Below are 53,546 nucleotides of genomic sequence, written 5' to 3'. Positions count from 1 at the left end.
TCGCCGTTTCGCAGATCTGCCTTATGCCTGTCGAAGCTAAACGCCGCCCTCCGCTTTTGTTTACGTCTAGACTCCGGGCGGCAGCTTCTCGGGTCATAATGCAGATCTGCTATACGGCAAAGATCGCCGTTTCGCAGATCTGCCTTATGCCTGTCGAAGCTAAACGCCGCCCTCCGCTTTTGTTTACAATCCTTGACATGGCAAATTTTCATAGATACAATTAGAATTGTATAATTTCACACCAATGAAATCATTATGGCAGTATGTTGAATGTTAATATACGAGCCGACTGAAAACGAAAAGAATAGCAGGAGGAGGTGACCTGGATGCCAGATGGAATCATCGGAAACATCATCTCCGCTTTGCTCGGTCTGTTCGTCGGTGCAGTTGTTATCTATTTAGTTATCAAAAAGGTGAATGATTCAAGAGTGACGGGTGCCAAAAACTCTGCAGAACAAATCGTCGAAGATGCGAAACGTGAAGCGGAGGCTATGAAAAAAGAGGCACTGTTAGAAGCGAAAGATGAAAATCACAAACTGAGAATTGAAGCGGAGTCAGAAGTCCGTGAACGAAGAGCGGAACTGCAAAAGCAGGAAAACCGCCTTTTACAACGGGAAGAAAATCTTGACCGCAAGGATGATGCTCTCAATAAAAGAGAAGCAGGACTGGAACGCAAAGATGATGCGCTTTCCAGTAGACAACAGCATATTGAACAAATGGAACGCAAGGCGGAAGATCTTGTTGCCATGCAACAGACGGAACTTGAAAGAATCTCGGCCCTCACACGGGATGAAGCGAAACGAATCATCTTGGATGACGTCGAGAAAGAGCTTTCTACAGATATCGCCGTAATGACAAAAGAATCAGAACAGCGTGCAAAAGAAGAATCCGAAAAGAAAGCGCGCGAAATCCTTTCCCTTGCATTACAACGTTTCGCTGCAGATCATGTTGCAGAAACAACCGTGTCTGTCGTAAACTTGCCGAACGATGAAATGAAAGGCCGAATCATCGGAAGGGAAGGTCGTAATATCAGGACATTGGAAACATTGACTGGTATTGATCTAATCATCGACGATACTCCAGAAGCGGTCATTCTATCAGGCTTCGATCCTGTCCGTCGTGAAACTGCACGTCTTGCACTTGAAAAACTTGTACAAGATGGCAGAATACACCCGGCACGTATTGAAGAGATGGTAGATAAGGCGCGCAGGGAAGTGGACGAACTAATCCGTGAAAAAGGGGAACAGACTACATTTGACGTAGGAGTTCATAACTTGCATCCGGATCTAATCAAAATCCTTGGAAGATTGCATTTCCGAACAAGCTACGGCCAAAACGTCCTGAAGCACTCCGTTGAAGTTGCTTATCTTGCAGGACTGTTGGCAGCCGAGGTTGGCGAGGATGTCACCCTTGCAAGACGTGCAGGTCTTCTCCACGATATCGGTAAGGCGATCGACCACGAAGTCGAAGGAAGCCACGTTCAAATCGGGGTAGAGCTTGCTACGAAGTACAAAGAGCACCCTGTTGTCATCAATAGTATCGCATCCCATCATGGTGATGAAGAAGCGACGTCTGTCATCGCAGTATTGGTTGCTGCAGCAGATGCATTATCAGCAGCAAGACCAGGTGCACGAAGTGAAACTTTAGAAAACTATATTCGCAGGTTACAAAAACTTGAAGAAATTTCGGAATCATACGAAGGCGTAGAAAAATCATTCGCCATCCAAGCGGGCCGCGAAGTCCGAATCATTGTTCGACCAGACCAGATTGATGATATTACTGCGCATCGACTGGCTAGAGATATTCGAAAACGGATCGAGGAAGAACTCGATTATCCGGGTCACATCAAAGTGACGGTCATTCGTGAAACGCGTGCAGTCGAATATGCAAAATGATAAAATGACTCCTGTCCAGCCATGGTTCAGGAGTCATTTTCTTATCGTTACATTTGAAGTTCGTATAAGTAGAAAGAGGTTACAATCATGAAGGTAATTTTTATTGGTGATATTGTAGGATCAATCGGCAGAGAGATGGTGTTCGATCATATCGCACGATTGAAAAGAAAATACAAAGCGGATGTCGTCATTGCCAACGGTGAAAATGCCGCTTCGGGCAGGGGAATTACAAAAGCAATTTTTGACGATCTTCTCCGTTCAGGCGTCGATGTCGTGACGATGGGCAATCATACGTGGGATCAAAAAGAAATATACGATTTTATCGATGATACCGATTATTTGATCCGTCCTGCAAATTTTTCAGATGAGGCTCCGGGAAAAGGCATGACGACGATTACTAAAAATGGAGTGACGTTATCAGTAATTAATTTGCATGGCCGAACATTCCTTCCGCCGCATGGCGATCCGTTTGAAAAGGCGGAGGAATTGATTGAAGAGGCAAGCGAAATTTCTCCACTTATTTTCGTTGATTTCCATGCTGAGGCGACAAGTGAGAAAATCGCTATGGGGTGGCATTTGGACGGAAAAGCATCTGTTGTCGTCGGGACGCATACACATGTTCAAACGGCAGATGACCGTATTTTGCCAGGCGGTACAGCCTATTTGACGGACGCCGGAATGACTGGCCCCTATGACGAAATATTAGGGATGAAGAAAGAGGATGTCATCTATCGATTCCGTACGAATTTGCCGACTCGCTTTGAAGTTCCGAAACGAGGCCGCGCCCAATTGAATGGGCTGTTTGTCGAGTTAAACGACCAAACAGGTAAAGCTGTCGCGATTGAACGTATTATGATCAATGAGGATCACCGATTCGAAGTATGAAGTGAGTCTATTCATCTCCTTCTTTTCATAAGATGACGTATGGATAAATACATTCCATAGACATCGTGAAAACAAGGAGGAAACATGGTGAGTCCATTGAAGGTATCATCCCGCTCTAATCCAAATTCCGTCGCAGGAGCACTCGTAGCGGTAATCAGGGATCAAGGGTATGCGGAAATGCAGGCGGTCGGCGCCGGCGCATTGAACCAGGCCATCAAAGCGGTCGCAATTGCACGCGGCTTTGTCGCTCCAAGCGGCAGCGACCTCGTTTGTGCCCCGGCATTTACCGATATTGAAATTAATGGTGAGGGACGAACAGCGTTGAAGCTGTTAGTTGAGAAGAGAAAAAGAAGTTAAAAACGTATTTGACAATAGCAATAAAATCCAAGGGGGCTATCCAGCAAGTCAGTGAAAACTGATTTTCTGCGATAGCCCCTTATTGTTGCAACGCCTATATAAGGTCTAATGTCCAAAGCAGATGGTTGCGCGTCCAAAGTAAGCCGTCTCGCGTCCAAAGCAGGTGGTCGCACGTCCAAAGCAAGCCGTCTCGCGTCCAAAGCAGGTGGTTGCGCGTTCAAAGCAAGCCGTCTCGCGTCCAAAGCAAGCCCACTCGCGTCCAAAGAAACCGCCAGTTGTCACACAGTTGCCTAAAACTGCTGAATTCCAGATGTGAAAAAAATCACACTACTTCAAAGTGGTAAGAAGTTCATGTATAATGGAATCGAATCTGTTCAATTCCCGCAAGGTTTGAAGAAAGGGGCTGTTTAAATGAATGAAGAACAACGCCTGGAAGCCGGGCTTGTCAAACCGGATACAGTGAAAACTGCATCTGCAACGGAAAAGGACTATAGTAAATATTTTGAAACAGTCTATACACCCCCATCCTTAAAGAATGCAAAAAAGCGCGGTAAAGAAGAAATCGCCTATCACGACGATTTCCAAATTGAAAAGCGTTTTATTGGCATGGGTGCTGGACGTAAATTTTATATCCGTACATATGGTTGTCAAATGAACGAGCATGATACTGAGGTAATGGCGGGCATCTTTACCGGTTTAGGATACGAAGCGACAAACATGGTGGACGATGCAGATGTCATTCTACTGAATACGTGCGCAATTCGAGAAAACGCCGAAAACAAGGTGTTTGGTGAATTGGGACATTTGAAGCCGTTAAAGCTTGAAAAACCTGATCTGCTCATAGGCGTTTGTGGCTGCATGTCACAAGAAGAGTCAGTCGTTAATAAAATCCTGAAAACATACGATCAAGTCGATATGATCTTCGGAACGCATAACATCCACAGATTGCCAAATATCCTTCATGAAGCATATATGTCCAAAGAAATGGTCGTCGAAGTTTGGTCTAAAGAAGGGGATATCATTGAAAACCTTCCAAAAGTCCGACATGGCAATATAAAAGCTTGGGTCAACATCATGTACGGCTGCGACAAGTTCTGCACATACTGCATCGTTCCGTATACCCGTGGAAAAGAGCGCAGTCGACGCCCACATGACATTATCCAAGAAGTTAGGCAGCTAGCCGCTCATGGATATAAAGAGATCATGCTGCTCGGCCAAAACGTTAATGCTTATGGAAAAGACTTCGATGATATTGAATATCGCCTAGGGGATTTAATGGATGACCTTCGTCAAATTGATATTCCGCGCATACGTTTTACAACGAGCCACCCAAGGGATTTCGATGATCATCTCATTGAAGTTCTTGCTAAAGGCGGGAACTTGCTCGATCACATACATTTACCTGTCCAATCAGGTTCAAGCGATATTTTGAAGATTATGGCGCGAAAATATTCCAGAGAACAGTTCTTGGAGCTTGTCGGTAAAATAAAAGCCGCCATTCCAAACGTCACGTTGACAACGGATATTATTGTCGGATTCCCGAATGAAACGGACGAGCAATTCGAAGAAACACTTTCTTTATATAAGGAAGTCGGCTTCGAAATGGCTTATACGTATATTTATTCTCCACGTGAAGGGACGCCAGCCGCCAAGATGGTGGACAATATCCCAATGGAAGTGAAAAAAGAACGTCTTCAACGTCTCAATAAGCTCGTAAATGATATGTCCGCAGAAGCGATGAAGCCTTATAAAGGTAAAATTGTAAAAGTGCTTGTAGAGGGAGAAAGTAAAAGGAATCCCGAAGTGCTTGCCGGTTATACAGAGAAGAATAAACTCGTTAATTTCAAAGCGCCGCGTTCAGTGATCGGCGAAATTGTGAATGTAAAAATTACAGAGGCCAAAACATGGTCGCTCGACGGAGAATTTATCGGTATCGTAAAAGAGGAAAAGGTGATGTCATAATGGAAAAGTTTTATACTAAAGAAGAGATCATTGCAAAAGCACGCGAAATTGCACATATGATTGCCAATACAGAGCAAGTTGAATTTTTCAAACGTGCTGAAGAACAAATTAATGAAAATCAAAAAATCCGTGAAAAGATTGCTAGCTTGAAATCATTGCAAACACAAGCTGTCAATTTTCAAATGTATGAAAAGGAAAGAGCCCTCCAAATTATTGAAGGGAAAATCGAGAAGATTCAATCTGAGATTGACGATGTTCCGATTGTACAGGAATTCAAACAATCACAGCTTGACGTGAATGAACTGCTTCAACTGGTCTCAAATACGATTTCCAACAGTGTTACAGACGAGATCATTGAATCGACTGGCGGGGATGTTCTACGCGGGGAAACTGGATCATACGTAAGAAGTACGAAACATAAGCCATTATCATAATCAAAACCGGTGAGGATAATTTCCTCATCGGTTTTTTCACTTTCTGGGCTTCTGGTGCATAGGATAAATAGACGTCAACGAAGGAGGAAACGAACTGAAGAATCTACGGCAAATTGTGACGAAGGCAGTCATTGCTAAAGGGAAACTAAGGACGGAATCGAATGTCTCTCTGAAGCCGCCGAATAATCCATCGAGCATTCTGGGCTGTTGGGTGATCAACCACACGCATCAAGCAAAAAAAGTGGGACGATACATTGAAGTGACAGGGAAATTTGATGTGAATGTCTGGTATTCGCATCACGATCACTCAAAGACTTCCGTCTATTCGGAATCGGTGCCGTATAAGGATAAGATACGGCTCCATTATCGGGATGAGCCGGTGTCCGGTCAGGAAGAAATTATCGTCAACGTCGTCCAGCATCCAAATTGCACCGAGGCACTCATCTCAGAATGCGGTGAAAAATTTATTATTAAAGTGGAAAGAGAATTGGTAGCGGAAGTTGTCGGGGAAACAAAAGTATGTATCACTGTTCATCCGCATCAATTTGAAGAGGAATGGTCATTCAATGATGAATCGTCTTCCCATCAAGAACATGACCATGACCATCACAAAGCAGATGAAGAGAAGCGTCATGACGATAGAGGAAAGGATTCACGTCCATTTTAAGCCGGATAAGCTTCCGGCTTTTTTTAAATTCGGGATTTTCCGCTTTGTACCTGTGAGGCTTCATGTTTTGATATAATAAAGAAAACGACAGATATTGCGAGGTTCTGGAATGACTACATATACACCAATGATTCAACAATATTTACAAGTGAAATCAGAATATGAGGATGCATTTCTATTTTTCCGTTTAGGAGACTTCTACGAAATGTTTTTCAACGATGCAATTGAAGCATCCAATATTCTTGAAATTACTTTGACGAGCAGGGACGGAGGAAGTACTGACAAAATCCCGATGTGCGGTGTGCCTTTTCATTCAGCTGAAGGATATATTGAGACGTTGGTCCAAAAAGGCCATAAAGTGGCAATCTGTGAACAAACGGAGGATCCACGGGCGGCTAAAGGGATTGTGAAACGGGAAGTCGTCAAAGTAGTAACACCGGGAACAATTATAGAAGGCAAATCTTTAGATGCCAATGCGAATCATTTCATCGGGGCTGCCGATCAGTTGGATGAACGACGGTATGCTTTGGCGTATGTCGATCTAGCAACGGGTGAAGGAAAGGCTGAAATTATTAAAGGTGATGAACGTACATTGATTGGCGAGATTGAAGCGCTCGGAATGAAGGAGATCGTCGTCCGGGAACGGTTGCATCTTACATTAAATGAATGGATGGCGAAAAGGGATATCGTCCTTTCGATGGAAAATGGGGAGGACATGCACTCTAAAACTGCTCAGCCGCATGTTCCAAGTGAATTGAATGAGGCATGCGATATTTTAGTTTCTTATTTGAAACGCACTCAAAAAACATCTTTGGATCACCTGCGTCCTTTTGAATATATCCAAAAATCCGGAAAGCTATCAATCGATGCCAATTCAATGCGCAATCTCGAGCTTGTCCAATCCATCCGGAGCGGAAGCAAAGAAGGAACGCTTTTCTGGCTGCTTGATGAAACATCGACAGCGATGGGTGCAAGGAAATTGAGAATTTGGATTCATCAGCCTCTGGCGGACAGGGTTGCGATAGAGGATAGATTAACGATTGTTTCCGACTTGATTGAAGATTACTTTCTTCGAGATGAATTAAAAACAGCTTTGAAGGAAGTTTATGACCTTGAACGGTTATCAGGAAGAATTTCCATGGGAAGTGCAAGTGGTAGAGATCTTGCACAACTTCGAAATTCCCTTCGACGGGTGCCGCATTTAAAAAATGCTTTACAACAATCTGGCCACGAACGACTCCAACGATTTTCTGAACAAATCGATCCGTGTCCGGAAGCGCTTGATCTTTTGGAAGTGTCTATTGCAGAAAATCCTCCGCTCTCTGTCAAGGAAGGCGGCATTATCAAAGATGGTTACCACGAAAAGCTGGACCAGTATAGAGATGCTTCGAGAAACGGCAAGGAATGGCTAGCTGGGCTCGAACGCGAAGAACGGGAACGTACGGGCATTAAAAACTTGAAAATCGGCTACAACCGCATTTTCGGCTATTTTATCGAAATTACTAAATCCAATATCCATCTTGCGGATTTGAGCCGTTATGAGCGCAAACAGACGCTTGCCAATGCGGAGCGCTATATCACTTCCGAACTGAAGGAAAAGGAAGACCTGATCCTGAATGCCGAAGCGGAAGGGCAAGAACTGGAATATACACTTTTTTGCACTGTGCGAGACGAAATGAAAAAATATATCCGCAAAGTTCAAAGGTTGGCTAGCGTCCTGTCCGAGTTGGACGTACTCTTATCATTCGCCGAAGTATCCGAGAAGCAAAGATTCGTCAGACCGCAATTCCATGACGGACGGGCCTTGGAAATTAAAAATGGAAGACATCCCGTCGTCGAGAAGATGATGGATCATTCATTATACGTGCCGAATAGCTGCAAACTGACCGAGGACGCAAACATGCTGCTCATAACAGGTCCGAACATGTCTGGTAAAAGTACATTTATGCGGCAAGTGGCATTGACAGTCATCATGGCTCAAATCGGCTGCTATGTGCCTTGCGAGTCCGCAACTCTTCCTGTGACAGATCAAATATTTACGAGAATCGGAGCGGCGGACGACCTGGCATCCGGTCAAAGTACGTTCATGATGGAAATGATGGAATCGAAATATGCAATTGCGAATGCAACTAGCAATAGCTTGCTCCTTTTCGATGAAATTGGAAGAGGAACGTCGACATACGACGGAATGTCACTTGCCCAGGCAATGATGGAATTCATCCATAATGAAATCGGTGCTAACACATTGTTTTCAACGCATTATCACGAGCTGACCAAATTGGACATCGAATTGGAAAGACTAGCGAATGTACATGTGGCTGCTATGGAGCAGGAAGGAAGAGTCGTCTTTCTCCATAAAGTGATGGCGGGTCCGGCGGATAAAAGTTATGGTATCCATGTTGCGCAGCTAGCAGGACTTCCGGACACAATCGTCGTCCGTGCTAAGGAGCTCCTTGACGCTTTTGAAAATGCAGAACAGGCGGCTGCCGCGCCTTCGGCATCCGAGCAATTGACGTTCTTTGATTTGCAGGAAGATCCTGACCCGGTGTCGGAAGTGGACAAGTCCGTTTTAGAGCAGATGAAACAGACAGACCTCTTGAACTTGACACCGATGCAGGCGATGAACTTGATCTTAGATTGGCAAAAACAATTAAGTACGGCTACGAAAGCGGATTGATGATTTACGACCAGCTTGCCTATTGCTATTCATTTTCATAACCAAAAGACATAAGGAGGGATTCAATGGATATCATTTCAGTCATGGATGATTCATTATCGAATAAAATCGCTGCAGGGGAAGTCGTTGAGCGACCAGCTTCGATTGTAAAGGAATTGGTCGAGAACTCGATTGACGCGGATAGCACATCGATTGAAATTGCGCTTGAAGAAGCGGGCCTTACATCCATTCGGGTGACCGATAACGGAAAAGGGATGTCACGTCACGATGCTGTCCTTGCGTTTGAGCGCCACGCAACGAGCAAAATATCGAATGAACATGATCTGTTCCGGATCAGGACTCTTGGATTCAGAGGGGAGGCGCTTGCCAGTATCGCTTCCGTATCCAAGGTCAGCCTCTTCACGTCTGATGGTGAAACGGAAGGGACGGAAGTGCAGCTTGACGGCGGCATCGTTCTGAAAGAATCCAACGCAGCATTCAGAAAAGGGACCGATATGACAGTATCGCAACTATTCTATAACACGCCGGCTAGGTTGAAATATATGAAAACAATCCAGACTGAGCTAGGACATACAATCGATCTCGTCAACCGTCTTGCGCTTAGCCATCCCCATATCTCTTTCAAGCTATCCCATCATAGCCAGACAATCCTGCATACATCAGGCAGCGGAGATCGGCGTAAAGTCCTTACAGATATTTACGGTATGGCGGTCGCGAAGAAAATGGTTCCGTTCAACGGGGAAAACTCCGATTTTAAAGTGGATGGATACGTTACTCTACCTGAAATGACAAGGGCATCCAAAAACTATATGACTCTTATCGTCAACGGAAGATGGGTGAAGAGCTACACAGCAAATCAAGCAGTGCTCGATGGATTGCACACCTATTTGCCGATCGGACGCTTCCCGATTGCAGTCATCAACGTTGAAACAGATCCGTTTTTAACAGATGTCAACGTGCACCCGTCCAAACAGCATATTCGCCTTAGTAAAGAGGGTGAACTGTTTGCCCTTATCAAATCATCAGTTCGCGAAGCGGTGAAAAGATCTATTATCGTTCCGGATGCTGTGAAACGTGAGCCTGTCAAAAGAATGCCTTCTGAGCAGGTAAGCATGTGGAATGAATTCCAGCCTTCAAATATTCGGAAGGAAACGACAGTTGAACGAGAGGAATTAGAAACGAAACAGGTAGTGGCTCAGTTTGAGAAGGAAAATTCTAAACCAGAAATGGAACTGTTCGAAAAGAAGCCAATCCAAACTGTTTACGAACCTATCGCCAAGCAGGAATATGTGCAAGCAGACTTGCCTGAGAAAGTGATGGAAGAACAAGAGGTATTGGATAATCTTGAAGTACCTGTTACCGAAACAATTGAAGTGAAGGAAAAAAGATTCCCTTCACTCGTTCCGGTCGGTCAAGTCCACGGCACGTATATCGTCGCTCAAAATGAAGACGGATTTTATATGATTGATCAGCATGCTGCTCAAGAACGCATCAAATATGAATTCTTTAGAGATAAATTGAGTAAAGTGGAACAGGATGAAAGGCAAATGTTGTTAATGCCGCTCATTTTCCATTATTCAGGCGATGAAATGGTGAAAATAGAAGAGAATCGGGAAGCGTTAAATGAGGTAGGCGTCTTTTTGGAGGAGTTCGGCCCTTCCTCTTATACAGTTAAGGAATATCCAGCGTGGTTTCCGGCAGGAGAAGCGTCGACGCTTATCGAAGAATTAATAGAGCAAGTGCTGACGAACCGGAAGACTGATATCGGCAAACTACGGGAAGAGACTGCAATTATGATGAGCTGTAAACGGTCCATTAAAGCGAATCATCATCTATCGATTGCAGATATGGAAAGATTGCTGAATGACCTGTCGCTTGCGGAAAATCCGTATACATGCCCTCATGGACGACCAGTCTTGGTACATTTTTCAACTTATGAAATTGAAAAGATGTTTAAGAGGGTAATGTAAAAAATGAATAGTCTCTTATATTGAACGAGGGGGAGGAATGAGGATGGGTGAGTTCATATTAACGATTGACCAAGGCACGACGAGTACGAGGGCAATACTGTTTAATCGGAAAGGCGAGATCGTTCATACGGCACAGCGGGAATTTAAGCAGATTTTTCCGAAGCCCGGCTGGGTCGAACATAATGCGAGTGAAATATGGGGTTCTGTCTTATCCGTCATCGCCTCAGTCTTGACTGAAAGCGGACATCAGCCAAAAGATATTGACGGAATTGGAATTACAAATCAACGAGAAACGACAGTTATATGGGATAAGAAGACTGGACAACCTGTCTACAACGCGATTGTTTGGCAATCAAGACAATCACAGCCGATTATCGATGAATTGAGGAATAGTGGTAAACAAGAAAGCGTCCGTCAAAAGACTGGGTTGCAACTTGATCCTTATTTCTCAGGTTCAAAAGTTAAATGGATTCTCGATGAAGTAGAAGGCGTTCGGGAGCGGGCGGAAAAAGGCGATCTGCTTTTTGGAACGATTGATTCGTTCTTAATTTGGAAGCTTTCGAATGGAGCCGTCCATGTCACCGACTATTCCAATGCATCAAGAACGATGCTTTTCAATATCCATGAGCTGCAGTGGGATAAAGATCTATGCGAAATGTTGGATGTCCCGATGAATATGTTGCCTGAGGTGAGAATGTCCTCTGAAATCTATGCTAATACCGACCCATCTGTTTTCTTTGGGGCTTCCATCCCGATTGCCGGGGCAGCGGGAGATCAACAATGCGCCTTGTTCGGGCAAACTTGTTTCCATAGAGGCATGGCAAAAAATACGTATGGCACTGGTTGCTTCATGTTGTTGAATACGGGCGAACAGCCGATGATTTCCGAAAATGGGCTTCTTACAACGATTGCATGGGGTCTGGACGGCAAGATTACATATGCACTAGAAGGAAGTGTGTTCGTCGTGGGCTCTGCCATACAATGGCTTAGAGATGGGTTGCGTATGATCAATAAGGCTGCGGATTCGGAAATGTACGCGAAGCGTATTGCATCCACGGATGGTGTGTACGTAGTTCCAGCGTTCGTCGGTCTAGGAACTCCGTATTGGGATTCGGATACGAGAGGGGCTGTATTTGGATTGACACGCGGAACGGAAAAAGAGCATTTCATCCGGGCTACAGTCGAATCGCTCGCCTACCAAACGAAAGATGTGCTTCTGACGATGGAAAAAGATGCAGGCATTGACATCGATATTTTGCGAGTTGACGGAGGGGCTGTCGCCAATACATTCCTTATGCAATTCCAAAGCGATTTGCTTCAAATCGAAGTGGAGCAATCGGCTTATTTAGAGACGACGGCACTTGGAGCGGCTTACCTTGCGGGACTTGCAACAGGCTTTTTCGAATCTTGCGAGTCTGTCGAAGCATTATGGGCAAAGGAAAAGACGTATTCACCAATAATGGAAGTGGAAGAGCGCGATGCCCTATACAACGGATGGATAAGGGCGGTTGAAGCGGCGCGGACTTTTAAATCTTGACTGGAGGAGAGCGAATGATGTTATCATCGATCACAAGGCCGAAAGTGAAACAGTTCATGCGCGACTATCAGTTTGACTTGCTCGTCATTGGCGGTGGAATCACCGGTGCAGGCATAGCATTGGATGCGGTTACAAGGGGATTGTCCGTTGCATTAATTGAGATGCAGGATTTTGCGGCAGGAACGTCGAGCCGCTCAACAAAGCTCATCCATGGCGGGTTGCGGTATTTGAAGCAGATGGAGTTAAAGATCGTTTCAGAAACTGGCAGGGAAAGAGATATCGTCTATCAGAATGCTCTTCATGTGACGGAGCCTGAGCGAATGCTGCTCCCTTTCCATAAAGGAGGCTCTTTTGGAAAGTTGTCAACTTCCGCAGGCCTCTTCGTCTATGATAAATTGGCAGGCGTCAAAAAAGAGGAGCGCCGTGAAATGCTATCCGCCGAAGAGACGCTAGCTATGGAGCCGTTATTGAAGGAAGATGGCCTGCTTGGCGGGGGACATTATGTGGAATACCGGACGGACGATGCGCGACTCACTATTGAAGTAATGAAAAAAGCTGCTCAAAAAGGTGCGCTCTGCTTAAATTACATGAAGGCAGAGCAATTTAACTATGATGACGGAAAAGTAAAAGGCGTGTTAGCTCGTGACATGCTCACTGGAGAAGAGATTGACATCAGTGCCTCAGTTGTCGTCAATGCGACGGGTCCTTGGGTAGATGAAATACGGGCGAAAGATGAATTGTCTAACGACAAACGATTACGGTTAACGAAAGGGATCCATATTGTCATCGATCAGTCGATTTTTCCTTTACGTCAAGCAATCTATTTTGATTCTCCCGACGAACGGATGATTTTTGCCATTCCAAGAGGCAACAAAACATATATAGGCACGACAGACACATTTTTTGATGGCGACCGTTCCAATCCGATTGCGAGCGAGGAGGACATTTCATACTTACTGGATGCCATTCATTACATGTTCCCGTCTGTTAAAGTCGAGCGAAAAGACGTTGAATCGACTTGGGCAGGTGTACGGCCGCTCATTTACGAGGAAGGGAAAGATGCATCCGAAATTTCGAGGAAAGATGAAATTTGGGAAGCGGGAAGTGGATTGATTACAATTGCAGGAGGCAAATTGACTGGATATCGTAAAATGGCCGAAACTGTCGTAGACCATGTAGTGAAGCGTCTACCAAAAACGTCGTTTGGTCCGTGTATAACGGAGCATCTACCGTTATCTGGCGGAGACTTTGGAAGTGAAGAGCAGTTCACTATTTTTACTGAAAGTAAATCGAATGAAGCGGAATTATACGGAATTTCGAAGCAAGAAGGTGAGATGCTCGCTTCCTTGTATGGCACGAATGTTGACCAAGTCTTTAATTATGTCAGTGCCGTTTCGACAGAGAATTCCATTTTACCAGCGATTTGGAAAGCGGAAATCCTCTATGCGATCCATTACGAAATGGCAATGACGCCTTCAGATTTTTTCATAAGAAGGAAGGGAGATTTATTCTTCAATATTTCGTATGTCAAGCTGTATAAAGAGGCGGCAACCGATTATATGGGAGCCATCCTATCCTATACAAAAGAAATGCGAGAGCGCTATCTTCACAAGTTGGAAGAACATATAAAAGAGGCTGAGGGGAAGGTTGGTGAACGAGTTTGAATGAACAAGCGTTGATGATGTCCGATCGTGTTTGCATCCATACGGTTTACGCGCAGCCTGATGTGAATCCAATCGCTCACATCCATATTATGCATGGGATGGCCGAGCATATAGGACGCTACGAACAGTTCATAGCATATCTCGTAAACGAAGGCTTCGCCGTATCCGGGCATGATCATCGAGGGCATGGCCAGACAGCCTCATTAAACGGGAAATTGGGACATTTCGGCGATTCGGTCGGCTTTGATCGGATTGTAGAAGATGCGCAAGAAATCATCGACTTTTACAAGGCTAAATTCCAAGCACCCCGAATGATACTGTTCGGCCATAGCATGGGCTCATTCGTAGCTAGAAGATATGCCCAGAAATTTGGCAGTGAACTTGATAAGCTTATTTGTTCGGGCACAGCAGGCGACCCTGGTGTAAGCAGAGTCGGAGGACAAGCGTTAGCGCATTTGAAGGGCAAAACAACGACATTCAGCGAGCCTGACTATTTTATTAATAAATTAGTATTCGGCGGTTTTAACAAAACAGTCGGCACGCAGAAAACACCATTCGATTGGTTATCGAGAGATAAAGAAGCCGTAGAAAAATATATTAATGATCCATTATGTGGATTCGTGCCGACTACCCGTTTTTTCATCGATCTGTTCGAAGGTCTTGAAAAAATAAATGATCATTACAACATAAGACAAATTCCTAACAGCTTGCCGATCCTTCTTCTTTCTGGATTAGATGACCCTGTTGGCAATAAAGGAAAAGGCGTCTGGCAGGCTGCAAGGCAATTTACCGATGTAGGCATCGAGGATGTAACGGTCATGCTATACGAAGGCGGACGGCACGAAATGTTGAATGAAGTGAATCGGGAACAAGTATTTAAGTTTATAAAGGATTGGATAATATAAGAATGAAACAAACAAATAAAGTCATTGCAATTGTCGGTCCGACTGCATCAGGTAAAACGGCATTAAGCATTGAACTTGCCAAAAGACTGAATGGAGAAATTATAAACGGGGATGCGATGCAAGTATATAAAGGCTTGAATATCGGTACTGCGAAAATCACCGAAGATGAAAAGGAAGGGATTCCCCATCATCTGTTCGACATTAAGGAACCGACCGATTCATTTTCCGTAGCGGAATACCAGTCTACTGTTAGAAATTGCATCGAAGAAATCCAAAATCGCGACAAACAACCGATCATCGTCGGAGGAACAGGATTATATATACAGTCAGTCCTATTCGATTTCAGATTTACCGATGAGGCAGGCGATGAAAAGATCAGAGCCGAGTTGGAAGAAGAACTGAAAACGGAAGGCGGGGCCGAGCGTCTATACAACCGTCTTCAGAAACTGGACCCTGCAAGTGCAGAAAAAATCCATCCAAACAACCATAGACGTTTAATACGCGCGCTTGAAATAATTGAAGTGACCGGTAAAACGAAAAACGAGCACGAGCAAGGGGCAGGTGCAGCGCCTAAATACGACCACCTCATTGTCGGTTTAGATTTGGAGAGGGAAGTCCTCTATGAAAGGATTAACCGAAGAGTGGATCTCATGATGGAGGAGGGTTTGCTTGAAGAAGCGAGAGGCCTATGGGAAAATGGCATCCGTGATGTCCAGTCAGTTCAAGCAATTGGATATAAGGAACTGTATCAACATTTTAAAGGCTTCCTCTCTTTGGAAGAAGCCATCGAGTTAATCAAAAAACATACTCGCCATTATGCGAAACGTCAAATGACATACTTTAGAAACAAGGTAGAGATTTCCTGGTTCGATGCACATTCAGACAAGGGAAAAATTATAGATGGAATTTTATCGATTTTAAAGGGTTTTGAAGAGGCTGAATCGAATAAGTAAAAAGGCAAGAGAAATATAGAAGCAATTGGAGGCTGGGGTGTATGTCACAAGGCAATATGCAAGAAACTTTTTTGAACTCATTACGGAAAAATAACACGTTTGTCACTGTATTTCTATTGAATGGTTTTCAGTTGAAAGGTCTTATCAAATCTTATGATAATTACACCGTTCTTTTGGAATCGGATGGCAAACAGCAATTAATTTACAAACACGCAATTTCCACATATGTACCTGCAAAACCAGTCGTGTTAAAGGACGAAGAATAACAAGCATATGTCCCAATGAAGGAACAGGTTCAACATACCTGTTCCTTTTTCTATTTGTTATATTCATTTTCGCCACGCGGCAATTCCCAGTGAAAACGATAAGAAAGAATACGTAAAGCCGCGACTACAACGAGCAGTGCGTATAATGCCCAATCGTAGCTATGAAGTCCGATGCCCACAAAAAAACCTGCTCCAGCCGCCCATATTGCATATATATCTTTCTTGAAGATAAGGGGGCGTCTGCCTGCAAGCAGATCCCTGATCACACCTCCGCCTGCACCGGTCAAAACGGCAGCAACCATAACCGCATAAAGTGACATATTCATATTGACTGCTAACATGGCCCCTTGAATTGCAAAAGCGGCTAGTCCGATGGCGTCAAAATAAGTGCCCCACCGATTCCAATGCCTAATAATAGATTTCGAAAAAAAGAAAATGAATGTAATTAATATCGAAGCGACGATGAAAAGAAAGTTCTGGTTCCATAATACAGTAGCCGGAATTCCGAGAAGAACATTTCGAACTGCACCTCCACCGAACGCCGTTACCATCCCTAATATATAGACACCGAATATATCATATTTTTCTTCTTGCGCAACTAATGCTCCGGAAACGGCGAAAGCTGCCGTACCGATAAAACTGAATACTTCCCAAGCCAATCATGTTCCTCCTAACTTCAAACAAAACAATTGTATATCAAAATACGTACTCCGCCAATACCAATCGTTTTTCATTGACCTATTCCATGAGACTGATAAGATATTATAGTGACTATTTGTAGGAATGAGGAAATTGAAATGATGATACATGAATTTGCTTCCGAAATCGAAAAGAAGGCGGAAGAAACGGAACAAACACTTGCCCCTTATTTTAAAGACGTGGAAAAGACAGCTTTTTTCAATCAAAGAAAAGTGCTGGCAGCATTCCGAAAAAATATGGTGAGCGATTTTCATCTAACCGGCTCGACAGGCTACGGATATGATGATAGCGGCAGGGATGTGCTTGAACAAGTATATGCAGACACTTTTGGCGCGGAAGCATGTCTCGTCCGCAATCAGATCATCTCAGGGACACACGCAATTTCTTTAAGCTTGTTCGGCGTATTAAGACCAGGTGATGAACTTCTCTATATAACAGGAAAACCATACGACACGTTGGAATCAATCGTATCCGGCAATGGTGAGGACACTGGGTCGCTCATTGATTACGGAATTACATACAAGCACATCGATTTGAAAGAAGACGGCACAGTAGATTTCGAAGAAGTAAAGAAGAATATCCATACCAAGACGAAAATGGTCGGTATACAACGTTCAAAAGGATATTCGGACCGTCCTTCTTTCCGTGTAGATGAAATCGGTGAAATGGTACAATTCATCAAATCGGTGAACCCTCACATTATTGTATTTGTAGACAATTGCTACGGTGAATTTGTCGAGACGAAAGAGCCGGTAGAAGTAGGGGCCGATTTAATGGCAGGATCGCTCATCAAAAATCCAGGAGGAGGTCTTGCAAGAACCGGTGGATACATTGCGGGACGTGCCGACCTTGTAAAAAAATGCGCTTATCGTATGACGTCGCCTGGAATTGGTGCGGAGGCAGGTGCATCACTTGATACGCTGCTGGAAATGTATCAAGGCTTCTTCCTTGCTCCCCACGTCGTTAGCCAAGCAGTGAAAGGCGCTCTTTTTACAGCTGGTTTCCTCGATAGCTATGGATTCGATACGACACCACATTATTCGGCTAAGCGAACAGATTTAATACAATCCGTAAATTTCGGCAACGCTGAGCAGATGATCGCTTTCTGTCGAACAATCCAAGAAAACTCGCCGATCAATGCGCATTACGCTCCCGAACCATCGTATATGCCGGGTTATTCCGATGACGTCATTATGGCTGCAGGAACATTCATACAAGGTTCCAGTATCGAGCTCACAGCAGACGGTCCGATCCGTCCGCCATACACGGCTTATGTACAAGGCGGTTTGACGTACGAACATGTGAAAGCGGCAGTCATGTCTTCTGTAGATAAGTTATTAAAAGATAAGATGATGTAAGGTAGTTAATGAAATAAGATAGGGCTGTCCGGACAGGTTAAGTATAATCTACCTTCTGGATAGCCTTTTGTATATTTGATTATAACAATCATCAAGCGCTCAACTATTCCGATAAGCGCTCAACAATTCGATAAAGCGCTCAACAAACGCGGCAAGCGCTCAACAATCCTGATAGTGCTCAAGAAACGCAGCAAGCGCTCAACAATTCGATAAAGCGCTCATAAGACGCAGCAAGCGCTCAACAATCCTGATAGCGCTCAAGAAACGCAGCAAGCGCTCAACAATCCTGAAAAGTGCTCATGAAACGCAGCAAGCGCTCAACAATCCTGAAAAGTGCTCATGATACGCAGCAAGCGCTCAACAATCCTTGAAAAGCGCTCATAAATCGCAGCAAGCGCTCAACAATCCGTAAAAGCGCTCAAGAAACGCAGCAAGCGCTCAACAATTTGATAAAGCGCTCAAGAAACGCAACAAGCGCTCAACAATCTAGAAAAGCGCTCAAGAAACGCAACAAGCGCTCAACAATCCAGAAAAGCGCTCAAGAAACGCAGCAAGCGCTCAACAATCCAGAAAAGCGCTCAAGAAACGCAACAAGCGCTCAACAATCCGTAAAAGCGCTCATGAAACTCAATAAGCGCTCAAAAGGCGCAACTCAATAGAAAAAAGACTGTCTCGCAAAGTCGAATCGACTTTCCAGACAGTCTTTATCAATTTATTTCATTAATGAATCTGACGATACACGCCTACGACTTTACCTAGAATGGAAACTGAATTGACGATGATCGGTTCCATCGATTCATTTTCCGGCTGCAAACGGAAATAATCCTTTTCTTTGAAGAAACGTTTCACTGTCGCCTCATCTTCTTCAGTCATTGCGACTACAATTTCTCCATTATTAGCTGTATGTGTCTGTTTTACGACGACATAATCCCCATTTAATATCCCAGCTTCTATCATACTATCTCCTACTATTTCAAGCATGAACAGCTTATCATCAGACGTGCCATATGTATCCGGCAACGGGAAATACTCCTCAATGTTCTCAATTGCAGTAATCGGCAATCCAGCGGTAACTTTTCCGACTAACGGAACATGCACAACACCAGATTTAAGCGCAGTCAAACCTTCCGGATCTAGTATCTCGATTGCTCTTGGTTTTGTCGGGTCTCTGCGGATATAACCTTTACTTTCTAATCTAGCTAGATGTCCATGCACGGTTGAACTTGAAGCTAGTCCGACAGCCTCTCCAATTTCACGAACGGAAGGCGGGTATCCTTTAAGTTTCACTTCATCTTTTATAAACGTTAGGATATCCTGCTGTCTTTTTGAGATTTTTTTCATTTTTCCACCCCTCCAATTAATAGAATCAATAATTAGCAAATGTGCGAACGAACGTCCGTATCCACAATTGTTTCTTACAAAGAGTATAACAGGTGTTCGGGCAATTGGCAAACAAAGGTTCGAAAGTTTTGTTGACTTCTAAAAATTCGTGTCCTATAATGGGAACAAGTATTCCGAACAAACATTCTTGGAGGGGTTTTTTTATGGCTTTCATTCAAAAATATGGCTTTATCCTTTTGATTCTACTTCTGTGCACTGCTTTTACAATTGCAGGCGTCATGAAAGAAACGAAGTCTGCTTCAGATTCGTTCATTGAAATTACAATATCGGAGGGCGATACTCTCTGGGGGTTAGCTAGAAATTATTCTGAACAAGATCACCCGAAAAAATGGATTGCAAAAGTAATGGAAATAAACGATATGGAATCCACGACGATCAAATCAGGAGAAACATTGAAATTGCCGCAATTGGATCCGCTCATGCATGATACAATGTTGACTGAATTGGCAGGAGAAGAATAAGGGGGGGAGAAAATGAAGACATGTGTCATTTATTGCCGTGTCAGCACGGAAAAAGATTCACAGGAAGTCTCACTAGCGAGACAAGAAGAGGAACTGAACCGGCTTGCGGACGAACTTAGTCTGAAGGTTGTACATATATTTAAGGAAAAGCATAGCGGCTATGATATGGAACGGGAAGGGCTGCTTGACTTATTAGATTGCATACGTGACGAAAAGATAGATGCAATTCTCATCCAGGACGAAACAAGACTGGGCAGAGGGAACGCTAGAGTCGCTATCTTGCATTTGCTTGCAAAGACAAACACCGAAGTCATTACAAACCACGATAACGGGGCATTGAAATTGAACGAAATGGACACAATGCTGCTAGAAATACTGGCGATCGTCGAAGAATATCAACGAAAATTACATAATGCCAAGATTCGCAGGGGGATGAAACGGGCGGTCCGCGATGGATACAGGCCAGAACGGAATTTAAAAAATAAAGGCAACCTAGAAGGACGCGAACGGAAAGAAGTTCCCGTTAGTGAAATCGTCTCATTACGGCAAAAAGGCCTCACTTTCGAAGAAATCGCAGGCGTATTAAGAGGCCTCGGCCATAACGTAAGCAAAGCAACGGTCCACCGCCGATATAAAGAATATGAACAAGAGCAGGAAGGCTGATTTGTTGCACTTCCTGCTCTTTTTGTATACCTTCAAAGTATAGTTTTAATGAGTTTCACTTCAATTGTTAATGGTATTATTGTTATTATTATTAAAGTTTTATTAGGATTGAAGCGGAAAGCGTCCGCCTGAAGCGTAAATCCGGTGTACAATTGCATGTGGACAACACAACTGGAGGAATTCGATGTTATCAAAAGATAAAATTAAACGTATCAACGAACTATCAAAAAAGTCGAAAACAATCGGCCTATCAATCGAAGAAGCAAAAGAACAAACACAACTGCGCAAAGAATACCTAGAAACATTCCGTTCATCCATGCGTGACACAATCGAAAACGTCAAAGTAATCGACCCCGAAGGCAACGACGTTACACCCGACAAAGTGAAAGACGCACGCAACAAGAAGTTCCTCAACTGAACATCTGGACATAGAATGGATTGTATTTCATCTATGAATTGACTACACTATAGATGGTATAACAATTGCAACTACAAGATAAAGCACGGGAAAGGATGTTCTGAATGACCGAAAAGATTGACCAATTAGCAATAAACACAATACGAACGTTATCCATCGATGCGATCGAAAAGGCGAATTCCGGCCACCCGGGATTGCCAATGGGCGCTGCTCCGATGGCTTACACATTATGGACGAAGCATATGCACCATAACCCTTCGAATCCTGAATGGTTCAACCGCGACCGTTTTGTCCTCTCGGCAGGTCACGGCTCCATGCTGTTATATAGCTTGCTCCACTTAAGCGGCTATGGATTGCCTATGGAGGAATTGAAATACTTCCGCCAATGGGGATCGAAAACACCTGGGCATCCTGAATACGGCCACACAGTAGGTGTTGAAGCGACAACAGGGCCGCTTGGTCAAGGAATCGGTATGGCAGTCGGTATGGCAATGGCTGAAAAGCATTTGGCAGCAACGTATAACCGTCCAGGTTTCGACGTCGTCGACCACCATACATTCGCTCTTTGCGGCGACGGAGACCTTATGGAAGGCGTGGCGGCAGAGGCGATTTCCCTTGCAGGTCATTTGCAATTGGAAAAACTAATCGTCCTTTACGACAGCAACGACATCTCCTTGGATGGAGATCTAGATATGTCATTCACGGAAAATATCCGTAAACGTTTCGAATCATACGGCTGGAACTATATCCGCGTGGAAGACGGCAATAATATCGGTCTGATTTCAAAAGCGATTGAAGAGGCTAAAGGTAATTCAGGAGGCCCGACAATCATCGAAGTGAAGACGGTTATCGGATACGGTGCGCCGAATAAATCCGGAAAAGCCGATGTTCATGGAGCTCCCCTTGGAGAAGACGAGATGAAGTTGACGAAGGAATACTACAAATGGACATACGAAGAAGATTTCTGTGTTCCTGAAGGCGTCTATGAGACGTTCAAAGAGGCGACTGATGAGTTGGGCGTTAAGAAGGAACAGCAGTGGAATGAGCTGTTTTCACAATATGAAAGCGAACATCCTGAGTTAGCTAATCAATTGAAAGCTGCCATCAAAGGTGAAATGCCTGAAGGACTTCAAGAAGCGCTTCCTACGTATGAAGCCGGATCATCCCATGCAACTCGATCAGCTTCAGGAGACGCAATCAATGCCATTGCTAACGTATTGCCTTCATTCTTCGGAGGCAGTGCAGACCTTGCTGGTTCAAACAAGACGACAATCAAAGGTGCAGGGGACTTCCTCCCAGGCGATTTCTCAGGCCGTAACATTTGGTTCGGCGTCCGTGAATTTGCGATGGGTACTGCTTTGAATGGTATGGCGCTTCATGGTGGTTTACACGTGTTTGGCGGAACGTTCTTCGTATTCAGTGACTATGTAAGACCTGCAATCAGGCTTTCTGCTCTTATGGGAATGCCTGTCACATACGTGTTTACACATGATAGCGTAGCAGTTGGTGAAGATGGTCCGACGCATGAGCCGATCGAACATCTGTCTTCCCTTCGTTCAATGCCAGGATTGACAGTCATCCGCCCAGCAGATGGCAATGAAACTTCAGCTGCATGGAATATTGCGGTTTCATCGAAAAACAGACCGACAGTTCTAGTGTTATCCCGTCAAAACTTGAAAGTATTGCCGAAATCGGGCGAACTTGCAATGGATGGCGTGAAACGCGGTGCTTATGTAATTTCTCCTTCCGAAAAGGAAGTGGCGGATGGGATCTTAATTGCTACAGGTTCAGAAGTGAATCTTGCTGTTGCAGCACAAACAAAACTACGGGCAGATGGAATCGACGTTGCAGTCGTTTCAATGCCTTCATGGGATTTGTTCGAGCAACAGGATGAGCAATATAAAGAAACTGTACTGCCGAAAGCAGTGAAAAAACGTCTATCTATTGAAATGGGTGCATCTTTAGGCTGGCATAAATATGTTGGCGATGAAGGTGGAGTCATAGCAATCGACACGTTTGGCGCAAGTGCTCCAGGGGAAAAGGTTATTGCGGAGTATGGCTTCACTGAAGAGAATGTAGTTCGTGAAATGAAAGAAATCCTAGGTCGTTAATTATTGCCGCTTCGAAATGTCATAAGACTACTATTTCGAAGCGGCATTTTTTTAATATCATTTAGACTCATTATTAAAAACCTTTCGACAACATTAGTGTCTTTCTTTACCGTGTTTTGACAAACTTTTTACTTTAGTTGGGATAGACTATGTAAAAGGAGGGAACAGTCGTGAGAACTTATGATATTTATAAAGTTAAGAAAAGATACCAATCATTTATTCTAGGCAGAGAAGGCCTTCTCTATGATTTGCTAAAGGATCATGCGCAAGAAGAGCCGATGCAGGAAGTTAAGTATTTATGTGATGAAATTGAAGAATCCGCGATTGACCAAGCAATCCTCAGCAATTTGGGAAAAAGCTTTACGACAGTCGAAAGTGATGATGGAGAATATAAATTATCTCATCCGATGAAAGGGTCGATCCATATCTCGCTGACCCCGTATTCTCTTCAAGCGTATTGCGATGGTTCACGCATGCTCGATCTAGACTTGTTCGTTGCATTATCTGGAGCGGATGATCGTTTTTTTGCCGTGATGGACGAGCATGGCGAATGGGGCTGGCTGAAGCCTATTAAACAAGAAGCTCAGCTCGGGAACAATCGAACATTCCTGTTTTAAGATTCAATTCGACATTATATATAATTATTTACTCCCAGTCATTGCTATCCTCCGTCCCTTTGTTGTATAATCCATCATGGTAGAGTATTCTCGAATCACGGTAGTGAAGGAGGTAAAGCGGATGAGCACGATTTGGGTAATCCTCATTGCCGTCGTCGCGTTAATCGCAGGTGTGGCCCTCGGATTTTTCATTGCACGTCAATATATGATGAAATATTTGAAGGAAAACCCGCCGATCAATGAACAAATGTTACGTATGATGATGATGCAAATGGGACAAAAACCTTCACAAAAGAAGATTAATCAAATGATGGCGCAAATGAACAAAGTAAGTGATAATGCAGGCAAGAAAAAATAAGCTAACTTATCTTCATTTGAAGTTTCGGACAAGCTATCGAAATCTCGATGTAATCGACAAAAACCACTTTTTACTGATCAGATCAGGAAAGTGGTTTTTTATATTGCCTTATTTTCTTCATTTGCTCTTTAAATAGCCAGTTGTACGTTCTGGTTGTGATGCAAATAGCTTTTATGTAATTGCGAATCCTGTTGATTGTGATGCGAAATGGTTAATTTTCGTTGCAGGCGGTTTTCTTTGTGTTGCAATCATTTCATTGTGTTATGGCACGCTTTCGTTTCATTGCACCATATGCAATCGGATAACCGGCTTTCTCAATACAATTTCCAACCACTCCTATCTATGAAAGGTACAGCGCAACTTTTTAAGATATGAAACGTATTACTAATAATCGGAAAATTATTATGTGCACTGTAAGAATCAGACCAGTTAGTAAAAAATAAAGGAGATGCAATATGAATAACTTTATGTATACATTATATGCCTTAATTTTAGGCATCATTTCTTTCTTTACTGGTGAAATTGTTACCTTTATAATGCTCGGGTTTATTTTAATCGCCCTGATTAATATCAATACAACTCTTAAAAAAATCACTACGAAAAAAGATGAATAGAAAAGTTAATGAAACCGCGGAAACGTTATATGCTCAGTTTACAAATCGCTCTACTAAAAATCGGCCTCTAATCGTCGGGATAGATGGACTAGGAGGCGCAGGTAAAACTAGTTTCATCGCAGAGTTGAGCCGAGAGTTAAAAGGTTATAACTGTGAAATCGATATGTTTCACCTGGATGATCACATTGTTGAAAGGAATAAACGTTATCAAACGGGTTACGAAGAGTGGTACGAATACTATTATTTGCAATGGGATATCGAAGGATTAAAATCGAATTTACTACAACCTTTGCATATTCGCGACCAACTCAATTTGCCACATTATGAAAAGTCTACTGACGTAATTTCCACTAGGCAGGTTGATGTGTTAAAGGACAGTATCGTACTAATTGAAGGTATATTTCTACAAAGGAAAGAATGGAAATGCTTTTTTGATTTTGTTATTTTCCTGAATTGTCCCTTTGAATTAAGGCGAGAAAGGGTATTGCGTCGTGATTCTTACTTAGGGGAATACCAAGCGAGATTGAAGAAGTACAAAGATAGATATTGGTTAGGAGAACAATACTACATGGAGACAGTCAACCCTCTCAGCACTGCGGATTTAGTAGTAAACTATTAAGGGGGAGAAAAGTGAATAAAAAGGAAGGTATTAACGGAAAAGCACTCGTATCTATAGTATTAGGGATTCTAGCATATGTAACGCCGTTAATTGGATTTGTTTTAGGGATTATTGGACTTTTTCTATCCATCGTAGTGATAAATGAGATCATTGGAACAAAAGTGAGTGGCGCTGGTATTGCAACAATGGGTTTAATTATTTGTATTGCAGGCATGGTACATCAATCACTTTCAGTCCTAAAATTAATTTGTTAAGTCGCTGATCGAATACAAGTCTAATGTAATAGGGAGGGGAACAAACTTTTGCTCCATAAAATCATTTATCCAATATTAATATTCCTTATTTCCATATTAGTGGTCCTTGTTATGTATTTGAATCACCGAGATATCCAAAATGACTATTATTACTTAAGACTCTCAGGAGAAAGCACACATTGGAAGCTAACTGATTATCAGATAGAAATAGATCCGAAAAACACATTTTCAGGAAACGGGATATTATATTTCAAATCAGAGAACGGTGATCATACTACCCAGTACTATAACTTGAGTATGCGCGCTATCATAAATAACGAAGAAACGTCATTACATGGTCAAATAGTATCAGGACCCGAATATTTTCAGAACGGAGTTAAAATAGGGAGTATCGAAGGTCCTTCTCCTATTACGAAAAGTGGAGATTCCTTAACGTTTAAAGATATAGATGAAATATACACAGTGATTCGATGGGATGAAACAGGTAGTGGAAATACGCAAGAAGAGACTATCCTATTATATTCTAAAGAAGTAAAAGAATAAGCGCGCGCAATATTAAACAATTTGACTGTCCATCAAATGAGTGCGATTTATTTCAGGCAATGCGGTAATTTAAATAGAGATGTAGAGAGGATGATTTAGATTCAGGGATTCCACCCTTGATACTGCGATAAATATTATATCTAAATGTTGCTTTACTCTAAGAGCATTCAGCTGCAAAGATGATTTTTTTCTTATTCATCTAACGGGGGAGTTTAGCAACTCATTTTTTATATCTAAAATATTTTTTCAATGGAAGGAAGAGTAGGGAAGATTACTAGAAAAAAACGCTCAAACATTAAATTTCTGAGCGTTTTTCTCTCTGTTTACCTAAACCGTTAAATGGACGACACAATCTTGTTATATCAGTACGCCAACCTAACTTCTAAATCCATTTCAATTTCACTCATAGAAAAGAAGGTTGTTAGTCTTCTTGTAATAGATTCAACCAACGCCTCCGCCATTTCATCTGGAATCGGCTTTTGATAAATCATCGTGAATCCGATAAAGCAGTCATCGATCGGATTAAAGGCCGTCCCACCTTCGCCTTCCCCTTTGCTAACGACTTCCACGAAGCCTGCGAGGACAATTGTATTCAGAATCCCTATATGCAGAATGTTTTTCTCCCGTTCAGTTAATCCTGTACGGTCTTTAATTCTAATGTGAATACCTTGTTTCAATTCTCCAACTCCCTTTGTTCGACTCTTCACAAGTTTACAATAGCATCTTTGGGAAGTACATACTTTTTCCAATTTTTCGCAACTATAGTCATACTGCCGCTTAACTTTTGAAGTTAAAATAAAAGCGGGGGAATGGGAGCATAAGTTTCGCAATGGAAATTTATTATGATTTCTAAAAACCTTTTTCCTAGTTGTAGGTCTAATAAATAGAGGCAAAGTAAAAGAGGTGACATTTTGAGTGAGGAAATACTAGTTCAGAAAGCAATTAAAGGCGACCAAGAAGCATTTCTTGCATTAATGCATTTATATGAAGAAGCATTATATCGAACAGCTATATCTTATATGAAAAATGAAGGAGATGCACTGGAGGCCATCCAAGAGGTGACCTATAGGGCCTATCGAAGTATAAAAACGGTAAAGCAGCCTGCCTATTTTAAAACTTGGCTGATCCGAATCATGATGAATTATTGTCAAGATATCCTCAAGAAAAGCAGGAGGGAAGTGTTGGAGGAAACACTACTTATGAAACATGGAATTATCGAAGACTTTACATTTTTGGAAGTTGAAGAGGCACTTTTAAACTTATCAGACTACGAGAGAGAGTTATTGCACTTGAAGTATTTCGAAGATGTAAAGATAAAAGATATAGCGATTATGTGGAATACCCCTGAAGGAACGATTAAAACACGTTTACATAAGGCATTGCGTGCTCTTCGGGCAGTATTTGAAGAGAAGGGGGAGATTAAGCGTGTTTGAGGAGGAAGAAAGGAAATTGGAGCAGAGAAGGAAATCCATTGAACAAATCGAAGTACCAAAGGACAAGCTGCATTCTGCCGTACAAAATGGATTCGAGAAAGCCAAAAAGGAACAGTTGTTAAAAAGAACGAAATTAAGGAAACGAAGTTCATGGTCAATCGTAATTGCTGCAATCCTTCTCGTCTCTTTTATTACAAGTATCTCTGTATCACCTGCATTCGCCAACAAGATCGCATCTATACCAGGGATGGAACGCATTGTTGGTTTAATATATCATGATAGGGGATTAACCGCTGCAGTTGAAAATGACTTTTATCAACCTTTGAATCTCTCTCAAGAAAAGAATGGTATTACAGTGACTCTTGATGGGGTAATTGCGGACAAAAAGGGTATGGTTATTTTTTACTCAGTCCGAACAGAAGATATGGACGTAGGCTCGCTCGAACTAACATACCAAAGGCTAAGGTCAAAAATGAATTTTTTATATAGTTATGAGTTTATAACTTCCACCTTTCCCTTAACCCCAAATACAGATGAAAAAGTTTTCAGCGGATCTGAATATATTGAGAAAATAGTACATGATAAAGACTTATCTTGGGCGATAGGATTAAAGAATGGAGAAAAAATTGAGCATTTCAATATTCCTTTCGCATATGAAAAGACGGAAGTTGACAGTAAGAATTTTATTGTGGATAAAGAGTTTGAAATTGAAGGTCAGCGTTTTAAAGTGAAAGAATTAATAGTAGATCCAATACGTACAGTTGTTCAAATAGAGGAAAATCCTAATAATACGAAGAAACTTCTTGCTCGTCCGTTTGATGAGTTAGAACTGGTGGACGAAAAGGGTAGGAAATGGTCTGCTCTTCCGGGAAATGCATATAAACCAATACCGACAAGTAATATCTGGGTAGTCCCATTAAAAGAAAGCTTTTACTTTTATGAACCACAAAAGTTATCATTATCGGTTGGGAAAGTATCAGCGATGGACAAAGAGGAAGCCCATATTTTAATTGACACGGAATCCGAAAAATTTATAGATCAACCTTCTCAATCGATATTTTCAAATTTACAGGTAAAGGATAATACTGTAAGTTTGTCAGTGAAAATCGATAAAGAGTACGATACGAATATGGTTAGGTTTATAAAATTTATAGATGCTAATGAAAAAGAATTTTATATACACTACGGTGGACGCACACCACCCCCTTCTAACTATGTAAAAGGTTCAAGAATGATCTCCCCGGGAGAAGTGAAAATCGAATTTGAGCTTCCAAACAAAGCGCTTTCTAATTTTGCAAGTCCAATCCGGTTGGAACTCGATTTTTACCCATCTTGGATAGAAGAGGACGTAAAAGTTGATATCAAACAGTGAAAAAATTCACGGAATCATAACAATACACCTTCCATGGGTAGAGGACGGCATCTAAGACTGGTGAAACGCCGTAATTGCAAACGGCAAAAAACCACTTTCAACTGATGTGAAAATCAGGAAAGTGGTTTTTATATTGATACGAAGGATATTAGCGACTATTTTCCCCATCCTATAAAAACACAATATTTAGGATGAAGGGATGGTGGAATTTTGAATTTCTATAAAAAGGTTTCTTTCCTGTTACTGATTTTTTTGGTTCTTGTAAATGTGAAGGGTAATGAAGGAATCGCTGCAAATGGTGAAGTTACGTTAAAAGAAGCGATTGACATTGGATTCCAGAGAGCAAAAGAATGGAATGTAAACGCCACTCTTACAGGAGCGAACAGTGTGGATGAAACGATGGGAGGATCCAGAGGCGAAACAGGAAAACGATTCAAATGGTTTGTAACCTTTATGGTTCCAGACACAGAGGATCATTTAATCATTGGTATCTCCGAAATGAAAATAACTGTGTTTGAACCAATTAAGCAATCTCCAAATCCGACAATACCTCACGGTGAGATAAAATTGGATAGCACTGATGCTCTCCAAATAGCAAAAGATAAATACAAATTAAAACAGGGAAAAGATTGGGCGACCGGTTATCATTTTACATTGGATAGTATCGAGGGTGAGCCTATTCTAACAGTGGTTGGAAATGATCGAGATAACCGTTTTACCCGGATTTCGATTAATGCTAAAAATGGAGATGTGGTCAGTGCCATTCATAAAGTACCGTACGGGGGAGGATTGCTATCCATACGTAATGGCTCGGAACATATTTCTAAAAAAGGGATGGCGATTACGGGAGTGGTTGCTGGAAATAACAAGTTAGTCGTATGGGGTGACAAAAAGCCAACACAATTTAGTACAACCAAGAAGCCATTTATTGAAATGAGTGATGGCAATGGAGAAACATGGAAAGTTCTGGAAGCTGGGGGGTATGTAACACATGCTTGGTTTGATAGGAATGATCGGTTATATGCAGCAACGGAAAAGGAGTTATGGACGGATATTACCTCAAAAAATAAAGGTTCGAAAATCCTTTCTTTAGACCAGGCGATTGAGCACGTAGATTATTCAAGTAATAACCATATAGCTGTGCTATCAAATGAAACTATTTATTATACAAAAAATCAAGGGGAGAGTTGGAAAGAGGCTCTTGTTCCTAAACCATTTTATGTAATTCAAATATCGGATAACGGTGATTTGATAGGACTCACCGAAGAAAGAAAGATCTTGCAAAAGAAAAAGGATGGGTGGAGCGAGATTCCCCTCCCGGATCTTAATGAAGCACCTTATGATATGAAGGTGATTCATAATAGGCTCTACATCACAACAAAGAGTGGAATTTGGTCCCGAAACTTAAAAGAGGAAACATGGAGTGAAATTCCAGCTGACGAAATGGTCGTTAAATTTATTAAAAAAGGTGAAAAACTATTCGGATACGGTCAGGGTGACGCAATTTATTCCATCGACACAAACGATGAAAGAAAACCTAAAAAAGTATTTGATGCGGTTGATCGTATCGTTTATGACATTGACTTCATGGGGGATACGTTATGGGTTGCAACCGTACCAAATTATTCGTGGGAAGAAATGACGGTGCCAAATGAATAAAACAATACTATGCATAACCATTCTTACTTTTCTTATCTTAAGTTTTAATGCAACACATTAAGAGTAATCGGTTTCGAAGGGGCACATAGCCCGCCATACCAGTTAATACGTATGACGATACTTATACCCGATGACAAAGGGAATGCCGGATATAGAGTTTTATCGTATTCTCATCGACATATCACGGATAAAGAATTTGAGGAGTTAACTAAATTTGCTAGGTATGACTAATGAAAAAGAAGAAACAGAGTTCAGGGACACAATTCTCATATGAATTGGTGTCCCTGTTTTGCTTGCTAATTGGATATTGGGTGGAAAAGTATAGATGGGAGATGAGAAATCTATAAACTGGTAAAAGGGGTTGAAGCGCAACCTATCGCTGAATAAGGAAATGGAGTAGACTAAATTATCAAGAACCTATAGAATACAACGGTTTTCTAAAAAATAAAAACTTTATTGAACGAAATGAAGAAACGCTGCGTCTAATGAAGGAAGGAGGCGAGAAGGATGGAATTTGAAATCGTGCAGCGTGCTATTCGTGGGAATCATCAAGCGATACTTTCACTTATTGAAATGGATGAAGAGATTTTATATCGCATGGCTTTTACATATATGAAAAATGAACAAGACACGTTGGACGTTATGCAGGAGCTTATTTACAAGGCACTAAAAAAAATGCATACCGTTAAAGAGCAAGAATATGCCAGAACATGGCTCGTCCGAGTTTTAATCAATTGTTGTAAAGATCATTTAAGAAAACGACAACCAACTGTTCCAATTGAGGAACATCACTTATCTGGATGGGCCATCTATTCTGATTTGGAGCGACTACTTGAACAATTATCTTTGTCGGAGCAGCAACTCGTCTATATGAAATATTTTCAGCAATTAAAAAACAAAGAAATTGCTGAGCTAAATCAAATTCCTGAAGGTACTGTAAAGTCTAAGCTTCACCACATATTAAAGAAGCTTAGAAATTACGCTGGAGAAAGGGAGGACTGGCTATGAGTAAACTACCGATTGACGTTCCAAAGGAGAAACTTCAACAAATCCGAATGAATACTTTTCGTAAAGTTCAGCGGGAAAAAAGAATAAAGAAGCGCATTGTACCAGTTGCAATTGTTGCTATGTTTTGCATAAGTATTTTATTTTCAATTCGTGTTTCTCCTACTTTTGCTGGTTATGTTGCAAAAATACCTGGCTTTTATGCACTTGTATCAGCGGTTAGACTCGATGCTGGGATAAAAGACATTGTGGATAATCAATACTTTGAAGAGATAAATGTAACGGAGTCTAAAAATGGCCTATCGTTAACATTACAAGGCGTTATTGCAGATCATTCGGGCTTTGTACTCTTTTATGACGCCGATGCTCTATTTGATATGGCAAAATTAGAGTTGAATGACGTTCAATTGTTCCAAGGAGACGACGAAATACCTGGTCCAAGTAGTTTTACCATGAATGCAGATAATCAAGAATACATTTCTTCTTTAGTAGAATATAGCTTTTCAGAACCAATCGTTTATACTTCGAAGGATTTTAAAGCTGTTTTTCATTTTAATGATATCGATAAGGGGAATATTGAAATTACGATACCGTTTACACTACAAAATGAAATAGCGCAGGAAAAAGTTATTGATACGAATCGTACTGTAGATGTTGACGGTCAGAAATTTACGATTACACAAATTCGCCGTTCTCCATTAAAAATGGCCATAGATATTGAAATAGAAGAAGCGAATACAATGCAAATATTAGCTTTTGATGATATTGCAGTCATGACGGATAGCGGTGAGCGTAGATACAGTATCATGAATGGCAGTGCACAACATGGGGACATTCGCGACGGCAAAATTACTCTCTATGTGCAAAGTAATTATTTTCATGAGGCAGATTCACTCATGATTAATATTGGTGGTGTTCAAGCCGTTCCGAAGGGCGAGGATTTTATTGAAGTTGATTTTGGCGCAAAAGAAGTACTCACGAAACCTGAGTTTTTCGATTGGGACATTTCCGTAACGTCTCAAGGTGTATCAGTTGCTATAAAGAAAGGGGATAATCAAGGTAGAGATCTAAGGCTATGGAATGCAGTAAAAGAAGATGGTACACCACTAGAATTTACACGCAGCACATTTTCACGAGATGGGCAGTACGAAATTGAGACGACGCAATTTCAAGATTATGATGGCAAAGCAAAAATATATTTCAGCTATTACTTCAATCCTATTGGAAAAGATATAGAACTGAGTATTCCATTGCAATAAAGTAGAGAATGTAATTTTATGGATGAATGAAGTGAAAACCGGAAGTCTACCAGTAGTTATCATGAAATACGATATAATTGAATTACGAGAAAGGGAAATCATCAATTGATGGTCTCCCTTTGTTTAACCAGAATAAAAGTGGATTCCTATTAATTATACTTGTAACCTTTATTCGTTCCGAACGTATGCAATAGTAAGGAACTAAGTCGTCTGTAGATCTAAATAAGACAACATTAAGGAGGGGTAGCTATTCCTAAGATTAATAAAAGGTTTTTACCTTATGTAATGTATTTTTCTTTGGTAACAATACTTTTGCTGGTAACAATGAAAACCAACTTCAATTTGACTGGTTATAATTACTACTTGTATTAGTTATTAAACCATTGATACCTCGAAAAAACATAAAATTGTATGTTGCAATATTCATTTTATTTCTTGCCGCCTTTATTATTTGGGATGTTTTTGTTCACATAGGAATTATAGAGGATATATCAAATGCTCTAAATAGTTGATAAAGTTAGAATGACCCATGCCCCTTGTTTTAGCTAACTTTTTTATGGGTATTTAGATCTATTTTAATTTATTGTCGATGTTGAGTATCCCTTTTGACCCCTCCCTTCTATATAGAGGGCAAAGGGGGAATTGTAAATGACACACTATCTGAAAGAATACTCACGATTTAACACGATCGAGGAAATGGACGCTGCAGCTGAACAACATGTGATGACCCACTGGGACGATTTAACGAAATCAGAACGCCTAGTGCTAGACGTCATCCGTCGATACTCTGTAAAGTATGGGGCTGCTCATTTGAAACATGGAACGATCGAAGAAGCGATTGGGAAATCCAACATAACGGTAAGACGCGCAATCCGAAAACTCGTCAACTTAGGCATCATTGAGAAAGTGCACTACATCCGCCCAGTAATGAGCGGGCTAGGCGCCAACATTTATATCATTTTACCTTTCGATGACCAGGGGAAAATGAACGGCCGGGATGATGACGAAAAACCGCATGAGGACGAGGAAAACGAGCAATTTCCAGCAGACGAAGCTCCTCTTTCTAAATCTCTATTAAAATCTAAAGATCTTAACTACACGTCTCCTACGGAATCGCCAAGGTTATCCACTAGTCTATTTAGTCGAATGAAAGATTTGCTTGCCACGACAATCGGCGAGATTAAACTAGCTCGTGAATTTTATGGAATTCATAGAGCCATATCGGGACGCATGTTGAAGTACGAAATCTACAAAGACGATCGTCATGTATTCGAGGATCTTGCATATCGTGCTTTGATGATCACTGTCATGGCCACAAAGAAGAAGGCAATACGTAATTTGCCGGGGTATTACAAGGGAGTGCTGGACAAGTTGGTTGATGAAACGTATTTCAAAGATATCTTCATGCTGTTTGATAAGCCGGTGGAAGGGTTTTATTGTCCTTGAGTATTATCCACTCAAAAAACACCTTTGTACAACAAAGTCACATTCGATGTGTCCATTTATTATACAAAGGTGTGAATTGCAACATACTTTATTTGGTTTCCGGGAAAAATGCTTGAGATGTCTGGATGTCCACGAGGGCCGGGGCTTTTGTTTTTAGAGCGGATTCTAGTACGGATTCAAGCTCCTGATCTGTTGCGACGTGGAATCCCTTCCATCCGCATGCTTCAGCGATTTTGATGAAATCAGGGTTTGTAAGATCAACTCCAACTTCTTTTTTGTCCATGACGTTGATCTTGTCCCTTTCCATTTGAAGTGAGCCATTATTTAATACAATGACGGTAATGTCAAGTCCATAGCGAGTCGCAGTCGTCAAATCGGCGAGCGTCATTTGAAGGCCGCCATCTCCAACGATTGCAACGACTTGTTTTTCCGGTTGTTCTAGCTTTGCCGCCATTGCTGCAGGAAGACCGAACCCCATCGTTCGCCAGTATCCGGAGAAAACTATTCTTTGCTGTTTTTGCCTAAAATTGCGATTCAACCACACTGTCCCGTCGCCTGTATCTACGCAAAGAACTGCATCTGCATCGACTGTTCTGTCAAGGGCACGCATAATACGGGAAGGATGCACGGGAGACCCCGCAGTATTGCCTTCCTGCTCATTTTGCTCAGCCCATTTCTGTTTAGCTTCCCGGCAACGGTCAACCCAGTCTTCAGCTCGGGTAAATCCTTGCAGGCTCTCCCTTAACAGTGGAAGAACTTCTTCTGTTGATCCTGTGATGCCAAGCTTCACAGGGATGCTCTTTTCAATTTTGTCGAAATGGGTGTCTATCTGGATAATTTGTGCGTCAGATGGGACATATCCTTCCGGCCACCATGCCGTACCTGCAAGAAGGACAACATCAGCTTCTTTCAAGACATCGGCGGCGTACGGATTGCCACCTTCGCCAATGCCTTGCAGCAGGAAAGGTGAAGATTCATCCAACAAACCTTTTCCGCCTAAACTAGTTAAGATGCCAGCTCCCCATACTTCAGCAAGTTTCTCAACCTCAACTGACGCAGCGGCTGCTCCGGATCCTGCAAGAATCATCGGACACTTTGCCGTCTTCATCATTGACGTTGCCTGTTTTAAGCTTTCCGTTGTGAAAGAAGAAAAGCCCTCTATCTGTTCAGGCAAAGCTCGCGGCACTGCAGAAGTCGATTCCATGAAAAGATCCTTTGGGATGGACAAATGAGTGACAACCCGCTGATCAAGTGATTTGCGCGCTGCTCTATGCAGAAGTTCGACTGTTGCATCCTGGTTGGCAAGAGTAGCGGAAAACGATGCGAAAGGTTTCATCAGCTCTTGCTGATCCACATATTGCGGAAAGTCTGTTCCGATTTTATCCGTCGGTGCTTGGCCAGTGATTGCAAAGACAGGTGCTTTGTCTGCATATGCGTCACCCAACCCATTAAGCAAGTTGGCTGCCCCGGGACCCATCGTTGCTGTACATACTGCAAGCCGACCTGTCAGCTTCGCTTCTGCAGAAGCCATGAAAGCAGCAGTCGATTCATGTTTAACTGCGATGAATTGAATTTGGTCTTGTTTTGCAAGTGCGTCAATGAGACCGATAATCGCATCACCAACTACTCCGTAAATCCGTTTAACACCGAATAACGACAGTTGATCGAGTACCAATTCTGCAACTGTCCGTTCACTTTTTTCCATGACTCAAACCTCCTCGATAGTTCTTATATGTGCTACTAGCTGTGTAGCAGTTAAGTTCACTCTTATAGTTCTTCCTCTATAAAGCAGTAGATAAACTTGAGGGGTAGACGCCTAAGAAAAGGACCTATTCAGGTCCTTTAGGTTTGCCATATCATTTTTAAGTAAACACACGTCCCTTAATACGTGTTTTTTGTGGAATCCCACCGTATCCATAATTGAAGACATCAACGAATGCTATTATTTGTTTTACCATTCTCCCCCTTTTTATTTGTTATCTTTTTAATGACATAAGTAGCAAACACACCCATTAGCCAAATTGCAATTACACTTCCTACCAACATTCCTATAAAAGCTAAAACTTGTTCTGGTGATCTAAAAAACATAAATACCAACCCCTTTTTCTTAGTTTTTTATCTCCTTCTCATTACGCATAACATATCTATTGGAATGTTTTTCAAATTAAGCTTTACCGTTAGTTGGGTAACAACAGCCTTAAACTTGATACGTTATTAATGGATGGAAAGTTTCAGTAATTTGTAATAAACAGAAAATGTCAACGCAGTGAAAGAAGGAGTTTTAGCGGGAAATATAGAAAAGGTTACGTATGATATTTCTTTTTGCGTATGTAATACTTGGATGAAATTTTAATAAAATATGGATAATAGGCATGTCAATTTTGGAAGGAGTGGATATAAATAAAGGATTTTCAGAAGCTATTGTTTGCTGCCTTGTTTGTAACTTCAACTGCTCTTCTTGTTATTATGTTATATCAGATTCAGAAACTGACTTCTAAAAAAGAAGAGGTTGAAAGTTTATTAATTCAAAAAGAATTATTTACAGCTGAAATAGAGAATCTACAGAAGGAAAATAAAGAGCTAGGTAAACGACTAGAAATGAATAATAAAAGTGGTTCTTCTCCGAAAATATCATATACTCAACCAGGATTTTTACAAGTTGAATGGGATGAAGTGATGCTTGAGGCTGAGGACGAAAAGGTAGTTATTGATTCAAAGCCAATCGTTGAGGCGTTTCGGGGGCAATTTATTGGTATTACACAAACAGAGAATCCTTATCCAGCAGGTTTTCCAATAGGTTTTACCTTTCACATCTTTTCAGGCGATCTTATGGAGACATATAACACGATATCTACTTAAAACTTAAATGAATTATTAGAAAAGTATAATTGTTTTCTGGTATAATCGCCTTGAGAGTACTAGATAAAATCAATAGAGAAAAGGGGAATTGAAAATGGATGTTACATTTCCGATTGGAGAATTACAAGTACCAGAAAAAACAACACTCGCAAATGTTCAAGAATGGCTTAAAGACATCGAAACGTACACGACTCGCTTACGACAAGTCGTTGACTCATTAACTGATGAAGAATTAAGCAAAACCTATCGGGATGGTGCGTGGACCGTCCTTCAACTTGTACATCATATTGCAGATTCCCAGTTGAACATGTACCAACGTTTGAAGCTGGCATTGACAGATGATACCCCTACAGTTCCTGCATTTGATCAAGATAAGTGGGCGGTTCAGCCTGATACACAACTTCCTGCGGAAAGCTCCATCAAAATGCTGGAAGGCATCAATGAGCGCATCGTATTTTTAGGAAACAATATCACTGAAGAGCAATTAGTTCGTACTTTTACACACGAGGAAATCGGAGCAATAACTGTAGCTGCAAAACTTGCAAAATTAGCTTGGCACGAAAATCATCATTTGGAACATATAAAGATTGCGTTAAAAACAGACATAAAATAAGATTGCTCTGTCTATGAAAAATGAATATAAGTAAAAGTTTTAATCTGATACACCTTCCTAAAGAGTAGGGGGTGTATTTTTTTGTTTGACTTGGATGAATAGTACGAAATTACATGCTGCCTTCATGATATAATTGACTTAGGTAGTACTAATACTTGCTAAGTAATATTTTTAGTAATACTTCTTTGTTGGAGTTGAGCATATTTGAAAAAACATTTAATAGTGAATAGCTTGTTAAAGAAGTTGATCGGCGCTAGCTTCTCTATATCCATATTTTTATCAGCATGTTCGTGGGGAGTGGCTTTAATTTATTTCAATTTCACCATACGGTGACAGAACCGGCAATATGGATCGTGTTTTTTGGTTATGGAATTGTTAGTTCTCTTATTATTGATGTTATCGGTAAAATCTTGCCTTCTTTTTCTTTGGCTAAACAGATAGTGTTTTATATATTGTTCGGCTACATTATTTTTCTTGTTTTTATGCCTATCGAATTTGCATTACTGGCGGGAACGATTGGCGCATTGTTCTCTCTCCTTTTTTTACTTGGGAAAGAAAAGTTAAAACCTTCGAAATGGTATAGCTGGATGGTACTTGCTGTTCCACTTGTTTGCTTAGGGATGATGCCTTTCGATCATACAAGTAAGGCCGGATGGCACGAGATGGTAGGTGATTCATCTGTGGAGGTAGAATACGAGTATTTTAATGGCGAGCACTTGATTCCCATTCATGGAGCGCAAGGTGAAAAGATTTACTTTGCTGTCGAGCATCTATTTAGTACCGGCGATAGCTATGGAATATCTGTTTATGATCAGGATGGAGATTTTGTAGGGATGAGTGAAGAAAGTAATGACGTATACAGCATGGAATTTGAAGAGGATTCAACAAAATATATTGTTATAGAAGCGATTGATGGAAAACGAGGGGGATTTCAGGTGAAATGGTGGAATGAGGAGTGATCAGCCTGGTTCTATTGGGCTCAACACATCGTCTTCCGTATTTTGGTTATTCACTAGTATTGCGAGTAAAATGTAGTGATCGTATTTTACGACTCATTATTTCTTTGATTTTTATTTCGCTGACAATACAAATCATTTTACTTTTTCGTAATCAAATGAAGGGAAAAACAATGTTCTCTGAGTAACAGGGAGGAGGAGTTTGAGGTGGGTTTATTAACTTTACTAGCCATTATAGCACTCGGATTTACAATCTTATTGTCATTTCTCTCACTATTCTATGCCGTGATTAAACAATCATGGAAAGCCATGTTAATTTGTTTTATCGCGAGTCTTCCTATTTGCATGTATTTCGTTGGTGGTAATTCGCCAATATCTTTTTTAGGTTTATTGCCTCTCTTCTTTTTATTGTTAACCGTTTATTTCCGCAAGCGTTCTAACAAAGCAATTATCCAATAAGATAATTGTTTAGGCACAAGAGTAGGAAATTAGTGTGCTAGTCAATCATGTAAGGAGTTGTTCGAAATAATAACGAAAGTCAATTATCCATTTGTTTATTTTTTTATAGAGCCTGAAGGAGTATTGGTTTATCAAATCAAAACACAAAAGTATGTAACTGTTTTAGATGTAAATGAAAATGGGGACTGGCAAACGTTTGAAGTGGAACATGAAGATGCTTTTGAAGCTTTTAATCACGAAACAGGCAATCTCCTCGAAGGCCAAGGATTTGTGATGGATCAAAACGATCTGAACCAAATAGTAGATATCATAAATGAATCTATTCAAAAGCACCGACAATCTTATTCACGAAGCCCGATCGACGAGTTTGAAGTTATGCCTGTACATATTGTTTCTTCAGAATCTGCAGCTGGCTCCTTACAAGTAGGGCTAGATAGGCCAAAGATTGTTATCGGTTTTCCCGATTCCTTTTCGATTGGTCCATTGTATAACTTACATGAAAAAGCGGGGCAAACGTTTCGCAATGAATGGATATATGAACATATTAATTATGAACAAGATGATTACATATATGAAAATAAATTTTCCAGTACAGTGCGGGAGATAGACGATATTCCTAGTCAATATCCTATCTACATTTGGTATGGCGATAATGTCGATGAACAAATCGCTCTTCGGTTTCTTCTTTTTTTACTGCGCGACAAGGCAAATGATATTTTTCTCTTGAACTCAACTGAACTCTACGCAAAATACATCACTTCCCAAGGTGAAAATCGAAAAATATCATATACAAGTCAAATCGAGTCAAACGATTTACGTATCCTTTTTGTTAAGGGAAAGAAGGACGCACCTCTATCCGAACAGTTAAGAAGTCAGCTACTAGAAGAGTGGCTGTTCTTGGCGCAAACGAAAGAAGACCTTCGTATATGGGAGAAGGATGAAATAAAGGGTGTCAATGAAGATTACTTCGACTCCCTGATCATAGATACCCTTGAAATGCTGCATCGCAAGCAGGAGAAAAAGGATTTTATCATGGCTGGAATGGTGATTGGGGAAGTCTTAGCAGAGACAAAAGAATTGATAAATGTTTTCTTCTTAGAATATAGAATCCGGAATTTACTATATAGCGGATTTCTTGAATTTAAAGGAATCCCCAAATCAATGAGACATTATAGTGTTAAATTGCGGTACTGACTTCAACAAATTCTGGAATAATTAATAGGATAGGTGCGTTGCATGAAGAGTTTTAAAAAGTTCATTGAACTCCTAAATAGACTAAAAAAAGTTGATATTTGGGGGGATAAATATGAAGGTCTTTCTGATAAAGAAAAAGAATATATGGACAAAGTTCCAACACAAAATCCCTATGGACTAATAGGATTGATATTTGGAGGAATTGCATTTACTTTCGGACCGAAATACGGAATTATCCCAGTGATGACTTTAACATTTTGCGTGGTGACACTATATACATTTGATAAAGAAAAAGAAGACAATCCTTGGCCATTTTACTTGGGTATCGCACTTTCCGTGATCGGTTTGGTTATGTTTATCATAGGAGAGGCGCACGATCTTATTTTCTAACTTAAGGGCAATGAATTTCTACAATCATGCAATTAATTGGAGAAAACGTTTTTTGGAGGAAGTCAACCATGCAAAAGAATAAATCCTTGAAAATAGTATGTTCAATAATTTTTATCAGTTTTCTCTTGGTCGGTTGTACAGCCGATCAAACAAACTTAAAAAAGACAAAAAGCGACGGTTTAACATTTAGTGAGTACTTTCGTGCATTCGATAGGCTGGATGAAAGACGAAACAGTAAATTTTATAAACCGCTTTCGATGGATGAAGTGCAGTCGACGTCCTTGCCTGATGAAATGAAAAAAGTTATACATCCAGTCGATTTGAAAGATCTGCCTTTTAAGGTTGATGAGGAGAATGTCTATTTCGTCACTTCGAAAAGTAAAGAAGGAAAAGATATTAACCAAGTCCAAGTCAGTTATCTTGGCAAAAACGAGTATGGCAGCATCGAACGGTTTTTTATCATTTCCGTTACCGAAAGCGATCGAAATCCACTGGAGGCTCATGACATTTCAGATGAAGTGGATTTGGTTGGAAACAAATTAAAGAAAGAACACCTGACGGATAACTTCCCGATCTACCAGCAGGTCCTCACAACAAATAGCGCCTTGCTGTATAGGTATTACAATTATGATGAATCGGATAACAAAATAACAATCGCCGGCACTTCTGCAAATGAGTTTTACGCTTACTATAATGGTTACATTTATCATGTCGGCTATTTGATAGACAGGGAAAAGAATGATGAAGAAATGCAAGAGAAGATGCTGCAAATTACAAGGGAATATATTTTGGGAAGTTCGCAAATTAGATGAAAAGATTTTCCTGTAAACAAGAAATAAGAATGCTGGGGGAATGGGCTAATGAAAAGCTGGACAGGTTCAGCGGGTATTTGTATTAATGAACAAATGGAAGTCTTGATGGTTAAAAGTTTCGATTCAGAGCAATGGGCAATACCTTCAGGTGGAGTTGAAGAAGGGGAGACTCCAGAAGAATGTTGCGTCAGGGAAGTGAAAGAAGAAACAGGTTATGATGTGAAAATCATTAAACAGCTAATGGTTAAAGAAACTGTCATCCAAGGTATTCAAGTAACAACCTATTATTATAGAGTAGACAAATTCGGCGAAAGCAGCGGAGTGAATGATCCAGATAACCTCATTGCTGAAGCTGCATGGAAGTCGATCACGGAATTAAAACAATTGAAACACGTCTATCCTGAAGATTTAGAACTTTTGCTAGAGCAATTAGATAACAGCCAGAATCAAATCGATACTAATACGAGGTGAACACATTATGAAACGATTGAAAAAAGGAGATGCGATTGGCATATTTACGCCATCCTCTCCCGCATCGGTTACGGCAAAACAGCGCTTTAAACGGGCAAAAACTTTTTTGGAAGAAAAGGGATTTGAGATTATCGAGGGTAAATTAACTGGACAAATGGATGGATATCGGTCGGGAACACCGAAGGAGCGCGCTGAAGAATTGAATGAATTGCTACGAAATCCAAATATCCAGATGATCATGTCCACGATTGGTGGGACAAATTCGAACAGCATGTTGCCCTATATTGATTATGAAGCATTTAAGAATAACCCTAAATTGGTAGTAGGCTATTCAGATGCAACTGCCATCTTGCTTGCCTTGTATGCAAAAACAGGCATTACAACATATTATGGCCCTGCGCTAATTCCTTCCTTTGGTGAATTTGAACCGTTAGTTAATGATACATACCGATATTTTGAACATTATTTTATGGACAATAATGAGCTCCCGTACGAAATTCCAATGCCGCCATACTGGTCTGACGAGCCGGTAAATTGGTTGGAAAAGACAACGGAGAAAAAACTGAATGAAAATGAATGGACGACTGGACATAGTGGGTTTGCTGAAGGAAGACTGATGGGCGGCAATGTGAATGCTATGTACGGATTCATCGGCTCACCTTACTATCCTGAAATTAAGAAAGGCGACATCTTATTATTGGAGGATTGTATGAAAACCGCTTCCGTTGTGGAAAAAAACTTTGCGATGTTAAATGTACACGGCGTTTTCGATAAGGTGGGGGGCATTATCTTAGGGAAGCATGAGCAATATGATGACTTGGGCACAGGCAAACAGCCTCTGGATTTATTGCTAGAACAATTGGATGGGAAGGAAATCCCGATCTTAGCTGAATTCGATACATGCCATACTCATCCGATGCACCCACTGGCGATTGGGAAAACAGTGAAGTTAGATGCCGACAGAAAAAAAGTATTTTGTACGGAAGATTGGATAGGGAAAATCTAACAATCATATTCGGGGGAAATCAACATTCCGTATTGCAGAATGCAATTCTTTGATAGATGCATCGCTTGAAATACAAGTTACTATTCTTCCACCACTTAGTAACAGTAATATGTTCGGCAAATGAGAAATGAAAATGACTAGTTGCAGTATAATACACCTTTCTTTGTTAGAAAGGTGTATTTATTTTTATTTAGAAGAATAGTTAGAAAACAACCTATGCCATCGTGTTATAATTGAGTGTATTGAACAAACACCATTAGAAGGAACAATTTATTTTATCGAGTTTATTAGGGAGAAGAGGGATGAACATCAGTATTTCAAAAATATACCCTAACTGTGAAACCACTACAAGGATAGTCGAGGTAGGGGGTCTTACCAAACCACAGCTTATCGATAAAATGCAGCAGGAAAATATCTTGCTGAATGAACTTGGTAAAAAACTATTCGCTGCTGATATTTTTACAACTTCTATTGATCCGTATGTATTGAAAACGGTTGAGCTTTCGATACAAGATCTAGGATTGTCAGAGGGAGGGACGATAACTGAGATTTATAGGAGGGCGGATCAACTTGGTTTGGAATTATGCCCATTGGAACTTGGTCCTTTTTTGAGACTTGGCTATCTGGATCAACCGGAAGGCTTCTTGGATAGTCAACAGCAAAACCAAGCTCCAAACGGATCTGTTTCTGTAGCATCAAAAATATTAACTGAGGATGATAACTTTCCCAAAGGTTTTTACTTAAGAAAGATCAATGGCGTACTTTGGCTTCGTGGTTATGTGTGTGACGATCAGCACGTTTGGGATTCTAGTGATCGCTTTATTTTTGTTAAGTAAGATTGAGATATTAGGGGAGGGATTGCATGAATTATATTCAAGATATGAGAAAGCTGATTGGTCACGAAACCCTCTTTACTGTGGGCTGTGGTGTAATTATAGAAAAAGAAGGCCGTATATTACTGCAGCATCGTACTGATGAGGATAATTGGTGTATTCCTGGCGGCGTAATGTAGATAGGAGAAACGTTTGAGCAGACAGCTAAGAGAGAAACTTACGAGGAAACGGGATTGGATGTTGGTGAGCTGAAGTTATTCGGTATGTATTCAGGAGAAAGCTGTTTTGTTCAATATCCAAATAACGATCAGGTGTATAGTGTTCAAATCATCCTTACGACATCTACATATAGCGGTGAACTGAAGCAGAAAGGAATCGAAAGTAAAGAGCATCGATTTTTCAAGAAAGAAGATTTACCCGAAAACTTAAACCAGCGCCAAGAACAGTTTATTCGTCATTGGGCTGAAAATAAAACTTTACCGGTAATTCGTTAAGTCTGCAATCGGGCGTACTCATAGATCGCCAACCGTTTGGGTTCATTTAATATTAAACTAACGGGGCAGTTTAGTACAACAAGAATGTTGGTTATTTGCCTGTTTAAACGAACATACTCTTTATCAGGAGAGGTGTTTGTATGAAAAAAAATGTTATTTACATCGTAGGCATTTCGATCCTTTCGTTGGCTTTTATGTTTAGTTATTTACAGGAATCTAAAGCAGATGAAAAACCTCAAATTTTAACTGAGGAGGAACAAAAGGAATTAGTTGAATTCAATAATTTTCTTTTTAAAGAGGGAGGATTCTTTTCCTCGGTAGGGGAAGAATTGAGCAAAGCAGGTTACAACTATCAATCTTTTGGAACTATTTATTCAATGGATGATATTAGGATTTATGTAATTGTGCCAAATAACGAAGTAATTACTGTTGAAAAACAAGCAGAAATAACTAATATATATCAAGACACGGTAAGTAAGCACAATCTTAATTGGGAAGCATTTATGATTGAAGTTGTCAATGAAATAGAGTAACTAACGGAGCGTTGGTCCAAAAGGATTAACGCTTTTTTTGTAGAACTTATTTAACTAACGGGGCAGGTTAGTTGAACAAGAAATATATGTATTGGAGGACGTCTGATGAAAAAGGTATTGATGTTGTTTTCCATATTAATATTTATGACTACTTCAGTACAGGCACTAGATTGGGCGTATTCTTTTGTTGTTTGGAAAGGGAATGTTTACGAAGTCACCAAGGAAAAGATATCGGAAAATGAAATTGGTCGTTTTTTAGGAAAAGTAAGGACGAAATCAAATGATATGACTGGCAGTTACTATGGAAACGCTTCAAATGCATATCCCATAGGAACAAAATATTTCGAGATAAATGGGGAGTTGCCTGAGAATTCAATTGCAGTCGAAATTGAAAATAACCAATGGTTAAAAGCTATCTATGTCCATAAAGCATCTTTTCATTGGATGAATTTATTTACGAAAATTCTGCCTGTATTAATTATCTTAGTAGCTGTCATAGCTTTAATTATGTATAGAAAGAATCGAAGAACTCAGTTTCACTAACGGGTAGCTTTAGTTCAATGAGAAAAGTAGAATATTTCGCCAAAAGTGCTCAAATTTTGTGAGCGCTTTTAATTTTTTTATATAGCTATTTCACTGTTGAATTATATACTGATTAAACTGTTATGTCGTTAATTGTACTTTTCTCCCCATAAACCGTACCTGTTAAGCTGCTTCGACGGCTCATTTTTCTTGTTCAATATAAAAGGCAGGATTATTGAATAAACAAGAGGTGGGATTTATTAAGGTAGATATTTCTACATCGTAAAGTTTTGGCAGGTCAAACAGGCTTTCTTGTCGAAACTTAGACATATGAAATTCATTGAATTGGAGGAAAAACGATGGCAGAAGTTTTGTTGTTACACCATGTTTTAGGAAGAACGAAAGGGATTGAAGCAATCGCTGATCAACTGAGAGATGCAGGGCATACTGTGCACGTGCCGGATTTATTTGACGGCCGCATGTTTTCCTCGCTGGAGGAAGGCTTGGTATTTGTTAAGGAAATCGGATTTGAAGAAGTGACGGCGCGCGGCGTTCGGGCGGCCAGCGAGCTTTCACACGATGTCGTCTATGCTGGTTTCTCACTCGGTGTCCCGGCAGCACAGGAGCTCGCCCAAACTCGTGAAGGCGCTAAAGGTGCCCTGTTTTTTCATGCCTGCCTCCCGACCTCGGTGTTTGAATCACAGTGGCCGGCGGACCTGCCTGTTCAAGTTCACGCTATGAGTGCAGATCCTTTTTTCGTTGAAGACGGCGACATCGACGCGGCCCGTGAGCTTGTGGCGACGGCCAATCAAGCTGAACTCTTTCTGTACGAAGGCAAGGAACATCTCTTTACCGACAGCAGTTTACCTTCTTACGATGCTGACGCTACGAAACTTGTGATCAAGCGGGTTCTCGACTTTCTCGCATAATTGTTAACGAATATTTTCTGCAGCTGGATCAAACCTGTCCAATTAAAGTCAATTGATTTTTGCAGAACTAGCCAGTCATTTAGTATATCTTGATAGACCACATACGGTAATAGATGCCATATCAAGAATGGATGATAAATGTAAAAGAGCAACCTAATTTAAGTATAATTCTCGTTGTAGAAACGGGTGCTTTAATTGAAGATCGTTGAGTTGCTTAAACGGCTTTTTTCCTTTTCAACTAACGCGGCAGGTTAGTTTTAGTAGAAAAGTGAAAGTATATAACGGGAACTAAATTGGTACTAACATTAGCGTGTGGAGGTGAAGAAAGAATGAAAGGAAAGGTCTTTTTTAAAAACGCCATTCTACTATTTACTTTTGGACTGATATTGCTAAGACAGTATCAGAAATCTTTAGGGTTCTAAAGCCAGAAGGAGTTGTAATCCTTATTTTTTCTGACGGGAAAGAAGAAGAAACTTGGGAAGAGATAAGAGGCATTACTGAAAATCAAGTACTTCCGTATATGAAGTATGCAGGATTTAAGCACGTTTCTTTATTTAAAGGCCCAGATTCAAGGGGATATCATACCGTTGCAGTGAAGGGGACTAAATAACCTTTTAGTCTTCAGCTAACGGGTACATTACTCAAGGATCAGAGCTGCTTAGACGGCACTTTAAAAGTCGGACATCAAAATAAAGGAGATTATCAATGGATGCTTTTCGTGGTTTTCATGTAGATATGTCAAATTATCCAAGTGTACTCGCAGCCTTTCTAATCGTGAGGTTGATCTTAACTGTATTACTGAATGACAAAAAACAACTAAAAGAAATAGTGACCGTAGTCTGGGACCTGCTATTATTTATATTTATTTGCTACTTTACGTTTAAATATCGTGAATATATGCTGGACGGTTTTGGTTACAAAGTACATTTTGTTTGGTTGCTTATGATAGGGCTGTTTGTACTTCATGTAAAAGATATTTATTCGCTAATCAAATCTAAAAGTACAAAAGAAGAAAAGCAAATACTATAATGCATTTTTTTTGCTTCGGGTGCTTTACTTGATGATCGTTGCACTGCTGGGGGCTCATTTCTTATTGGACTAACTCGGCAGGTTAGTTCAAGCGTAGAAAAACATTTCAGTCCTAAATAAGAATAGGCATTCTGTTTTAGCATAAAGGAGGATAATATGAGCGGAAAACGAAAATTGGTATTGTATATTGCCATGAGTTTAGATGGGTATATAGCTACAGAAGACGAGTCTTTAGATTGGTTATTTAATGTTGAGGGTGAAGGAGATAACGGATACTTAGAATTTTATGAAACAGTTGATACAATTTTAATGGGCAATAAAACGTATGAATGGATAAAAAAACATGAAACAAGAGAATTCCCCTACAAAAATAAAGATTGTTATGTATTTACAAGATCTTCACTTGAAGATACCGAAGACGTCAAATTCATTAATGATAATGTAGGTAGTGTAATTAATGAATTGAGGAATCAAGAGGGAAGAAACATTTGGATTGTTGGCGGAGGAGAGTTGTTGCAATTCTTGTTGAAAGCAAAATTGGTTGATGTAATTATTTTAATAGTCGCCCCAGCTATAATCGGGAAGGGAATTCCGCTATTTAAAAAAGGGGATTATCAATTAGATTTAACGCTGCAAGGAACGAGGAACTTCAATCAATTCGTGGAATTACGTTATAGCGTTAAAAAATAATAATAATATGTTAACTAAACATCTGGATGTCTCAAGTTGAGTTTGAGTGCTCTTTATTAACCTGAAAAGAAGACCTTCTTTCTGAATTCACAGAAATAGAAGGTCTTGTTTTATTCACGAAGTCGCAAAGCCGTAATGATGTAAGAAGTGCAACACTTCCTTTTCATATTCCACTGGGTTTTCATTGAACGACTTTGCATGGGCACCCTTTTCGAATAGCTTCAACATCTTCTTGTCTTCCTTCAGCTCATACAATTCCTTCGTCATCTGTGGCAAAATGAAATCATCTTCCATGCTATGAATGAACAGCATTGGTTTTTTGATATTCCCGATGGCCTCCCTTGGTGAAATGAGACCCGTTGTATAGCCGTCTCTTATTTTCAAGAACAGATTCGCCGCTCGTAATGTCATCGAAGAGCGAAGGGGTGTATTCGTCCGTAAAATATGAAGGATTTGCTCGGTAAAATCAGAGAAGGGGCAATCGACAATATAAAAATCAGCTTCGTCTTCAAACTCTCCCGCGTACAGGATCGTTGTCGCCGCTCCCATCGATTCGCCATGGATGCCAAGCAATGCGCGGCCGCCAATCCGGTCGCGTACAGCGGAGACTAACGCATTCAAGTCGATCTTTTCATAAAATCCGAAGCTCGTCGTCTTTCCGCCAGAATCGCCATGCCGCCGATGATCATAAATGACGGAATTGAATCCAAGTCGCTCGAATAATCGGGCATACTTGATCGAGTTGATCTTATTTTCTGTGACCCCGTGGCAAATGATCATCGTTCGCGTCGTTTCAAGTGGTTGCAAAAAAACGGCACGTAGTGGATAGCCATTTGGGGTATCGACCCAAAAATCCTCTTTCCGCACCGTTTCATACCAATGTTCATCGAATCGCTTTGCAATGATTTCACGCTTTACGATCAAATCATGGTCTTTCAGCTTCATAAACATTAACCGATTCGCCGCATAAAAACCGAGAATTGTAAGAATGGCGGTATATATGCTTCCAATAATGCCTGTAATGTATAGGAAGCGCCGTTTCAATCAACTTCAACTCCTTCAACAGCTGCGATTTTTGTACAATTTGTACATTCCTGTTTCAATAGGATGCGAAACATGAGGAGCTATCATTCCAACAGCTTCACAAATCTTTTCCACATCGATGCCTGTTTTAATTCCTAACGAATCCAGCATATGCACGACATCTTCTGTCGCTACATTTCCAGTCGCGCCGGGGGCAAAAGGGCATCCTCCTAGGCCGCCTGCAGACGTATCGAAACGATCGACGCCTGCCTGCATTGCCGCGAAAATGTTGGCGATTGCCATTTTACGTGTATCGTGGAAGTGGGCTGTCAATAACACTTCAGGGAATTGTTCTTTTAACAGCTTGAACAGCTCATAGCTTTCGACGGGATTTGCCATCCCAATCGTATCGGCTACACTTAACTCATCCACTCCCATTGAAACAAATCGGCTGCATAGATTACTAACTTCCTCTTTCTCTATCTTCCCTTCAAACGGACAATAAAACGCGGTTGAAATGCAAGCCCTTACGAAGATGCCTTCGCTTTTCAATTTTGCGATGACAGGTTCTAGTGCATCCATGCTTTCCGATGTCGTCCGATTGATATTTTTTTTATTGAAACTATTGCTGACTCCGACAAAGACGGCGATGTTTTCTGCGCCTGCTTCGATAGCAAGTTCTGCCCCTTTTTCATTCGGCGCTAATACGAATTGACGTCCAATTTTCTCTGTTTTTTCTACGATGTTTTTGGCATCCGCCATTTGCGGCACCCATTTTGGAGAAACGAAAGAAGTAAGCTCCATTTCCGTAATGCCTGCCCCTTGTAATAAATGGATGAATTCCAATTTTTCTTTCTCATCCACGTGGCTTTTTTCATTTTGAAGACCATCCCTCGGTCCTACCTCGATAATTGTGACGTTCTTTGGTAAAATGAACATATCATCCCTCCTGTATATATTGTACTGAAGGGGTGGGATAAAGGGAAACGCAGAATGCACAAATCTACGTAATTATGAAAATGCAAATAAGGGATAGGGGGAAACGACATGTCAAATGAAGTAGTGATCGTAAGTGCAGTACGTACGGCAATCGGATCTTTTTTAGGGTCTTTGAAAGATGTTTCTGCACCGGAACTTGGCGGAATCGTTATTAAGGAAGCTCTTTCGCGGTCTGGCGTAAAAGCGGAAGATGTTGATGAAGTAATCATGGGGAATGTGCTGCAAGCAGGGCTAGGTCAAAATCCGGCTCGACAAGCGGCAATAAAAGCTGGATTGCCCGAGACAGTTCCAGCGATGACGATTAATAAAGTATGTGGATCCGGTTTGAAGGCGGTTCACTTGGCGCGACAAGCGATCCTTGCAGGCGATGCGGATATCGTCGTTGCAGGCGGGATGGAAAATATGAGCCAAGCGCCATTTTTGCTTAAAAATGCAAGGGAAGGCTTCAAAATGGGGGATCAGAAAGTCGTCGACAGTATGATTTCTGATGGGCTTTGGTGTGCTTTCAATGATTACCATATGGGCATTACTGCAGAGAATCTTTGCGACCGCTATTCGATCACGCGAGAAGAGCAAGACGCATTTTCAGCGGCATCCCAAGAGAAGGCGGCAACTGCGATTGAAAAAGGAATGTTCAAAGATGAAATCGTCCCGGTTGAAATTCCACAACGTAAAGGCGATCCTATCGTGTTTGACACGGATGAGTATGTAAAAGCAGGAACAACTACCGATAAACTGGGTAAATTGCGTCCTGCGTTCAAGAAAGATGGCAGTGTCACTGCAGGAAACGCTTCAGGCATTAACGACGGTGCGGCTGCATTCGTCATTATGTCTCGTGCGAAAGCTGATGAGCTTGGCATTGAACCGTTAGCAATATTGACAGCAAACGCAAATGCTGGTGTCGATCCTGCTGTCATGGGAATCGGACCTGTCCAAGCAGTGAAAAACGTACTCGCGAAATCAGGAATGGAACTTGCGGATATTGATCTGATTGAAGCAAACGAAGCATTCGCGGCCCAATCCCTCGCTGTGGACCGTGAACTTAATTTCGATAAAGAGAAATTGAATGTCAACGGAGGAGCGATCGCTTTGGGTCACCCAATCGGTGCTAGCGGTGCGAGGATCCTTGTCACTTTATTGCATGAAATGAAGCGACGCGATGCAAAAACTGGCCTCGCTACATTATGCATTGGCGGCGGACAAGGTGTTGCGACAATCGTTCAACTTCCTTGATATGAAAGAAGGTGGATGGAATGGCAAAGAAAAAATCGAGAACAGCAACTCCTGTAAAACAGGAAAATGATAAAGCAACACTGTCTGAAGCACTTGATAATGATGTTTTATTAAAACTGAAAGCTGCCAAAAAGGAATTGACAGCAAAAATCGAAGCTGAAGAAGAGGAGCGTCAAGAAAAGCTCCGTCGTGAACGAATAGAACGTGAAAAGAACAAAAGCTTCGCAGAATTGCTTGATGAATATGGCGACAGCGGCAAGAAATATTGAAACGTTAACCGGATGGAATTTTTCATCCGGTTTTATAATGCATAAAAAATGAAACAAGTCGAATAGAAGAGGAAATGTTACACATCCTATCGATATCATAAAACAAGGAGTGAACATCAATGAAAAGATTATCGATCTTTCCGCTTGCGTTGTTGCTCATACTTTCTTTAGTAGGGTGTGCAAACAATAACGACACAAACAATGGGAATGGAAAAGGCACGAACGATCAAAACAATACATCTACTAATACAACAACCGGCGAATCAGCTAGCGGTACGAATGATGTCAATAACAATGACACAATGAATAACAATGGAGAATCGAAAGTAGAAGTGGCGGATGACGCAGCAGATAAAATTGCAGCTTTGGATGAGGTAGACAGTGCCAACGTTCTTGTGACAAATAATAATGCTTATGTCGGTGTTGTTTTGAATGAAGGCATCAAGGAAAATGACGAATTGAAAAATAAAATAGCGGATGAAGTGAGAAGTGTCCATTCCGAATTCAACAACGTTTATGTATCATTCAATCCAGATGTTGCCAACCGGTTCACAGAGTATGGCAATCAAATCCGTTCCGGAGAACCCGTTGAAGGATTTTTCGATGAATTTATGACGAGCATTAATCGTATGTTCCCAGAAGCGAAATAGTATAAAAAGTACGTAAATTTTAAATTTAGTGTTTATGTATGAAAGGGAAGGGGTATATATTTTTATCTCTTCCTTTCAATTGTGACGGATTTATGACAAGTGTGTTATTTTGCAAATTACACACACAATTCGACATTTTTTTCAAACGGTCTACATTATGATAGGCAAGGGTATAAAATTTGACGGAGGAAATGCGATGCGATTGATTGGCAAACAACTTTTATCTTTTAAGATCCATATGAAAAGATCTAAGATGGTCAAGATAGCAAAGGACCGGGGGTTTACTCATCCGGCAGTAGTAGCATGCAGCCAAGAATTAGATTCTCTATTGAATCGTTACCAAAATATAGCATAAAAAAGACATACCGAGCGACGGTATGTCTTTTCTAATTAAGCTAATTTCGCTAGTTCACTCTTCATTTCAACGACCCAATTGAAAGGATCTTCTACCTTACCGTTTTGGATGTTGCTAAGCGTGTCGAATAAACGTGTTGCCAATGGCCCAGTTTCGCAATTATTGACAACCATTTTATAGCCATCCCAATTTAATTCACCTACTGGAGAAATAACAGCTGCTGTGCCAGTTCCGAAAACTTCTTCAAGTTTTCCTTCATCATAGGCTGACCTTATTTCATCCATCGAAATTTTTCGTTCAGAGACGGGGATCTCCCAATGACGCAGCAACTGTAAAATCGATTTCCGCGTGATGCCTTCCAAGATACTGCCGTTGATAGCGGGGGTAATGACTTCACCATCTATTTTGAAGAAAATATTCATGCTTCCCACTTCTTCGACATATTTCCGTTCGACGCCGTCCAGCCATAGCACTTGCGAATATCCTCGCTGATCTGCAACTTCCTGTGCTTTCAAGCCCGCTGCATAATTGCCTGCAGTCTTTGCACCGCCCGTACCGCCTTTTACCGCTCTCACAAACTCGTTTTCGACAAGAATTTTTACTGGATGGATACCTTCTTTGTAATAGGAACCAACCGGTGAGAGGATGATGAAAAATTGATATTTTTTCGCGGGAGCAACACCTAAAAATGCTTCATTTGCTATAACGAAAGGCCTTATGTACAAAGAGGTGCCTTCCAAAGTAGGAATCCAGTCTTTTTCAATA

Annotated in this window: 58 protein-coding genes (1 of these 58 running past the window's edge); 49 read left to right on the top strand and 9 right to left on the bottom strand. The window is 41.0% G+C overall.

The genetic code is table 11. The features are described 5' to 3' along the window. The first annotated feature begins 326 nt into the window (after positions 1-326). The 3 genes from rny to ACR65H_RS07075 all read left to right on the top strand — a co-directional run bounded on the left by rny (position 327) and on the right by ACR65H_RS07075 (position 3,137). Complete coding sequence (gene rny / locus ACR65H_RS07085; protein ID WP_440499457.1) at positions 327-1,895, top strand: ribonuclease Y; 1,569 nt, start codon at positions 327-329, stop codon at positions 1,893-1,895. Positions 1,896-1,982: 87 nt separating this feature from the next. Then, entirely contained in the window at positions 1,983-2,780 is a 798-nt protein-coding gene (locus tag ACR65H_RS07080; RefSeq protein WP_440499456.1) for a TIGR00282 family metallophosphoesterase, read from the top strand. Between the two features lie 87 nt (positions 2,781-2,867). Beyond that, a complete protein-coding gene (locus ACR65H_RS07075; RefSeq protein ID WP_153010004.1) occupies positions 2,868-3,137 on the top strand; it encodes a stage V sporulation protein S in 270 nt (89 codons plus the stop codon). Here ACR65H_RS07075 and ACR65H_RS07070 read toward each other — a convergent pair. Further along, positions 3,134-3,400 (bottom strand): hypothetical protein, encoded by a 267-nt coding sequence (locus tag ACR65H_RS07070; RefSeq protein ID WP_440499455.1) that lies wholly within the window; start codon positions 3,398-3,400, stop codon positions 3,134-3,136. The two genes, ACR65H_RS07075 and ACR65H_RS07070, sit on opposite strands and share 4 nt — an antisense overlap. Positions 3,401-3,548: 148 nt before the next feature. Here ACR65H_RS07070 and miaB point away from each other — a divergent pair, with 148 nt between their 5' ends. From miaB to hfq, 10 genes are all read left to right on the top strand, one after another. Next, on the top strand, positions 3,549-5,099 hold the full coding sequence (gene miaB, locus ACR65H_RS07065; RefSeq protein WP_440499454.1) for a tRNA (N6-isopentenyl adenosine(37)-C2)-methylthiotransferase MiaB: 1,551 nt from the start codon (positions 3,549-3,551) through the stop codon (positions 5,097-5,099). Beyond that, positions 5,099-5,533, top strand: a complete 435-nt coding sequence (locus ACR65H_RS07060; protein ID WP_440499453.1) for a YlbF/YmcA family competence regulator — start codon at positions 5,099-5,101, stop codon at positions 5,531-5,533. The genes miaB and ACR65H_RS07060 overlap by 1 nt, the downstream gene beginning before the upstream one ends. Positions 5,534-5,648: 115 nt before the next feature. Next, on the top strand, positions 5,649-6,200 hold the full coding sequence (cotE, locus tag ACR65H_RS07055; RefSeq protein WP_440499452.1) for an outer spore coat protein CotE: 552 nt from the start codon (positions 5,649-5,651) through the stop codon (positions 6,198-6,200). Between the two features lie 109 nt (positions 6,201-6,309). Next, positions 6,310-8,877 carry a DNA mismatch repair protein MutS gene (gene mutS, locus ACR65H_RS07050; protein WP_440499451.1) on the top strand — a complete coding sequence of 856 codons (2,568 nt, stop codon included), beginning with the start codon at positions 6,310-6,312 and terminating at the stop codon, positions 8,875-8,877. A 65-nt stretch (positions 8,878-8,942) separates the two neighbouring features. Further along, complete coding sequence (mutL, locus tag ACR65H_RS07045; RefSeq protein ID WP_440499450.1) at positions 8,943-10,847, top strand: DNA mismatch repair endonuclease MutL; 1,905 nt, start codon at positions 8,943-8,945, stop codon at positions 10,845-10,847. Between the two features lie 43 nt (positions 10,848-10,890). Next, positions 10,891-12,384, top strand: coding sequence for a glycerol kinase GlpK (gene glpK / locus ACR65H_RS07040; RefSeq protein ID WP_440499449.1), 1,494 nt, complete (start codon positions 10,891-10,893; stop codon positions 12,382-12,384). A 14-nt stretch (positions 12,385-12,398) separates the two neighbouring features. Continuing rightward, entirely contained in the window at positions 12,399-14,048 is a 1,650-nt protein-coding gene (locus tag ACR65H_RS07035) for a glycerol-3-phosphate dehydrogenase/oxidase (RefSeq protein WP_440499448.1), read from the top strand. Continuing rightward, the gene (locus tag ACR65H_RS07030; protein WP_440499447.1) at positions 14,045-14,953 is read left to right on the top strand and encodes an alpha/beta hydrolase; all 909 of its coding nucleotides are present in this window, start codon (positions 14,045-14,047) and stop codon (positions 14,951-14,953) included. Before ACR65H_RS07035 ends, ACR65H_RS07030 begins: the two co-directional genes overlap by 4 nt. A gap of 2 nt (positions 14,954-14,955) precedes the next feature. Beyond that, on the top strand, positions 14,956-15,906 hold the full coding sequence (miaA, locus tag ACR65H_RS07025; RefSeq protein WP_440499446.1) for a tRNA (adenosine(37)-N6)-dimethylallyltransferase MiaA: 951 nt from the start codon (positions 14,956-14,958) through the stop codon (positions 15,904-15,906). A 41-nt stretch (positions 15,907-15,947) separates the two neighbouring features. Continuing rightward, positions 15,948-16,172, top strand: coding sequence for an RNA chaperone Hfq (gene hfq, locus ACR65H_RS07020; RefSeq protein WP_251694746.1), 225 nt, complete (start codon positions 15,948-15,950; stop codon positions 16,170-16,172). Positions 16,173-16,222: 50 nt separating this feature from the next. Here the strand turns inward: hfq and ACR65H_RS07015 are convergent, their stop codons facing one another. Beyond that, complete coding sequence (locus ACR65H_RS07015; RefSeq protein ID WP_440499445.1) at positions 16,223-16,831, bottom strand: trimeric intracellular cation channel family protein; 609 nt, start codon at positions 16,829-16,831, stop codon at positions 16,223-16,225. Positions 16,832-16,969: 138 nt separating this feature from the next. Between ACR65H_RS07015 and ACR65H_RS07010 the strand changes: the two genes are divergently transcribed. Next, positions 16,970-18,229, top strand: a complete 1,260-nt coding sequence (locus ACR65H_RS07010; protein ID WP_440499444.1) for a methionine gamma-lyase family protein — start codon at positions 16,970-16,972, stop codon at positions 18,227-18,229. 720 nt (positions 18,230-18,949) lie between these two features. Here the strand turns inward: ACR65H_RS07010 and lexA are convergent. Then, positions 18,950-19,570 carry a transcriptional repressor LexA gene (lexA, locus tag ACR65H_RS07005; RefSeq protein WP_440499443.1) on the bottom strand — a complete coding sequence of 207 codons (621 nt, stop codon included), beginning with the start codon at positions 19,568-19,570 and terminating at the stop codon, positions 18,950-18,952. Positions 19,571-19,773: 203 nt separating this feature from the next. Here lexA and yneA point away from each other — a divergent pair, with 203 nt between their 5' ends. The 9 genes from yneA to ACR65H_RS06960 all read left to right on the top strand — a co-directional run bounded on the left by yneA (position 19,774) and on the right by ACR65H_RS06960 (position 26,288). Then, complete coding sequence (gene yneA / locus ACR65H_RS07000; RefSeq protein WP_440499442.1) at positions 19,774-20,091, top strand: cell division suppressor protein YneA; 318 nt, start codon at positions 19,774-19,776, stop codon at positions 20,089-20,091. Positions 20,092-20,103: 12 nt separating this feature from the next. Further along, entirely contained in the window at positions 20,104-20,754 is a 651-nt protein-coding gene (locus tag ACR65H_RS06995; RefSeq protein ID WP_440499441.1) for a YneB family resolvase-like protein, read from the top strand. Between the two features lie 184 nt (positions 20,755-20,938). Then, on the top strand, positions 20,939-21,172 hold the full coding sequence (locus ACR65H_RS06990) for a DUF896 domain-containing protein (RefSeq protein ID WP_440499440.1): 234 nt from the start codon (positions 20,939-20,941) through the stop codon (positions 21,170-21,172). A gap of 104 nt (positions 21,173-21,276) precedes the next feature. After that, positions 21,277-23,283 (top strand): transketolase, encoded by a 2,007-nt coding sequence (gene tkt, locus ACR65H_RS06985; protein ID WP_440499439.1) that lies wholly within the window; start codon positions 21,277-21,279, stop codon positions 23,281-23,283. A gap of 170 nt (positions 23,284-23,453) precedes the next feature. Continuing rightward, positions 23,454-23,900, top strand: coding sequence for a sporulation inhibitor of replication protein SirA (gene sirA / locus ACR65H_RS06980; protein ID WP_440499438.1), 447 nt, complete (start codon positions 23,454-23,456; stop codon positions 23,898-23,900). Between the two features lie 121 nt (positions 23,901-24,021). After that, entirely contained in the window at positions 24,022-24,258 is a 237-nt protein-coding gene (locus tag ACR65H_RS06975; RefSeq protein ID WP_060208743.1) for a YneF family protein, read from the top strand. 606 nt (positions 24,259-24,864) lie between these two features. Next, positions 24,865-25,491, top strand: a complete 627-nt coding sequence (locus tag ACR65H_RS06970) for a kinase (RefSeq protein WP_440499437.1) — start codon at positions 24,865-24,867, stop codon at positions 25,489-25,491. An 11-nt stretch (positions 25,492-25,502) separates the two neighbouring features. Next, positions 25,503-25,745 carry a DUF4190 domain-containing protein gene (locus ACR65H_RS06965; protein WP_440499436.1) on the top strand — a complete coding sequence of 81 codons (243 nt, stop codon included), beginning with the start codon at positions 25,503-25,505 and terminating at the stop codon, positions 25,743-25,745. A 48-nt stretch (positions 25,746-25,793) separates the two neighbouring features. After that, positions 25,794-26,288 carry a hypothetical protein gene (locus tag ACR65H_RS06960; RefSeq protein ID WP_440499435.1) on the top strand — a complete coding sequence of 165 codons (495 nt, stop codon included), beginning with the start codon at positions 25,794-25,796 and terminating at the stop codon, positions 26,286-26,288. 362 nt (positions 26,289-26,650) lie between these two features. On the opposite strand, the gene ACR65H_RS06955 is transcribed toward ACR65H_RS06960, so the two are convergent. Continuing rightward, a complete protein-coding gene (locus ACR65H_RS06955) occupies positions 26,651-26,965 on the bottom strand; it encodes a hypothetical protein (protein WP_440499434.1) in 315 nt (104 codons plus the stop codon). Positions 26,966-27,199: 234 nt separating this feature from the next. Between ACR65H_RS06955 and ACR65H_RS06950 the strand changes: the two genes are divergently transcribed. The 6 genes from ACR65H_RS06950 to ACR65H_RS06925 all read left to right on the top strand — a co-directional run bounded on the left by ACR65H_RS06950 (position 27,200) and on the right by ACR65H_RS06925 (position 34,462). After that, the gene (locus tag ACR65H_RS06950; RefSeq protein ID WP_440499433.1) at positions 27,200-27,721 is read left to right on the top strand and encodes a sigma-70 family RNA polymerase sigma factor; all 522 of its coding nucleotides are present in this window, start codon (positions 27,200-27,202) and stop codon (positions 27,719-27,721) included. After that, a complete protein-coding gene (locus ACR65H_RS06945) occupies positions 27,714-29,093 on the top strand; it encodes a DUF4179 domain-containing protein (RefSeq protein ID WP_440499432.1) in 1,380 nt (459 codons plus the stop codon). The genes ACR65H_RS06950 and ACR65H_RS06945 overlap by 8 nt, the downstream gene beginning before the upstream one ends. Positions 29,094-29,303: 210 nt before the next feature. After that, entirely contained in the window at positions 29,304-30,752 is a 1,449-nt protein-coding gene (locus ACR65H_RS06940) for a beta propeller repeat protein (protein WP_440499431.1), read from the top strand. A 507-nt stretch (positions 30,753-31,259) separates the two neighbouring features. Next, complete coding sequence (locus ACR65H_RS06935) at positions 31,260-31,760, top strand: sigma-70 family RNA polymerase sigma factor (protein ID WP_440499430.1); 501 nt, start codon at positions 31,260-31,262, stop codon at positions 31,758-31,760. Continuing rightward, positions 31,757-33,016 carry a DUF4179 domain-containing protein gene (locus tag ACR65H_RS06930; RefSeq protein WP_440499429.1) on the top strand — a complete coding sequence of 420 codons (1,260 nt, stop codon included), beginning with the start codon at positions 31,757-31,759 and terminating at the stop codon, positions 33,014-33,016. The genes ACR65H_RS06935 and ACR65H_RS06930 overlap by 4 nt, the downstream gene beginning before the upstream one ends. A 648-nt stretch (positions 33,017-33,664) precedes the next feature. Beyond that, complete coding sequence (locus tag ACR65H_RS06925) at positions 33,665-34,462, top strand: helix-turn-helix domain-containing protein (RefSeq protein WP_440499428.1); 798 nt, start codon at positions 33,665-33,667, stop codon at positions 34,460-34,462. 88 nt (positions 34,463-34,550) lie between these two features. Here the strand turns inward: ACR65H_RS06925 and ACR65H_RS06920 are convergent, their stop codons facing one another. Together ACR65H_RS06920 and ACR65H_RS06915 are read right to left on the bottom strand one after the other, a co-directional pair. Beyond that, positions 34,551-36,167 (bottom strand): thiamine pyrophosphate-binding protein, encoded by a 1,617-nt coding sequence (locus ACR65H_RS06920; protein WP_440499427.1) that lies wholly within the window; start codon positions 36,165-36,167, stop codon positions 34,551-34,553. 224 nt (positions 36,168-36,391) lie between these two features. After that, positions 36,392-36,550 carry a hypothetical protein gene (locus tag ACR65H_RS06915; protein ID WP_440499426.1) on the bottom strand — a complete coding sequence of 53 codons (159 nt, stop codon included), beginning with the start codon at positions 36,548-36,550 and terminating at the stop codon, positions 36,392-36,394. A 333-nt stretch (positions 36,551-36,883) separates the two neighbouring features. Here ACR65H_RS06915 and ACR65H_RS06910 point away from each other — a divergent pair, with 333 nt between their 5' ends. The 16 genes from ACR65H_RS06910 (at position 36,884) to ACR65H_RS06835 (ending at position 48,252) form a co-directional block, all read left to right on the top strand. After that, positions 36,884-37,321, top strand: coding sequence for a hypothetical protein (locus tag ACR65H_RS06910; protein WP_440499425.1), 438 nt, complete (start codon positions 36,884-36,886; stop codon positions 37,319-37,321). A 94-nt stretch (positions 37,322-37,415) separates the two neighbouring features. Then, positions 37,416-37,934 (top strand): YfiT family bacillithiol transferase, encoded by a 519-nt coding sequence (locus tag ACR65H_RS06905; RefSeq protein ID WP_440499424.1) that lies wholly within the window; start codon positions 37,416-37,418, stop codon positions 37,932-37,934. 290 nt (positions 37,935-38,224) lie between these two features. Next, positions 38,225-38,893: a hypothetical protein gene (locus ACR65H_RS06900; protein WP_440499423.1), complete on the top strand. Its 669-nt coding sequence runs from the start codon at positions 38,225-38,227 to the stop codon at positions 38,891-38,893. A 579-nt stretch (positions 38,894-39,472) separates the two neighbouring features. Further along, positions 39,473-40,543, top strand: a complete 1,071-nt coding sequence (locus tag ACR65H_RS06895) for a DUF1835 domain-containing protein (RefSeq protein ID WP_440499422.1) — start codon at positions 39,473-39,475, stop codon at positions 40,541-40,543. 42 nt (positions 40,544-40,585) lie between these two features. Continuing rightward, a complete protein-coding gene (locus tag ACR65H_RS06890) occupies positions 40,586-40,933 on the top strand; it encodes a cell division protein FtsK (protein WP_440499421.1) in 348 nt (115 codons plus the stop codon). Positions 40,934-41,001: 68 nt separating this feature from the next. After that, positions 41,002-41,745, top strand: a complete 744-nt coding sequence (locus ACR65H_RS06885; protein WP_440499420.1) for a hypothetical protein — start codon at positions 41,002-41,004, stop codon at positions 41,743-41,745. 48 nt (positions 41,746-41,793) lie between these two features. Beyond that, complete coding sequence (locus tag ACR65H_RS06880) at positions 41,794-42,216, top strand: NUDIX hydrolase (protein WP_440499419.1); 423 nt, start codon at positions 41,794-41,796, stop codon at positions 42,214-42,216. 7 nt (positions 42,217-42,223) lie between these two features. Next, positions 42,224-43,222, top strand: a complete 999-nt coding sequence (locus ACR65H_RS06875; protein ID WP_440499418.1) for a S66 family peptidase — start codon at positions 42,224-42,226, stop codon at positions 43,220-43,222. A gap of 302 nt (positions 43,223-43,524) precedes the next feature. Further along, entirely contained in the window at positions 43,525-44,058 is a 534-nt protein-coding gene (locus ACR65H_RS06870) for a helicase (protein WP_440499417.1), read from the top strand. Positions 44,059-44,084: 26 nt separating this feature from the next. Beyond that, the gene (locus tag ACR65H_RS06865; RefSeq protein ID WP_440499416.1) at positions 44,085-44,234 is read left to right on the top strand and encodes an NUDIX hydrolase; all 150 of its coding nucleotides are present in this window, start codon (positions 44,085-44,087) and stop codon (positions 44,232-44,234) included. Beyond that, on the top strand, positions 44,235-44,549 hold the full coding sequence (locus ACR65H_RS06860) for an NUDIX domain-containing protein (protein WP_440499653.1): 315 nt from the start codon (positions 44,235-44,237) through the stop codon (positions 44,547-44,549). Between the two features lie 140 nt (positions 44,550-44,689). Continuing rightward, entirely contained in the window at positions 44,690-45,082 is a 393-nt protein-coding gene (locus ACR65H_RS06855; protein ID WP_440499415.1) for a hypothetical protein, read from the top strand. A 105-nt stretch (positions 45,083-45,187) separates the two neighbouring features. Then, on the top strand, positions 45,188-45,625 hold the full coding sequence (locus ACR65H_RS06850; RefSeq protein ID WP_440499414.1) for a hypothetical protein: 438 nt from the start codon (positions 45,188-45,190) through the stop codon (positions 45,623-45,625). 338 nt (positions 45,626-45,963) lie between these two features. Then, the gene (locus tag ACR65H_RS06845) at positions 45,964-46,533 is read left to right on the top strand and encodes a dienelactone hydrolase family protein (RefSeq protein ID WP_440499413.1); all 570 of its coding nucleotides are present in this window, start codon (positions 45,964-45,966) and stop codon (positions 46,531-46,533) included. A gap of 705 nt (positions 46,534-47,238) precedes the next feature. After that, entirely contained in the window at positions 47,239-47,562 is a 324-nt protein-coding gene (locus ACR65H_RS06840; RefSeq protein ID WP_440499412.1) for a hypothetical protein, read from the top strand. A gap of 156 nt (positions 47,563-47,718) precedes the next feature. Then, positions 47,719-48,252, top strand: a complete 534-nt coding sequence (locus ACR65H_RS06835; RefSeq protein WP_440499411.1) for a dihydrofolate reductase family protein — start codon at positions 47,719-47,721, stop codon at positions 48,250-48,252. A gap of 114 nt (positions 48,253-48,366) precedes the next feature. Here ACR65H_RS06835 and ACR65H_RS06830 read toward each other — a convergent pair whose 3' ends face one another. Together ACR65H_RS06830 and ACR65H_RS06825 are read right to left on the bottom strand one after the other, a co-directional pair. Further along, on the bottom strand, positions 48,367-49,296 hold the full coding sequence (locus ACR65H_RS06830; RefSeq protein ID WP_440499410.1) for an alpha/beta hydrolase: 930 nt from the start codon (positions 49,294-49,296) through the stop codon (positions 48,367-48,369). 15 nt (positions 49,297-49,311) lie between these two features. After that, positions 49,312-50,214, bottom strand: coding sequence for a hydroxymethylglutaryl-CoA lyase (locus ACR65H_RS06825; protein WP_440499409.1), 903 nt, complete (start codon positions 50,212-50,214; stop codon positions 49,312-49,314). 108 nt (positions 50,215-50,322) lie between these two features. Here ACR65H_RS06825 and ACR65H_RS06820 point away from each other — a divergent pair, with 108 nt between their 5' ends. From ACR65H_RS06820 to ACR65H_RS06805, 4 genes are all read left to right on the top strand, one after another. After that, complete coding sequence (locus tag ACR65H_RS06820) at positions 50,323-51,507, top strand: acetyl-CoA C-acetyltransferase (protein ID WP_440499408.1); 1,185 nt, start codon at positions 50,323-50,325, stop codon at positions 51,505-51,507. Positions 51,508-51,527: 20 nt separating this feature from the next. After that, positions 51,528-51,776 carry a YqkE family protein gene (locus ACR65H_RS06815; RefSeq protein WP_440499407.1) on the top strand — a complete coding sequence of 83 codons (249 nt, stop codon included), beginning with the start codon at positions 51,528-51,530 and terminating at the stop codon, positions 51,774-51,776. A gap of 119 nt (positions 51,777-51,895) precedes the next feature. Beyond that, positions 51,896-52,426, top strand: a complete 531-nt coding sequence (locus ACR65H_RS06810; RefSeq protein WP_440499406.1) for a YhcN/YlaJ family sporulation lipoprotein — start codon at positions 51,896-51,898, stop codon at positions 52,424-52,426. Positions 52,427-52,583: 157 nt separating this feature from the next. Further along, entirely contained in the window at positions 52,584-52,781 is a 198-nt protein-coding gene (locus ACR65H_RS06805) for an aspartyl-phosphate phosphatase Spo0E family protein (protein WP_440499405.1), read from the top strand. Between the two features lie 35 nt (positions 52,782-52,816). Here ACR65H_RS06805 and ACR65H_RS06800 read toward each other — a convergent pair whose 3' ends face one another. After that, on the bottom strand, positions 52,817-53,546 hold the 3' portion of the coding sequence (locus ACR65H_RS06800; RefSeq protein ID WP_440499404.1) for a branched-chain amino acid aminotransferase. It continues 368 nt past the right edge of the window; only the last 730 of its 1,098 coding nucleotides appear in the window; its start codon lies beyond the right edge, outside the window; it ends in the stop codon at positions 52,817-52,819.

It is taken from the genome of Sporosarcina sp. SAFN-015, from assembly GCF_059415085.1.
The sequence above is the reverse complement of the archived record's forward strand: the minus strand, read 5'-3'. Positions and strand labels throughout refer to the sequence as shown.

Coding starts and splice junctions, on each gene's coding strand:
- rny (WP_440499457.1), top strand. CDS start 327: ATGCCAGATGGAATCATCGGAAACATCATCTCCGCTTTGCTCGGTCTG.
- ACR65H_RS07080 (WP_440499456.1), top strand. CDS start 1,983: ATGAAGGTAATTTTTATTGGTGATATTGTAGGATCAATCGGCAGAGAG.
- miaB (WP_440499454.1), top strand. CDS start 3,549: ATGAATGAAGAACAACGCCTGGAAGCCGGGCTTGTCAAACCGGATACA.
- ACR65H_RS07060 (WP_440499453.1), top strand. CDS start 5,099: ATGGAAAAGTTTTATACTAAAGAAGAGATCATTGCAAAAGCACGCGAA.
- mutS (WP_440499451.1), top strand. CDS start 6,310: ATGACTACATATACACCAATGATTCAACAATATTTACAAGTGAAATCA.
- mutL (WP_440499450.1), top strand. CDS start 8,943: ATGGATATCATTTCAGTCATGGATGATTCATTATCGAATAAAATCGCT.
- glpK (WP_440499449.1), top strand. CDS start 10,891: ATGGGTGAGTTCATATTAACGATTGACCAAGGCACGACGAGTACGAGG.
- ACR65H_RS07035 (WP_440499448.1), top strand. CDS start 12,399: ATGATGTTATCATCGATCACAAGGCCGAAAGTGAAACAGTTCATGCGC.
- miaA (WP_440499446.1), top strand. CDS start 14,956: ATGAAACAAACAAATAAAGTCATTGCAATTGTCGGTCCGACTGCATCA.
- hfq (WP_251694746.1), top strand. CDS start 15,948: ATGTCACAAGGCAATATGCAAGAAACTTTTTTGAACTCATTACGGAAA.
- ACR65H_RS07010 (WP_440499444.1), top strand. CDS start 16,970: ATGATGATACATGAATTTGCTTCCGAAATCGAAAAGAAGGCGGAAGAA.
- lexA (WP_440499443.1), bottom strand. CDS start 19,570: ATGAAAAAAATCTCAAAAAGACAGCAGGATATCCTAACGTTTATAAAA.
- yneA (WP_440499442.1), top strand. CDS start 19,774: ATGGCTTTCATTCAAAAATATGGCTTTATCCTTTTGATTCTACTTCTG.
- ACR65H_RS06995 (WP_440499441.1), top strand. CDS start 20,104: ATGAAGACATGTGTCATTTATTGCCGTGTCAGCACGGAAAAAGATTCA.
- ACR65H_RS06990 (WP_440499440.1), top strand. CDS start 20,939: ATGTTATCAAAAGATAAAATTAAACGTATCAACGAACTATCAAAAAAG.
- tkt (WP_440499439.1), top strand. CDS start 21,277: ATGACCGAAAAGATTGACCAATTAGCAATAAACACAATACGAACGTTA.
- ACR65H_RS06975 (WP_060208743.1), top strand. CDS start 24,022: ATGAGCACGATTTGGGTAATCCTCATTGCCGTCGTCGCGTTAATCGCA.
- ACR65H_RS06970 (WP_440499437.1), top strand. CDS start 24,865: ATGAATAGAAAAGTTAATGAAACCGCGGAAACGTTATATGCTCAGTTT.
- ACR65H_RS06935 (WP_440499430.1), top strand. CDS start 31,260: ATGGAATTTGAAATCGTGCAGCGTGCTATTCGTGGGAATCATCAAGCG.
- ACR65H_RS06930 (WP_440499429.1), top strand. CDS start 31,757: ATGAGTAAACTACCGATTGACGTTCCAAAGGAGAAACTTCAACAAATC.
- ACR65H_RS06925 (WP_440499428.1), top strand. CDS start 33,665: ATGACACACTATCTGAAAGAATACTCACGATTTAACACGATCGAGGAA.
- ACR65H_RS06920 (WP_440499427.1), bottom strand. CDS start 36,167: ATGGAAAAAAGTGAACGGACAGTTGCAGAATTGGTACTCGATCAACTG.
- ACR65H_RS06915 (WP_440499426.1), bottom strand. CDS start 36,550: ATGTTTTTTAGATCACCAGAACAAGTTTTAGCTTTTATAGGAATGTTG.
- ACR65H_RS06905 (WP_440499424.1), top strand. CDS start 37,416: ATGGATGTTACATTTCCGATTGGAGAATTACAAGTACCAGAAAAAACA.
- ACR65H_RS06890 (WP_440499421.1), top strand. CDS start 40,586: ATGAAGAGTTTTAAAAAGTTCATTGAACTCCTAAATAGACTAAAAAAA.
- ACR65H_RS06885 (WP_440499420.1), top strand. CDS start 41,002: ATGCAAAAGAATAAATCCTTGAAAATAGTATGTTCAATAATTTTTATC.
- ACR65H_RS06880 (WP_440499419.1), top strand. CDS start 41,794: ATGAAAAGCTGGACAGGTTCAGCGGGTATTTGTATTAATGAACAAATG.
- ACR65H_RS06875 (WP_440499418.1), top strand. CDS start 42,224: ATGAAACGATTGAAAAAAGGAGATGCGATTGGCATATTTACGCCATCC.
- ACR65H_RS06870 (WP_440499417.1), top strand. CDS start 43,525: ATGAACATCAGTATTTCAAAAATATACCCTAACTGTGAAACCACTACA.
- ACR65H_RS06865 (WP_440499416.1), top strand. CDS start 44,085: ATGAATTATATTCAAGATATGAGAAAGCTGATTGGTCACGAAACCCTC.
- ACR65H_RS06855 (WP_440499415.1), top strand. CDS start 44,690: ATGAAAAAAAATGTTATTTACATCGTAGGCATTTCGATCCTTTCGTTG.
- ACR65H_RS06850 (WP_440499414.1), top strand. CDS start 45,188: ATGAAAAAGGTATTGATGTTGTTTTCCATATTAATATTTATGACTACT.
- ACR65H_RS06845 (WP_440499413.1), top strand. CDS start 45,964: ATGGCAGAAGTTTTGTTGTTACACCATGTTTTAGGAAGAACGAAAGGG.
- ACR65H_RS06840 (WP_440499412.1), top strand. CDS start 47,239: ATGGATGCTTTTCGTGGTTTTCATGTAGATATGTCAAATTATCCAAGT.
- ACR65H_RS06835 (WP_440499411.1), top strand. CDS start 47,719: ATGAGCGGAAAACGAAAATTGGTATTGTATATTGCCATGAGTTTAGAT.
- ACR65H_RS06825 (WP_440499409.1), bottom strand. CDS start 50,214: ATGTTCATTTTACCAAAGAACGTCACAATTATCGAGGTAGGACCGAGG.
- ACR65H_RS06820 (WP_440499408.1), top strand. CDS start 50,323: ATGTCAAATGAAGTAGTGATCGTAAGTGCAGTACGTACGGCAATCGGA.
- ACR65H_RS06815 (WP_440499407.1), top strand. CDS start 51,528: ATGGCAAAGAAAAAATCGAGAACAGCAACTCCTGTAAAACAGGAAAAT.
- ACR65H_RS06810 (WP_440499406.1), top strand. CDS start 51,896: ATGAAAAGATTATCGATCTTTCCGCTTGCGTTGTTGCTCATACTTTCT.
- ACR65H_RS06805 (WP_440499405.1), top strand. CDS start 52,584: ATGATAGGCAAGGGTATAAAATTTGACGGAGGAAATGCGATGCGATTG.